This window comes from Acidobacteriota bacterium, assembly GCA_039683095.1.
GTDB lineage: Bacteria > Acidobacteriota > Aminicenantia > Aminicenantales > Saccharicenantaceae > RBG-16-66-30.
This window is the reverse complement of the sequence record JBDKSB010000012.1, coordinates 972914-1029901: the sequence shown is the minus strand read 5'-3', so window position 1 is coordinate 1029901 and position 56988 is coordinate 972914. Positions and strand designations below refer to the sequence as shown.

Below are 56988 nucleotides of genomic sequence, written 5' to 3'. Positions count from 1 at the left end.
ATCACCGTGCTCGACGACGCCCTGGACCTCCAGCGCAGGGGCCGGGACGCCGCGAACGGGCGGAAGATCATCTGACCGGATAGAAGGATGAGAAGGAGGATCGCCATGATCAAGAAGCGCCAAGGACAACTGACCGCTGCTCTGGCCGCCGCGGCCCTGGCCGTCATGCTGGTCGCGGCCCCGGCCCTGGCCGAGCAGCGGTTCCAGGAGAAGTTCGAGAAGACCGTGCCCCTGGTCAAGACGGGCCGGCTCTATCTCTCCAATATCTCCGGCAATATCGAGGTCATGACCTGGAAGGAAGCCCAGGTCAAGATCGAGGCCCTCAAGACCTCGAAGGCCGGCTCGCTCGACAAGGCCAAGGAGAACGCGGCCCTGGTGACCATCGAGGTCACGGGCGAAGCCGAGGCGGTCCGCGTCGAAACGCAGTATCCCAAGCGCCAGGGCGGCTTCTGGGGCGGGGATTCGCCCAATGTCTCCGTGGACTACAAGGTCTGGGTGCCCGAGCAGGCCGGAGTCGAGCTCCGGTCGATCAGCGGCGACGTCGAAGTGGCGCCGCTCGGCGGCCCGGCCAAGATCAAGAGCGTCAGCGGCGACGTCCGGCTCGGCGGCGCGGCCGGCGCGGACGTCGACCTGGTCAGCGGTAACCTGATCCTGAAGGACGTCGCCGGCGACGCCTACATCAACGCCGTATCGGGCGACATCGACGCCTCGGCGATCAAAGGCTCGGTCGAGGCCAGGACCGTGAGCGGCGACATCAAGCTGCTGGACGTCTCGGGGGCCCAGACGGTCAAGGCCGGGAGCACCAGCGGCGACATCATCTACACCGGGGCGATCAAGGAAGGCGGCCGCTACGAGTTCAACGCGCACAGCGGCGACGTGCGCATGACCATCCCCGCCGCCTCGTCGTTCGACCTCGAGGCCAACACTTTCAGCGGCGACATCGAAAGCGAGTTCGAGATCTCGGTCAGCGGCAAGATCTCGCCGCGCGAGATCCGCGGCACGGTCGGCAAGGGCGGGGCGACGCTCATGCTCAAGACCTTCAGCGGCAACATCGACCTGAGGAAGAAATAAGAATAATGGCGGGGGACATGATGCCTTTTTCCGAAATTCGGGAATAGGCATCATGCCCCCCATTCCCGCGATTCCGCTATAATGGCAGGCGTGCGCCGCGTCCATCTGATCAATTTCATCCGGACGATGGCGGTGACGACCGTCGTCTTCCTGGCCCCGTTCCAGTTCCTGCGCCTCGGCTTCGGCGGCGTGGAGATCGGGACCATCGTCGCCCTGTACGCCGCCGCGCCCGTCATTTTCGCCTTCCCGACGGGCTGGGCCAACGACCGGCTGTCCATCAGGACGGTCATCACCGGCGGGCTCCTGTCGATGGCCGCGCTTCTCGCGGCCATGAGCTTCGTGCGGAGCGTCGTGCCCATGACCGCGGTCTTCCTGCTCGTCGGCGTGGCCAACAACGCAATCAACGTTTCGATCAACAGCCTTTATTACAAGGGCCAGGGCGCCGCGGACCCAAACCGGAAGTACGGCACGTTCGTCGGCTGGCTCTCGCTCGGGCCGCCCGCCGGGCTCATCCTGGGGAGCGTGCTGGCCCGGGTCGCCGGCTTCCGCGGGCTCCTGGCCGCCCTGGCCGCGCTGACGGCCCTGGCCGCGCTGGCCGTGCGCGGATTGGGCGAGGAGAGATTCGCGGCCGTCTCCATTCGCGAGTACCGGTTCACGATCTTCAACAGGCGGACCCTTCTCTTCTCGGTCTTCCTGGTTTTGCTGGCCCTCCATTGGGGCACGGAGGGGACCGTCTACGGGCCGTTCCTGCGGACGCGGTTCGGCTTGAGCGATCCGGGGGCGGCGCTCTACATGGCCGGAGCCTACCTGGCGCTCGCCTCGGCCGCCTTCCTCGTCGGCCGGCTCAAGTACGATCCCGTCCGCAACCGGCGGTTGTTCCTGGTTGGCATGGCCATGTCGGGGGCCGGCCTCGTACTGATGACGGTCGGCGACGTCCGGCTCTCGTTCGTCTTCCGCTTCCTCCACGAGGGCGGGGACGGCCTGATGGGGGCGTTCGTCGTCCTGACCATCTCGCGGCTCTTCGAGCGGCGCACGGTCGGCGGCAGCGCCGGCATCCTGACGGCCCTGCAGACCTCCGGCCACGTGGCCGGCAGCCTGGTTTTTTCCTGGCTGGGCTTCCGGGCCGGGCTCCAGGTGCCGATGATCGTCGCCGGAGCGATCCTCCTCGCCAACGCCGTTTTCGGCCTCGTCGCCGTCCCAAAATGGGGGACATAGGGAATTCGGGGGGTACGATCGCTTTCCCATAGGGAAGGGCCATGTCCCCGGTTCCCCGCGCGCCTTCACGGGAATTCCCAAAACGGGCGGGCGGACGAATTAGGAAACAGGTATCAGGTCAAGCGTTTTTTACAGGCGGGAAAATAGGAAACGGGTATCATGTCCCCCATTTTATCGCTAGAATAGTCCCGATGATCGCGACGAAAGGCACGGGCTTCGACATCATCCTGGTCAGCGGCGAGCCCTACGCCGATCACCCGCTGTCGCCCGTCGGGATGATCGCCCGGGTGCTCGACGCCGAGGGCTGGAAGGTCGGCGTCATCGAATGCCCGGACTGGAAGGGGAAGGACGACTTCCTCAAGCTGGGCCGGCCGCGCCTCTTTTTCGGCATCACCTCGGGCTCGATCGACTCCATGCTCGTCAACTACACGCCGCTAAAGCGCGAGCGGGCCGTCGATCCCAACGCCCCCTTCCAGTCGCGGATGCCCGACCGGGCCGTCATCGTCTACGCCAACCGCGTCCGCGAGCTCCACAAGGGCGCGCCCATCGTCCTCGGCGGCATCGAGGCCTCGCTCCGGCGCTTCGCCCATTATGATTACTGGGGCGACGACGTCCGCCGCTCCATCCTTCTCGACACCCGCGCCGACATCCTGGTCTACGGGCCGGGCGAGATCCAGGCCGTCGAGATCGCCCGCCGGCTCGACCGCGGCGAGACCCTCGACGGCATCCGCGGCACGGCCGTCATCCGGGCCGAACCGCCGGAGGGCGCGCTCATCGTTCCCTCCTGGGAAGAGGTCGCGGCCGACAAGGACAAGTTCTGCCAGGCCCAGAAGCGCTTCACCATCCGCAAGACGATCGCCCAGAAGCACGCCAACCGGTTCGTCGTCCAATACCCGGCCCCGGACGCCACGCCGGCCGACCTCGACCGTGTCTACGGCCTGCCCTTCACCCGCCGCATCCCCGCGTCCTTTCCCGAGCTGGGCATGGCCCGCTTCTCCGTCCAGACCCACCGCGGCTGCGTCGGCCGCTGCTCGTTCTGCGCCCTGTCGCTCCACCAGGGCGACCGGATCGTCTCGCGCAGCGAAGCGTCCATCCTGGCCGAGATCCGGCGCATGACCCGGCACCCGGAGTGGAAGGGCTTCGTCGACGACCTCGGCGGCCCGACGGCCAACATGTACGGCCTGGACGGGGCGGACGTCGCCGGGGCCCAGCGCCGGCTCCTGGCCCTGATGCGCGCCGCCCGCAAGGTGCCGGGGGTCAAGAAGGTCTTCGTCCGCAGCGGCGTCCGCTACGACCTGGCCCTGGAGAGCCCCGAGTACGTGCGTGAGCTGGTCCGCCACCACACCTCCGGCCTGCTCAAGATCGCGCCCGAGCACGTCTCCGAGAACGTCCTGCGCCTGATGAACAAGAGCGGCGGCCGGCGCCGTCTCGAGGAGTTCCGCAAGCTTTTCGCCGCCGTCGCGGCCCGCGCCGGCGGCCGGCCCCAGCACCTCAAGTACTACTTCATGGTGGCTCATCCCGGCACGACCGAGAAGGAGGCCCGGGAGCTGGCCGCCTACATTCGAACGCTGGAGCGAAGCGGGGAGAAGCCGGTCGAGGGCGTCCAGATCTTCACCCCGACGCCCATGACCCGCTCGACCTGCATGTACCACACCGGGAAAGATCCGATCACGGGCGAAACGGTGTATGTCCCCCGCCCTTACGCCGAGAAGAAGGCCCAGAAGCGGATGCTTGCCGCCGTAACCGACTGACCGTCAGGACGTCCCTGAGCCTGATGTCGCGGTAGGGAAGCCAGCCGGGGCGATATCTTCGCGAAACATCCGATCTGTCTTGACACGTGGGCGCCCTTGATATATGAATATATCATCATATATTGATATGGCGGACACGAAACGGAAGAATGCCTTGAACATGCCCGAGGGGACGGGCCTCTTGGCCCTTTCCGGAAAAGGCGAGAAGGCGCTCCTGCGTGAACGGGAGAACGCCGGCCAGGCCGTTTACCTCCTCAAGGCCGAGGACGGCCGCCTGGCCGTCCCGCCCGGGCTGGAGAAGAGACTCGGCCTCGCGCCCGGGGTCTCCCTCGAAGTGACGGAAGACCACGGCCGCCTGGAGATCCAGCCAAATATCCATAGTCTCAGCCGCCTTTATATCGAGCCCACGTCCCGCTGCAACCTGGCCTGCCGGACCTGCATCCGCAACACCTGGGACGAGCCCCTGGGCGACATGGACTGGCCCGTTTTCGAGCGCCTGGCCGGGCAGCTCGGGCGCTTCCCCCATCTGGAATCGGTCATGTTCGGAGGCTTCGGCGAGCCGACGGCCCATCCCCGCATCATCGACATGATCCGGGCCGTCAAGGCCATGGGGCTCCGGGCCGAGATGACGACCAACGCCACGACCCTCGACGACGCCCTCATCGACGGCCTGCTCGGGGAACGGCTGGACACGCTCTGGATCTCGCTCGACGGCGCGACCGAAGAGAGCTTCGACGCCATCCGGGCCGGGGCCAGCCTGGCGCGCGTCCTCGAGAACGTCGAGAGGCTCGCCAGGCGGAACGGACGCGACGGGCACACTATCGAGATCGGCATCGCCTTCGTGGTCATGAAGACGAACTTCCGTGACGTCAAGCACCTGGACCGGCTGGCCCGCTCGGTCGGAGCCCGCCGCATCATCGTCAGCCATGTCCTGCCCTACAGCGAGGCCATGGAGAAGGAGATGCTCTGCCTCCAGACGCTGACGCTCGAGACCTTCACCTTCGCCCCGGGCAAGACGGAGATCAGCCTGCCCCGCCTCGATGTCAACAATGCGACGAAGGACACGCTCTTCAGCCTGTTCCAGGGCTTCGAGAACCTGACCTTCATGGGCAACCGCATCGCCGTCGACGCCCGCCGCTGCCGCTTCGTCCGCGAACGGACGTCCTTCGTCCGCTGGGACGGCGCCGTCAGCCCGTGCATGGGCCTGCTCCATTCCCACAAGACCTATCTCTACGGGCTCGAGCGCCGCGTCCGCGGCCACTCCTTGGGCGGCGTCCGCGACGGAGACATCGCCGCGATCTGGGACTCGAAGGCTTACAGGGATTTTCGCGAGAAGGTCAAGCTCTTCGATTACTCGCCGTGCCACGTCTGCGGCGGCTGCTCGCTGCTCGAGACGAACGAGGATGACTGCTACGGCAACGCTTTTCCGGCCTGCGGCGGCTGCCTGTGGGCCCAGGGGATCATCCAATGCCCATGAACGACGCGGTCAAGATCTTCAAAGCGCTGGCCGACCCGACCCGCCTGAGGATCGTGCTCCTCATCCGGCGCCGCGAGCTCTGCGTCTGCGAGCTCATGTTCATCCTGGAGATGGAACAATCCCGGGTCTCCCGCCACATGCGGGTCCTGCGCGAGGCGGGCCTCGCCGAGGATGTGCGCCAAGGACGGTGGATCATTTACCGCCTTCGGGACGAGGCCCGGCCGATACTCGACGGCCTTCTGGCCGGGGCGCTCAAGGCGCGTCTCGAGGGCTCGGCCGCGGCCGAGGCTGACGCCTGCAGGCTCGAAGACTGCGTCCGGCAGAACGTCCGCGGCCGCCTCTGCGACGCAGGCCCGAGGCCGGAGGGGGCATGAAAGAGTCCACGCTGTTCATCTGCGGCCGCGACGGGATCCGGGCCTGGATCGAGGAGGCAGTCGTTCAAGGAAAACGGGAGGGGTCATGAGCGCCGGGGCCCTGGAGATATCGGTCGACAAATTCCGGTTCCGCTTTCCGGCGGACCTCTTCTACAGCGAAGCGGGCGTGTGGGTCCGGTTCGAGGGGACGCGGGCCCGCATCGGGCTATCGGATTTCACTCAGCAACGGAACGGCGACGTCGCCTTCGCCGAGCCGAAGGGCGTAGGGACCCGGGTCCGATCGGGCGATGAGGTCGCGGTGGTCGAGACGATCAAGGTCAACCTCAGCATCCCGGCGCCGCTGACAGGCAGGATCGTGGAAGTCAACGGCGGCCTCCTGAGCTCTCCCGAGCTGGTGAACCAGGATCCTTACGGCCAGGGTTGGCTGGCCGTTCTCGAGGTCGAAGATCCAGAGGCGGCCCGGGGAGCTTTAGAGCCTGCGGCCGTGTACATGGCCCTGGCCAAGTCCCAGGCGGAAGCGGAGACCCTGCGATGAGCCCGAAACACCGCGTGATCCCGGTTGCGGCTTGCAGCGGGATCGGCAAGATCCTGGGCGCGGCGACCCGGGAAGCCGCCTACATCCTGACCGAGGATCTCCGCCCCGAAAAGACCAAGGTCATGGCCCTCGGCCTCCTGGTCCTGGGCGACGAGGAGGCCCGGCGCGAGGTCGAAGGCGCCGAGGCCGTGGCCATCGACGGCTGCAAGCTCGGATGCGCGGCCAAGGGCCTGGCCTGCTCGGGCGCGGCCAAGGTCCATAAGATCGCCGTCTTCGACGTCCTCCGCCGCCATCGAGGCCTCAAGCCCGAAGGCGTTTGCGATCTCAACGAAGACGGATCGAAGCTGGCCCGGGCGGCCGCCGAGGAAGCGGCCGGGGTCGTCGACGGGATCGACGGGGAGGGAGGCCATGCCTGATCTGCCGCGAAAGAAGGTCGGACTGATCGCCTGTTCCGGCGAGGAGAGGGCCGAAGGCACGGTCACGCGCCGGGCGGTCAGGAAGGTCCTCGAGACGCTCCGCCCGGCCGACACCGTGACGCTCTGCCTGCCCCTGTTCCTCGCCGGGGGAGAAGGGGAAAGGTCCTTCGCCCGCCGCTACCCGACCATCGCCGTCGACGGCTGCGACGAGCGCTGCGCCGCGCGGGCCACGGAAAGATACAGCGCCAGGCCGGCCGCTTCGATCGTCGTGACGGAGATCGCGAAGGAATGCGGCTCCCCGGACATCGGCACGGCCAGGCGGCTCAACGGATCCGGCCTGCGACTGGCCGATACGGTCGCCGCCAAGATCGCCGAGGAGACCGACAGGCTCCTCCAAACGCCTAGGCGAAGGAGCCCGGAACCGGCCTCTGCCGCGGGCGGCTGCAGCTGCGGCGCCGGCCTTCCCCCGGGAACGTTGCTCATCTCCGGCCGGGCCGTGCGGGTCACCGGGCTGCCGCTCGTCTTCGCGCAGGTCAGAGATCGCGGCTTGGAGCCGAACGCCGGAACTGCGGCCGTCCTTCTAGAGGCCGTGAAGATCTACAACGAGGTTCCGGCGAACCGGGAGCACGCCTGGACGGAGGCGCTCGTCCAGGAATACGCCAGGTTCCTCGAGGAGAAGGCATGACGGCGCGGACGGAGACCTACACGGCCTCGGTCGCTTGGACGGGCGGCCACCGGGGGCGCCTGAAGCTCGGCAACGGGCCCGAGATGGACTTTTCCGCGCCGCCGGCCTCGCACGGCGAAGCCGGCGTCCTGACCCCGGAGGATGCCTTCGTCGCGGCTGTCAACACCTGCGTCATGCTGATGTTCATCTGGGCGGCCGAGCGCTTCCGCCTTGATCTCGTTTCGTACGACTGCCGGGCCGAGGGCACGAAGCTCATCGAGCTCGACCGGACGGAGATATTCACGGAGGTCGTCCTGCGGCCGCGGATCGCCGTTCGCGCCGGGAAGGAGCCCCCCGAGGCCGTCGAAAAACGGGTCCGCCGCGGGCTCGACGGGGCGCGGAGATTCAGCCTCGTCGCCAATTCCGTCAAGAGCAACATCGTGATCGAGCCGGAGATCCTTATAGACAGCCTTGGCAGCGGAAAACAGCGAGGTTAGAAAATGGAGATCAAGGTCCTGGGCCCGGGATGCCCGAGGCGCGGAGCGGTTCGATGACACCCGGAAACCCGGGGCTCAAGTTCCTTGACCGCTACCTGACCCTGTGGATCTTCCTGGCCATGGCCATCGGCGTCGGGCTGGGCTACCTCGTTCCGGCCGTCGTCGGCTTCATCAACAGGTTCCAGTCGGGGACGACCAATATCCCCATCGCCGTCGGCCTCATCCTGATGATGTATCCGCCGCTGGCGAAAGTGAGATACGAGGAGCTCGGCGACGTCTTCAAGAACGTCCGGGTCCTGGCCCTGTCGCTCGTTCAGAACTGGATCATCGGGCCGCTGCTGATGTTCGGCCTGGCTGTCGTCTTCCTCCGCGACAAGCCGGACTACATGTACGGCCTGATCATGATCGGCCTGGCCCGCTGCATCGCCATGGTCATCGTCTGGAACGACCTGGCCGGCGGCGACCGGGAGTACGCCGCGGGGCTCGTGGCCTTCAACTCGATCTTCCAGGTCCTGTTCTTCTCGGTCTACGCCTACGTCTTCATCACCGTCTTCCCGACCTGGCTGGGGCTGGCGGGAACGGCCGTCGACGTCACCATGCGGCAGATCGCCGAGACCGTCTTCATCTATCTCGGCATTCCCTTCCTGGCCGGATTGATCAGCCACTTCGGCCTGATCAAGCTCAAAGGGAAGGCCTGGTATGAGACGAAGTTCATCCCCCGCATCAGCCCCATCACGCTCGTCGCCCTGCTCTTCACCATCGTCGTCATGTTCTCGCTCAAGGGCGAGTACATAGTCAAGATCCCGCTGGACGTCCTGCGCATCGCCGCGCCGCTGCTCGTCTACTTCGTCGTCATGTTCCTGGTCTCGTTCTTCCTGAGCCGGAGGGCCGGCGCGGATTACCCGAAGGCGGCGACACTGTCGTTCACGGCGGCCAGCAACAACTTCGAGCTGGCCATCGCCGTGGCCGTGGCCGTGTTCGGCATCGGCTCGGGCCAGGCCTTCGCCGCGGTCATCGGACCGCTGGTCGAGGTGCCGGTCATGATCGGCCTGGTCCACGTGGCCTTGATCTTCCGGCGGAAGTTTTTTTCCGGGGAGCGGGCCTAGCCTCGCGGCGCGTCCCTCCCTTCCCGGGCGTCGCGGAGACCGCGGCCCCGATCCGGGAGCTCCGCCGGGAGCCGCTGTGCGGCGATCGTGCCGCCGCCGTCAGCGCCCGGGCTTGACGGCGCTGACGGCGAGGCTGATGACCGAGCCGATGTGTTCCCGGAGCTCCTGCTGCGACAGATCCAGCTTCTTGACGACGTCGGCCGCCAGGGAGTCCTCGAGGACCAGCTCGGCCGGGAAGGCCTTCTCGCTGACGACGTCGACGCTCCCGAATCCGGCCTCGCCGACGGCCCGGAGATACTTGTCCTTGACGAGGGCGCCGGCGACGCAGGCCACATAGGCCTCGACCGATTCGCGGATGGCCGCGGGGAGGGGCTTCTGGAGGGCCAGGTCGGAGACCAGAAGCCGGCCGCCCGGCCGGAGGACGCGGAAGGCCTCCCGGAAAACGCGCGGCTTGTCGGTCGAGAGGTTGATGACGCAGTTGGAGATGATGACGTCGACGCTGTCGTCGGCCACCGGCAGGTTCTCGATCTCGCCCAGCCGGAACTCGACGTTCGCGATGCCGCCATCCCGGGCGTTCTCGCGGGCCCGGTCGACCATCTCGGCCGTCATGTCCACGCCGATGACGCGACCGGACGGGCCGACCCTCCGGGCCGCGAGGAAGCAGTCGATGCCGGCCCCCGACCCGAGGTCGAGGACGGTCTCGCCGGGCTTCAGCCCGGCCAGCGCGCTCGGGTTCCCGCAGCCGAGTCCAAGATTGGCGTCCTGCGGAATCGCCGCCAGCTCTTCGGGCGAATAGCCGACCATCCGGCTGGCTTGGTCCTGGTCCAGGTCCGACGGGCCGCCGCAGCAGGGGCTGGAGACCTGGCCGCAGCAGGAAGAACTCTCCTTCGCCGCCCGGGCATAGCGGTCCCGGACATGCTTCCTGATCTCGTTGTCCTTGACGCTCATGTCGATCTTCTCCTTCAGGAAATAATGTCTTTCATCAGTGGGCCGAGCTTGCCCCGGACCATGCCCTTCAGGTCATCGGCCTTGATCAGGGACATGCAGCAGACGACCCCGTTCTTCTTCCAGGCGATGAGGGCGAGCTTGTCGCCGGGACGGATCCCCGCGGCTTCCCGGATGTCCTTGGGCAGGACCATCTGACCCCGCTCGTCCACGCTGATCAGGGCCTCGACCGCGCAACAGGCCTCGTCGTTCTTGTCCCGTCCGGTCATGGGCGAAACCTCCTCCGAATGCCGTAAAATCAATACAGACTGAATAGTCTGATAAATCAGCAATTTTGTCAAGCGCCATTTCCATTTTATTTCGTTCTTCTCCCGGTCCAGCCGCGGGATCGCCGAGCGTTCGCGGCCTCGAAACGCCCCATTTTCGCGTCACCGGCGAGAGGGGCAACCCAGGAATCGGGGCAAAGGCGTTCTGCGGGGAGAAGTCCTGTCCGGGAAATCCGGCCTCGAGGGCTACGGCCGCCGTCAGTGGGCCATCTTGATCGCGGCCAGCGTCTTCATCGTTTCGACGTCCCGGGCCGTCCGGACCTCGAGGCGGAAGCCGCGGCCCTCGGCATAAACGGGCGCCGCCTCGATCTCCTCCAGGACCGCCTTCGGCAGCTTCGCCGCGCGGGCCGCCTCGGTCGCCTTCCCGCCGAAGACGAAGGCGCACAGGAAATGGCCGTCGCGCGGCAGGAGGTAGACGATCGTCCGCTTCTTCCGCTTCAGCCGGAGCGACCAGGACTTGTAGAAGACCCAGTCCCCGGTGACGGGAGCGCAGCTGTCGTTGACCTGGCGGACGAATCCGTCCCAGAGCGCTTTCGCGCCGCCGAGGCCGTCGGCCAGGGCCCTGTCGTCCGGCTTCCTGGCCTTGTCGTCGAAGCTCATGGGCCCCATTATAAGCCTTGCCATCCCGGCCGCAAATGGCGAATAATGGCGGGAGCATGGAAGATATCTCCCGGGGCGTCCGGTCCTTCGCTATAGGCACGGCCTTCAGCCGGGTCATGGGTCTCGTCCGGGAGACGGTCATCGCCGGCCTGTTCGGCGCCGGCTTCGCCGTCGACGCCTATAACGTCGCCTTCCGCATCCCCAACCTGCTCCGTGACCTCTTCGCCGAGACGGCCCTTTCGGCCGCGTTCGTTCCGGTCCTCACGGCGGAGAAGGCCAAGAGCAAGGAAGCCCAGAACCGGCTGGCCTCGAACATCTTCAACATCCTCTTCGTCGTGACCGGGGCGGTCTCGCTCGCCGGCCTGCTCCTGGCGCCCGTCCTGGCCAGGGTCATCGCCTTCGGCTTCAACAAGGTGCCGGGCAAGATTGACCTGACGACGCAGCTGACCGCCATCCTTTTCCCCTTCCTCCTGTTCATCAGCCTGGCCGCCTGGGCCATGAGCTATCTCAACACGGAGAAGTCGTTCTTCGTGCCGTCGGTCGCCCCGGCCGTCTTCAATCTCTTCTCGATCATCTTCCCCCTTCTGACCTATGGCTGGTACGCGGCCCGCGGCAAGAACCCCATCTTCGGCCTGACGGTCGGCGTCCTAGTCGGCGGGCTGATGCAGTTCCTCGTCCAGGTCCCGTCCCTTTGGCGCAGGGGATTCCGCTGGAGCCCGGTCCTGAACTTCCGCGACCCGGAGTTCCGGAAAGTCATGGCCCTCTTCATCCCGGTCGCGATCGGCCTGGCCGGGACGCGCGTCAACGTCCTGGTCAACACGGTCCTGGTGACGCCGCTGGCCCAGGGCAGCGTCAGCTGGCTGAACTTCGCCTTCCGCATCATGCACCTGCCGCTCGGGCTCTTCGGCATCGCCGTCGGCACCGTGGCCCTGCCCTCGCTTTCCAAGCTCGTCCTCGAGAACAACTTCGGGGCCGTGAAGTCGACGCTGGCGGACTCGCTGAAGATGGTCCTGTTCCTGACCGTGCCGACGTCGGCCCTCATCTGCGGCCTGGCCATCCCGCTGACGCGGGCCATCTACCAGCGCGGCCATTTCACCGCCGCGGACACGCTGGCCACGGCGGCGGCGCTCGTCCTCTATACCGCCGGGATCCCGTTCGCCTCGGCGCTCCGGAACGTGGCCGCCGTCTTCTACGCCTGCAAGGACGCCAGGACGCCGATGTACGCGAGCTTCGCCTCGATCGGCCTCAACCTCGTTCTCAACATCTCCCTGATGTGGGTCATCGGCTACCTGGCCTTCCCGCTCTCGACGTCCCTGGCCGCGGTGCTCAACGTCGGCATCCTGTACGCCCTGCTGCCGCGGAAGATCGGGCCGATCGAGGCCGGGCCGCTGGCGTCCTATGCCGTCAGGCTGACCCTCGCGTCCGCGGCGGCCGGGGGAGCGGCCTGGGCGGCCAACCGGCTTATGATCGGCCGGCTCGGGACATCTTTCCTGGCTTCCGCCGGGACCGTCGCGGCCGGGTCTTGTCTCGGGCTCGTCGTCTTCTTCGGGATGGCCCGGCTCCTTGGCGTCAAGGAAGCCCGCGATTTCCTCCGCCGCTTCCTCCGAAAATAGGAAAGGGACCCGGTCCCCTCCGGCTGGTTGACCCCCTCCGGCCCCGCGGCCTATAATACGCTCCCCTCCTGGCCGGTCCGGCCGCAGGCGCGGGTTTCCCATCGACGAGCCGCGATGCGGCCGCGCATTCGCGAAGAAAGAAAGGGAGTGACGTGGACCGCGACAACGAGCTGCCGAAGGATCTCGGACTCGACGTCGAGCTCCACCATCGCATCTTCGACGCCGTCGACCGGACCTTCCGCAAGACCGTCCTGGCCCAGAAGGACCGGCCAGCCGGAATGGCCTATTTCGACGGCGTCATCCGCGGCGCCCACGGCGAGCGGGTCCGCGAGATCGTCGGGCGGCGGGCCGCCGGCGACAAGCTCATCGGCACGTTCTGCATCTTCGTCCCCGAGGAGATCGTCCTGGCCCTCGGGGCGATCCCCGTGGCGCTCTGCGGCGGGACGTCGGCGTCCATCCCCTACGCGGAGACGATGCTGCCCCGCGACATCTGCCCCCTGGTCAAGTCGACGATCGGCCTGGCCCTGGCCAACGCCTGCCCGTACGGGCCGGTCGAGGACCTGGCCGTCGGGGAAACGACCTGCGACGCCAAGAAGAAGACCTGGGACCTCCTGGCCAGGGAGGGCGGCTTCCATGTCATCGAGCTGCCCCAGAAGAAAGGTCCCCGCGACCGGGACCTCTGGCGCGAGGAGGTGGCCCGGTTCCGGGCCCGCCTGGAAGACGTGACCGGCCGCCGGCTGGAGCGCGAGCCGCTGGCCGAGGCCGTGCGCCTGGTGAACCGGAAGCGCCGGGCCCTGGCCCGGCTCAACGCCTTCCGGCGGGAGGCCGTCCCGCCCCTGAGCGGCCTGGACGCGCTGGCCGTCATGCAGGGCGCCCTCGTCGACGACGCCGCGCGCTTCACCGGCCGGCTGGAGGAGCTCAACGGCGAGCTCGAGGACCGCGTCCGCCGCGGCGTCGGCCCGGCCCCGGAGCGGGCCCGGCGGATCCTCGTCTCCGGCTGCCCCTCGGTCATGGGCAACTGGAAGCTTCACGCCCTGGTCGAATCGGCCGGCGCGGTCGTCGTCGGCGACGAGACCTGCACGGGCTCGCGCTATTACGAGAGCCTCGTCGAGGAGACCCGCGACGGCCTCGAGGCCCAGATCGACGCCGTGGCCGCCCGCTATCTCGGCATCGAGTGCTCCTGCTTCTCGCCGAACGACGAGCGCCTCGATTCGGTCGTGCGCCTGGCCCGGGAATGCCGGGCCGACGGCGTCATCCAGTACGTCCTGCAGTATTGCCACACATACAACATCGAGGCCGTCGCCGTGGCCGCCGCCCTCAAGGAAGCCGGCCTGCCCAGCCTCAAGATCGTGACCGACTACGCCGAGGAGGACACCGGCCCGATGCGGCTGCGGGTCGACGCCTTTCTCGAGGGGCTGTCGAGGTAGGCCGGGATCCCATGGCCGCGCCGGACGTCTTCCTCGGCCTCGACCTCGGCTCCCGGACGACCAAGATCGTCGAGATGGCCGGCGGGGCCGTGGCGCGCTTCGAGGTCTTCGATACCGCTCCCGCGTCGATCGACCGGGTCAGGGCCCGGCTCGACCGCCGGGATTATCGCGGCGCCGCGGCGACCGGCTACGGCCGCTTCCTCATGAACGCGGACCTGGGCTGCAGGGTCGTGACCGAGATCACGGCCTGCGCCCTCGGAGCCCGGTTCCTGAGGCCCGGCGCGGACCTGGTCATCGACGTCGGCGGCCAGGACTCCAAGGCCATCCTCCTCGGCCGCGGGCCCGGCGCCTTCGCCGATTTCGAGATGAACGACCGCTGCGCCGCCGGCACCGGCCGCTTCCTCGAGGTCATGGCCGCGCTCCTCGGCTTCGCCCTCGGGGAGTTCGGGCGGGCGGCCGGCGAAGCGGACGAGACGATCGCGCTCAACAGCATGTGCACCGTCTTCGCCGAATCCGAGGTCATCTCGCTCCTCGCGGCCGGACGCGACCGGAAGGCGATCGCCCGGGGCCTCTGCGCCTCCATCGCCGACCGCGTCTATCCGCTGGCGGCCAGGTTCAATCCGGCCGGCGAGGTCGTGATGGCCGGCGGCGTGGCCCTGAACCCGTGCCTCGTGGACATGCTGTCGAAGCGACTCCGGCGTCCCGTGGCCGTCCCCGAGCATCCCCAGATCGTCGCCGCCGCCGGCGCCGCCCTGGCCGCATCAGGAAGGGACCAGGTCTTCGCAGAGCGGTAGGCTTTCCGCTTTGCGAAGACCTGGCCCATTTCCCTTGTCAAACCCGGTCCGGCGTGGGTAGAATGTGTTTCGAGGAGGATCAATGAGCCTGACCCGCAAAGGATTCCTGCAAATGCTCGGCCTCGGCGCCCTGGCCGCCGGAACGAAGGTTTACGGGCTGCCGTCCAAGCCGCTCGAGGACGTCCGGTCCGCCGCCGGGAAGCTCAAGATCGCCGGCGTCGAGATCTACCTCTTCGACATCGGCCTGACCTCGCCCTTCCGCATCGCCATCGGCACGATGACGGCGGCCACCGAGCTGCTCGTCCGCATCCGCACGGACCAGGGCGTCACCGGGATCGGCGAAGCCTGCCCCTTCCCGCCCATCACCGGCGAGACGCAGGCGACCAACGCCGCCGCCGCCAAAGCCATCCGGGACATGATCATCGGCAAGGACCCGCTGGCCATCGACGACCTGCTCCGGCTCATCGGCCCCATCGTCCACTCCAACCCGAGCGCCGTGGCCGCGTTCGACATGGCCCTCTTCGATATCCTGGGGAAGGCCGCCGGCTTGCCGCTCTTCCGCCTCCTCGGCGGGACGAAGAGCGTCTTCGAGACCGACATCACCACCAGCATCGACACCCTGGAGAAGATGACGGCCGAATCGAAGGGCTACGCGGACATGGGCTACAAGACCCTCAAGGTCAAGGTCGGGCTCGATCCCGACGAGGACTTCGCCCGCATCTCGGCCATCCGGGCCGCCGTCGGGCCGAAGACGGCCATCCGCGTCGACGCCAACCAGGGCTGGACCGTGCCCCAGGCCGTTTATGCCCTGCGCAAGCTCGAGCCCCTGGCCATCCAGCTCTGCGAGCAGCCCGTCCTCGCGTCCGACACGGCCGGGCTGGCGGCCGTCCGGGCCCAGAGCCCCATCTCGATCATGGCCGACGAGGCCCTGTTCGGGCCGGCCGACGCCGTCAAGCTGATCAGGGCCGGGGCCTGCGACACCTTCAACATCAAGCTCATGAAGGCCGGCGGCATGCTCAACGCCATCCGCATCGCCCATGTCGCCGACGCCGCCAACATGCGCTGCATGGTCGGCTGCATGCTCGAATCCAGGCTCGGCCTGACCGCCGCCGCGCACGTCGTGGCCTCGCAGGCCAACATCGTCTACGCCGACCTCGACGGCAACTCCGAGCACGTCATCGACCCGATCGTCGGCGGCATCACGGTCAAGGCCGGAACCCTGACGGTGCCCGAGACGCCGGGCCTCGGCTGCGACGTCGACCCGGCCTTCGTCAGGAAGCTGGCCAAGATCTGAGGACGCGGGGGCTATCCTGATGCCGACCCTCGCCAAGCCGACCCTGGTCCTCGACGAGGGCCGGGTTCGCCGGAACATCGAGGCCATGGCGGCCAAGGCCCGGCGGCTCGGCCTGCGCTTCCGGCCCCATTTCAAGACCCATCAATCGCGCCAGATCGGCCGGATCTTCCGTGACGCGGGGGTCGAGGCCATCACGGTCTCGTCGGTCGACATGGCCGCCTACTTCGCGGCTGACGGCTGGCGGGACATCCTGATCGCTTTTCCGCTCAACATCCTCGAGGCCCCGGAGATCGGACGGCTGGCCTCCCGCTGCCGCCTCGGGGTCCTGGCCGAAACGCCGGAGGTCCTGGAGGCGCTGTCCCGCCGGGTCGCGGCCCCGCTCGACGTCTGGCTCAAGATCGACGTCGGGTCCCACCGGGCCGGCGCGGCTTGGGATGACCGGGCGCTCCTGACCCGCCTCTGCCGGGAAGCGCTCCGCCGCCCGAGCTTCCGGCTGCGCGGCCTGCTGACCCACAACGGCCTGACCTACCACGCCCGCACCCCCGGCGCCCTGACCCGCGTGCATGCCGGCGCGATGCGCAAGATGGTCAAGGCCCGTGACGCCCTGGCGGCCTCCGGGTTCGCCGGCCTCGAGATCTCCGTCGGCGACACGCCGGCGTGCGTCCGTTTGGACGCCTTCGACGGGGCCGACGAGATCCGGCCGGGGAATTTCGTCCTCTTCGACGCGACCCAGCTCGAGCTCGGCGTCTGCGGGGAAACGGAGATCGCGGCGGCCGTGGCCTGCCCCGTGGTCGCCACGCACCCCGCCCGCAACGAGGCCGTCATCCACGGCGGGGCCATCCATCTGTCCAAGGAGGAGGTCCTGACGCGCCGCGACGGCCGGATCTACGGCCGTGTCTGCCGGCCGCGCGGGAACGGCTGGGGCCCGATCCTGCCCGGGACGGCGGTCACGTTCCTGTCCCAGGAGCACGGGGTCATCCGGACGACCGCCGCGGAGATGAAGCGGATGAAGCCCGGCGATATGCTCTATATCCTGCCGGTCCACTCGTGCCTGACCGTCAACCTCTGGGACCGGTATATCCGGCTGGACGGGACGTCCGTTCCGACCATCCGGGCCTGTCCGGCGCAGGCCGTTCATGATCGTTGAATGAGGGGATCTCCGCGGCAGGTCGAGCAGCGGATCACGTCCTGACGGTCATCCGGAAGGGGCGCCCGGCCCCAAAATAGATTATAATCGATTCGGCCATGGACATGATCTATCGGAAGGAATACGCCGTCCACCAGTACGAGACGGACTTCCGGGGCCTCGTCAAGGTCCCGGCCCTGTTCAATTTCCTGCAGGACTGCGCCGGGGAACACGCCGCCTCTCTGGGGGTGGGCGTCCTCGACCTGTTCAAGCGCAATATGACCTGGGTGATGTCCCGCTATCACGTGCTCATCCACCGCACCCCGGCCGCGGGGGCGCGGCTCGAGGTCACGACCTGGCCCTCGGACAAGCAAGGCAACTTCGCCATCCGCGACTTCGAGGTCGCCGAAGGGGACGGCCGGCCCGTCCTTTCGGCGACGAGCTCCTGGATGATCGTCGATCTGGCCCGGAAACGGCCCGTCAGGATCGACCAGGCCATCGCCATCCCCTACGCCTTGGGCAAGCGGGCCCTGAATGACCCCTTCGACTCGCTGCCCCTGCCCTCGGCCCGCGAGGCCGAGGCGCTGTTCCGCGTCGAATCGGGGCATATCGATTGGAACCGTCATGTCAATAACGCGGTTTATGTCCAGTGGGCCCTCGAAGCGGTCCCCCCGGAGTTCCTGAGGACCGGCCGGGCGGTCGAGATCGAGGTCTCTTACCGGGCCGAGGCCTTTTACGGGGACCCGGTCATGAGCGTCGTCCAGCGCCTGCCCGGCGAAGGCCCGGCGCCGGTGTTCCTCCACCAGATCCTCAACGCCGGGACGGGCGCCGAGCTGACCCGGCTGCGGACCCGGTGGGACTTGACAGCGGGAGATCCCTGAAGGAGGGCCTGATGCGGGCCATGCGAACGAAGCTCGCCGCGTCCCTGTGCGCGGCCGTCGTCCTGTCCGTGACCCTGGTCCTGGCCGCCCCGGCGGCCGCCGGCCAGAAGGCGGCCAAGCCGAAGCTGCCCGAGAACTATAAAAAGTGGCTCGACGACGAGGTCGTCGACATCGTCGCGCCGATGGAGCGGGAGGTCTTCCTGAAGCTCCAGTCGGACCGGGAGCGGGACCTCTTCATCGAGGCCTTCTGGAAACAGCGCGATTCCAACCCTGACACCCCGGAGAACGAGGCCAAGACCGAACATTACCGCCGTCTGGCCTACGCCGACCGCTATTACGGGCGCGACGCGCCCCGGCCGGGCCGGAAGACGGATCGCGGCCGCATCTACATCATCCTTGGCGAGCCCCGCGACATCCAGCGGTTCGAGGGCAAGTCCCAGACCTACGACACCGAGGTCTGGTTCTACCAGGGGCTGACGAACCTAGGGCTGCCGGCCGGCTTCAATGTCGTCTTCTACCGGGAGAACGGGCACGGGGAATACCGGCTGTACAGCCCGATCGCCGCCGGGCCCCAGGCCCTGATCGCCGGCTGGACCGGCGGGCCGGACTACGAGACGGCCTACGAGAGGCTCAAGGAGATCGAGCCGGAACTGGCCACGGTCTCGATGAACCTCGTGCCCGGCGAGAACGACAGCGTCTACGGCCGGCCGTCGATGTCCTCCGACCTGCTGCTGCAGCGCATCGAGACCACCCCGGTCCGCACCGTCGAGGCGAAATACGCCCGCAAGTTCCTGGAATACAAGGACCTGGTCGAGGTCGAATACACCGCCAACTACCTCGACAGCGACAGCCTGATCAAGGTCTTCCTCGATCCCGCCGGCTTCTATTTCGTCCATTACACCGTCGAGCCGCGGCGGCTCTCGGTCAACCAGTACGACGAGACGTTCTCCACGACCCTGAAGGTCAACGGCCGGATCACGACCGGCGACGGCCGGCTCGTCCACCAGTTCGACAAGACCGTCGCACTCAAGCTGACCGCGGAGGAGATGAAGTCGGCGAGCCGCATGCCCTTCGATTTCCAGGACCTGTTCCCGCTCGTGGCCGGCGACTACAACGTCTCCGTTCTCATCAAGAACGAATCCTCCAAGGAATTCACCTCGATCGAACAGGCCCTGCGCATCCCCGCGGCCGGCCCGTCGGTCGCCCTGACCCAGCCGGTCCTCGGCTACCGGGCGCTCAAGCTCGATCCGGCCGCGGCCCGCAAGATGAAGGCCTTCCGCCTCGGCCAGTACCAGATCTACGTCCAGCCCAATCGGGTCTTCGCCAAGCAGGATACGCTGGCCGTGGCTTTCCAGGTCAACAACGCCTCCGAGGCCCTCCGGGCCAGCGGGGAGGTCCGCATCGAGTTCCTCAAGGACGGCCAGCCGTTCCGGGACATCCGCCACAAGAACGCGGACTACCCCGATCCGAACAACATCCTCGAGCAGGTGGCCCTGACCGACTTCCCGCCCGCGCACTACACGGTCCGGGTCTCCTTCCTCAACGGGGGGACCGAGCTCGTCTCGGCGTCGGAGGAGTTCGATCTGAGCTTCGCCGAGAGCATCCCCCGGCCCTGGTTCTCGTCGCGGGTGCTGCCGGACACGAGCGACCCGGCCTACCAGGTCATGATGGGCTCCCAGCTCTTCAACCTCGGGCGCTTCCCGGAGGCGCGCGCCTTCCTGGCGCGGGCCCTGGACCGCGATCCGGGATCGGAGGAGACCGCCGGCAGCCTGGCCCGGGCCTGCCTCGCCCTCGGGGATGCCGCCGAGGCGGCGCGGACCCTGGCCGCGTTCGTCGACCCCCAGAAGTCGCCGAAGTACGAGACGCTCGTCCTGGCCGCCGAGGCCCATAAGCGCCTGAAGGATCTCGAGCCGGCCATCGCGCTGCTCGACCGGGCCATCGGCCACTTCGGCGTCAACGCCGCGCTCATCAACTCGATCGGGGAGTGCTACGAAGGGCTGGGCAAGTCCCAGGAGGCCCTGGCCGCCTACGAGAAATCGCTCCAGCTCAGCCCGGACCAGCCGGAGATCAAGAAGAGGATGGAGGCGCTGAAGAAGAAGGCCCCGCGCTAGGCCTTCGACAGCGGCTTCCCGGCGCCGCCGGCCGCCTCCTCGCGGGCGTAGAGCACGCCCACCTGGGTCAGCATGGAGGTCGCCTCGCCGTTCGTGATGTCCGTCCGGATCTCGGCCTGGATGTCCTTCCCGATGAACAGGCTGCGGTTGAGATCGTCGACCAGGGCGGTGATGCGGATGTAAACCTTGGCCGGGGCCTTGTCCACGACCACGGTCACCCGATCGCCGCGGGCGGCGACCAGGCGGACCTCCGGGAACTTCGACACTTTTCGGGTGAAGGCCGCGATCTGCCTCTTCTTCCGGTTGCGCACGTAGCGGTACAGGAAAAGGAGGAGGACGGCCGGGCCGATCAGGCCGCCCAGGTCGAAGTGGAAGGCGACCAGGAGGGCGGCCAGGGCGAGGCCGGCCAGCACCACGATCATCCCAGTTGTGCCGCCGGGGAAGGAGGCCTTCCACCGCTCGGCCCAATTGCGCAGGCGGTCGCCAGCCGGCAGCCGGGCGGCCGTTCCGGTCTCGAGGTCGTGCTTCAGGCGGCGCAGGTCGGCGGCCAGGGCGTGGGCGTCCGGGTAGCGGTCTTCCGGGTTCTTGCGCAGGCAGCGGAAGATGATGCGGTGGAGCTCGGGGGTCAGGTTGCGCCGGACCAGGGTCACCGGCCGGGCCTCCTCGTAGGCGATGGCGTGCATCGTGTCGAGTGGCGTCTCGCCCTTGAACGGCAGCTCCGACGTGACCATCTCGTACAGGACGATGCCCAGGGAGAAGAGGTCGCTGCGCTTGTCGAGCTCCTTGCCGCGGGCCTGCTCGGGGCTCATGTAGCTGAGCGTGCCCATGACCGCGCCGGGGATGGTCTGGACCCGGCCCCGGGTCAGCGTCCGGGACAGCTCGGCGGGCGAGACGGGCTCGCCGGGCTCGGGCTCGACGAGCTTGGCCAAGCCGAAGTCGAGGAGCTTGGCGTGGCCGTCCCTGGTGACCATGATGTTGTCGGACTTGATGTCGCGGTGGAGGATGCCGGCGTCGTGGGCCTTGGCCAGGCCCTCGGCGACCTGGAGGGCGATCTCGACGGCGCCCATGAGGTCGAGCTCGCCGTCGGCGATGAGCCGGCTGACCGTCCGGCCGTCGACGTACTCCATGGCGATGAAGAGGTTGCCGTCGACCTCGTCGATGTCGTAGACCTGGGCGATGGCCGGGTGGGAAACGGCGGCGGCCGAGCGGGCTTCGAGGAGCAGGCGGCTCCGCCGCTCCGGGCTCTCGACCAGGCCCGGCGGGATCATCTTCAGGGCGACCGGCCGGTCCAGCCGGAGGTCCCGGGCCCGGTAGACGACGCCCATGCCGCCCTTGCCGAGCTGGGTTTCGATCCGGTAATGCTTGAGGACCGTGCCGACCATGCTAGTCACCAATAGATACCATACGGCGGACAGGGGGTCAACGTTCGGCGGCCGCGGTCCGCGGGGGAGGCGAACCGTGCCCGCCTTTCTCCGCGGGGCGGCAGTTGAAACGCGGGCCCCGTTTGGGATACATATGGAGGGGAATATCTCCGCTTCGGAGGCGAACATGAGAGCGTCGATGAGACGGGCCATCCCCGCGGCCCTGGCCCTCGTCCTGGCCCTGTCCGGTCCGGCCTGCAAGCAGGAGCCCACGGCTCCGGCCGGCGGGGCGGCTCCGGCGGCGGATCCCGTTGGACAAGGAGATGCGACCATGAAGACCAAACGAGAACATTTCGGGAAGCTGGCCGACGGCACGCCGGTCGAGATCTTCACCCTGACGAACGCGCACGGGCTCCGGGCCCGGATCATGACCTACGGGGCCATCCTCGTCTCGCTCGAGATCCCCGACCGGAACGGCGTCCTGGCCGACGTCAACCTGGGGTTCGACAACCTGCAGGGGTATCTCGGCGCCCACCCGTATTTCGGGGCGATCATCGGCCGCTACGGCAACCGCATCGCCGGGGCCCGGTTCACGCTGGACGGAGTCGAGTACCGGCTACCCGCCAACGACAGCGGCAACACCCTCCATGGCGGGATCAGGGGCTTCGACAAGGTCGTCTGGAAGGGCGAGGCGGTCAAGGGCGAGCGCGGCACGGGCGTCAAGCTCTCCTATCTGAGCAAGGACGGGGAGGAAGGTTTCCCCGGCGATCTCGCGGTCACGGTCATCTACACGCTGACGGATGCGGACGAGCTCGAGATCCGCTACGAGGCGACGACCGACAGGAAAACGCCGGTCAACCTGACCAACCATGCCTACTGGAACCTCAAGGGCGAGGGCCGCGGCGACATCCTGGGCCACGTGCTCCAGCTCGAGGCCGACAAGATCACGGCCGTGGATTCGCCTAAGACCCTCATCCCGACGGGCGAGATCGTCCCGGTAGCCGGGACGCCGTTCGATTTCACGGCCCCGCACGCCATCGGCGAGCGGATCGCCCGGGTCGAGGGCGGCGGCTACGACCACAACTTCGTGCTCCGGAGCGGCGGCGGGACGCTGGCCCTGGCGGCCCACGTCGAGGAGCCCGAGAGCGGCCGGATCCTGGAGATCTGGACCGACCAGCCGGGGATCCAGCTCTACACCGGCAATTTCCTGGACGGCTCGGTGATCGGCAAGGGCGGCCACGCCTACGGCAAGCACTACGCCTTCTGCCTCGAGACCCAGCATTTCCCCGACTCGCCGAACCACCCGAACTTCCCCTCGACCATCCTCGAGCCGGGGCAGACGTACCGGACCGTCACGGTCCACAAGCTCTCGGTGGGAGTCCCGGTCCGGAAATAGCTTCGGAGGCGCGGCTCAGCGCGTCTCCGGCAGGATCTCGAGCCAGTAGCCGTCCGGGTCCTCGATGAAGTAGATGCCAATCCCCGGGTTCTCGAAGCAGACGGCGCCCATCTCCTTGTGCCTGGCCAGCGCGGCCGGATAGTCGTCGACCGTGAAGGCCAGGTGGATCTCGTTGTCGCCCAGATCGTACGGCTGCTTCCGGTCGCGGAGCCAGGTCAGCTCGAGCCGGTGGGCGCTGCGCCCGTCGCCGAGATAGACGAGGACGAAACTCCCGTCCCCGGCCTCGTGGCGGCGGACCTCCTGGAGGCCGAGGGCCTCCTTGTAGAAGGCCAGGCTTTCGCCGAGATCGAGGACGTTGAGGTTGTTGTGGGCGAAGGTGAATCGCATGGGAGCCTCCCCTTCGAGAGCATAGCCGAAAGCCCGGACGCTGTCGAGCCGCTCTCAGTCATCTGAGAAGGGGCGTGATGAAGCCTTCGATGAAGGCCGCGACGAAGAGCAGCGGGATGACGACCAGGACGAACGAACGGACGACGTCGCGGAAAAGGCCGGCGCCCCCCGTCCCCGCGGCCGCCTCTTCCGCCGCCGGCTCCGGGCCGGCTCCGCCCGCCGCATCCGCCGGCCGCGGCTCCGCGGCCTCGCCTTCCGACCGGGCCCGCTTCCGGGCCCGCCAGGCGGCCCGCGCCTTCCGCCCCATGCCCGCCGAAAGGTAGAGCCCGACGCTCGTCGCGTAGAGGACGGCCGCGAGCTCGATGATGCCGTGCGGCAGGATCTGGGTCAGGACGAGCCGGGGCACGTTCAGGCCCTGGTGCCGGGAGAACGAACAGAGCAATCCCAGGACCCCTCCGTTGATGACCGGGTCGAGGATGGGGAGGGAGAGGAAGGGGACGATCCCGGCGCTGACGGCGACGATCGAGGCCCGGGTATTGTGATAGAAAAGCGTCAGGGCGAGGACGAGCGGCGAAGCCTGGAGCGGGATGTCCTTGAACGAACGGACGACGAATTCGAGCGCCTTCTTTTCCTCGGCCGGCCAGAGCATGAAAAAAACGAATCCGGCGACGAAGCCAAGCCCGAGGGCCCGGGCGGCGCACTTGAAATGCCGCCGGTAATGCCGGCGCCAGACCTCCTTCTCTTCCCGGTAAAGGCGCCTGACCGGCCCGGCCGGCCGCCCCGGGTTCGTCGGGACGGGAACCGGCTCCTCCGTCCGCGGCCTGATCTCCTCGTCCATCCTGCCGTCTCCTTGCTAGCGGTCCACGAGCTCGCGCTCGATCTGCTCGAGCGTCCGGCCCTTGGTCTCGCGGACGCGGGACCGGATGAAAAGATACCCCAGGACGCTGATCCCCGCATAGATCCAGAACGTCCCGGCCGGGCCGAGCCCCTTGTTGAGGTGGGGGAAGGTGTAGGTCAGGACGAAACAGGCCGACCACAGGGCGAAGGTCGAGACCGACATGGCCGCGCCGCGGATGCGGTTGGGAAAGATCTCGGCGAGCAGCACCCAGGTCACGGGCGCCAGGGAGACCGCGTAGAGGGCCAGGGCGAAGAGAACCAAAAGGAGGATGTGCAGGCCCCGGCTGTGGGCCGCGTAGCTCGCGCCGATAAGCCCGAAGACGACCGCCAGGCCGGCCGACCCGGCCAGCATCAGCGGCTTGCGGCCCAGCCGGTCGACCAGGCGGATGGCGACCAGGGTGAAGATCAGGTTGACGGCGCCGGTGATGACGATGTTGAAGAGTACGTCGCTGACGCCGTAGCCGGCCGCGGTGAAGATCTCCTGGGCGTAGTTGAAGATGACGTTGATGCCGCACCACTGCTGGTAGACGGCCAGGACGACGCCGATGAGGAGGACCCGGGCCAGGCCGGGCTCGAGCAGGTCGCGGAAGCGGACCCGGCCGATCTCGCCGGCCGCGAGCGTCGACCGGATCTCGCCCAAAGCTCCGGCGGCGAAGCCCGGACCGCCGACCCGGGCCAGGACCTTTTCGGCCTCGGCGGCCCGGCCGTTCTTGACCAGCCAGCGGGGGCTCTCCGGGACGATGAACATGAGGGCGAAGAAGAGGAAGGCCGGCGCGGCCTCGACCCCGAACATCCAGCGCCAGCCGGTCCGGCCGTTCCACGAGGCCAGGATCTCGGCGGCGGTCGCGCCGGCCGGGACCGGCCTGGCGATGAGCCAATTCGCGACCTGGGCGGCCAGGATGCCGATGACGATGGTCAGCTGGTTGACGGACACAAGCCGCCCGCGCATCTCCGCGGGCGAGATCTCGGCGATGTACAGCGGGGAGAGGTTGGAGGCCAGGCCGATGGCCACGCCGCCGAGCAGGCGGTTGGCGACGAAGAACGCGAAGGTCGGGGCCAGCGCGGTCAGGACCCCGGTGACCGCGAAGAGCAGACCCGCCAGGATGAGGAGCCTCTTGCGGCCGAAACGGTCGCTCAGGCCGCCCGCGACGAGGGCGCCGACGAGGCAGCCGACGAGGGCGCTCGACATGGCCCAGCCGATCTGGGCCGGCGTGGTCAGGCCGAAGAACTTCTCGTAGAACGGCTTGGCCCCGCCGATGACCACCCAATCGTAGCCGAACAGCAGGCCGCCCATGGCCGAGACCAGGGTCACCGTCCGGACATAGCGCATATCATAGGAGGGACGTTCCTGCATGGCGCTCCTCAGAGGATGTTTTTACATCAAAACGGCGGCGATGTGTACGGAAAAGTTCCGTATCCGTCAGCCGCTGCCGCCCGGGAGGGCGAGGCGCCGGGGTTCCCGGAGCTTGGTCTCGGCGGCGGCCGACCGCTCGCTCGAATCCGGCGCCACAACACGGATCTCCCGGGCCTGCCCAGGCTCGGGGAGCGGCTCGGCCTTCGAGCCCGGGGCCCGGGGCGGGGGGCCAAAAACAGCTTGACATGCTTGCTGATATCTGATATATTACAAATGAGAATAGCAATTAAGTAATTCTCGGTCAGTACGTTATGGGGAATCGGCGAAGATCATGGCGCAAAACGACACGGACATGAAGGGCCGCGTTTTCGACATCAGGCGCTACTCGATCCATGACGGACCGGGGATCCGCACGACCGTCTTCCTAAAGGGCTGCGGCCTGCATTGCCTCTGGTGCCACAATCCCGAAAGCATCGATCCCGGCCCCGAGCTCATGCACTGGCCGGCCCGCTGCGTCCGCTGCTACTCGTGCCTGCGGGCCTGCCCGGCCGGCGCGGTCTCCAAGGACGCCGCGGGGGCGGTCGTCATCGACCGCTCGAGGTGCGACGCTTGCGGCCGCTGCGCCGAGGCCTGTCTCTATGACGCCATGCAGATCGTCGGCCGCGGGATGAGCGTCGGGGAGGTCATGGCCGAGGTCGAGAAGGACCGCATCTTCTTCGAGCAGTCGGGCGGCGGCGTCACGCTGTCCGGCGGCGATCCGCTCGTCCAGGCCGGGTTCGCCGGCGCCATCCTCGACGCCTGCCGCGAGCACGGCTATCACACGGCCCTGGACACGGCCGGCCTCGCGCCGGCCGCCCCGTTCGAGCGCCTGGTCCGCCGCGCCGACCTCGTCCTCTACGACCTCAAGGCCGTCGACGAGGCGCTTCACCGGGAATACGCCGGCGTCTCGAACGCCGTCATCCTCGACAACCTCCGGCGCCTGGCCGCGGCCGGGCCCGAGGTCTGGATCCGCATCCCGCTCATCGCCGGCGTCAACGACGGCGAGGACAATATCCGCCGGACGATCGACCTGGTCCGGTCGCTCGGAACGATCCGGCGGATCGCTCTCCTGCCTTACCATGCCGGCGGCCTCGACAAGGCCGGCCGCATCGGCCAGGCATCCCATTTCCGGAAATTCGAGGCCCCGTCCGAAGAACGCCTGGCCGCGATCGAGGCCGCGTTCCGCGGGGCGGGCTTCGATGTCCGGCGCGGAGGATAGCCATGAACGAACGCATCCAGAAGCTCAGGCAGCAGACGCTCGAGGCCAAGCCGACGGTCAGCGCCGAGCGGGCCCGGCTGCTGACCGAATTCTACAAACGGCCGGAGACGCGCGGCCTGTCGGCGCCGCTGCGGCACGCCCTGGCCTTCAAGCACATCCTGGAAAACAAGGCCATCGTCTTCAATGACGGCGAGCTCATCGTCGGGGAGCGGGGCCCGGCCCCCAAGGCGACCCCGACCTATCCCGAGGTCTGCATCCACTCCCTCCAGGACCTCGTCACCCTGAACGACCGGAAGAAGACCGCCTTCGCCTCCGACGAGGAGACCCGCCGGGTCTACGCCGACGAGATCATCCCGTTCTGGAAGGGCCGGTCCCAGCGCGAGCGCATCTTCGCGGCCATGACGCCCGAATGGATCGCGGCCTACGAGGCCGGGATCTTCACCGAGTTCATGGAGCAGCGGGCCCCCGGGCACACCGCCGGCGACGGCAAGATTTTCCGGAAGGGCATGAACGACTTCAAGGAGGACATCGCCTCCGCCCTGGCCGGGCTCGATTTCCTCAACGACCCGGACGCCTACGACAAGCAGGAGGAGCTCAGGGCCATGGCCGTGACCTGCGACGCCCTGATCGCCTTCGCCCGGCGCCACGCGGACAAGGCCCGCGAGCTGGCGAAGCTGGAACGGGACGGCGTCCGCCGGGGCGAGCTCGAGCGCATCGCCGAGATCTGCGGCCGCGTCCCGGCCGAGGCGCCGCGCGATTTCTGGGAAGCTCTCCAGACGTACTGGTTCGTCCACCTGGGCGTCATCACCGAGTACAACACCTGGGACTCGTTCAACCCCGGCCGTCTCGATCAGCACCTCTGGCCGTTCTACGAGAAGGGCCTGGCCGACGGCACGCTGACGAACGAGAGCGCCCGGGAGCTCCTCGAGGCCCTCTGGGTCAAGTTCAACAACCAGCCCGCCCCGCCCAAGGTCGGGGTCACGGCCGAGGAGAGCGGGACGTACACCGATTTCGCCCTGATCAACCTCGGCGGCCTGAAGCAGGACGGGACGGACGCCGTCAACGATCTCAGCTACCTCATCCTCGACGTCATCGAGGAGATGCGCATCCTTCAGCCCAGCTCGATGGTCCAGATCAGCGCCAAGGGGCCGGACGCGTTCCTGCTGCGGGCCCTCAGGATCGTCAGGACCGGCTTCGGCCAGCCCTCGATTTTCAACACGGACGCCATCGTCCAGGAGCTCGTCCGCGAGGGCAAGAGCGTCGCCGACGCCCGCGACGGCGGCTGCAGCGGCTGCGTCGAGGCCGGGGCGTTCGGCAAGGAAGCCTACATCCTGACCGGCTATTTCAACCTGCCCAAGGTCTTCGAGATCACGCTCAACGACGGCGTCGACCCGCGGACGGGCAAGAGGATCGGGCTGGCGACGGGCGATCCGGCCTCGTTCGAGACCTTCGACGAGCTCTTCGAGGCCTACCGCCGGCAGGTCCGCCATTTCGTCGAGATCAAGATCCGGGGCAGCAACGTCATCGAGAAGCTCTGCGCCGAGCATCTCCCGGCGCCGTTCCTGTCGGTCCTCGTCGACGACTGCGTCCGGAACGGCCGGGACTACCACGCCGGCGGGGCCCGCTACAACTCGAACTACCTCCAGGGCGTCGGCCTGGGCTCGATCACCGACATCCTCAGCGCCGTCCGCTACAACGTCTACGACCACCGCCGCTTCACGATGGACGAGCTCACGGCCGCGCTCCGGGACAATTTCGCCGGGCACGACGGGCTGCGCCGGCTCGTTCTCGACCGGACGCCCAAGTTCGGCAACGACGACGACTACGCCGACAGCCTGATGAAGCGGGTCTTCGAGGCCTATTTCGAGGCCGTCGACGGCCGGCCGACGCCGCGCGGCGGGACATACCGGATCAACCTCCTGCCCACGACCTGCCATATCTACTTCGGCAGGATGACCGGGGCCACGGCCGACGGCCGGCTGGCCGGCGAGCCCGTCTCGGAAGGCGTTTCCCCGGTCCAGGGCGCCGACCGCAAGGGCCCGACGGCGGTCATCAAGTCGCTCGGCAAGCTCGACCACGTCCGCACGGGCGGCACGCTGCTCAACCAGAAGTTCACGCCCCAGCTGCTGGCCGACGACGCGGGGCTGCGGGCGCTCAAGGACCTGGTGCGCGCCTACTTCCGCCTGATGGGGCACCACATCCAGTTCAACGTGGTCACGGCCGAGCTGCTGCGCGCGGCCCAGGCCCATCCGGAGAAATACCGCGACCTCATCGTCCGCGTCGCCGGCTACAGCGATTACTTCGTCGACTGCGGCGCCGAGCTCCAGGACGAGATCATCCGCCGCACCGAGCACCAGGAGTTCTAGGGACGGCCACCCGTCATTTCGCCTTCTCGGCCGGCGCGTACGAGAGATCGGGGCGATAGGCGCCCATCTTCGATTTGTACTTCCGCAAGAGCTTGAGCATGGCCTGCCAGACGGCCGTGGCCTCAGGGTCGATGAGCTTCATGACCTTCTCGTCCATGAGGAACAGGTCGGAGTCCGATCTCGCCGTTTCCGAATAGAAATAGAACGGCATCTCCGTCCCGATCCCGCCGATCCAGCTCCTGAATCCCGCCGGCGCCTTCCGGGCCTTGTACAGCTCGACACGAACTTGATCTCCTCCGGCTTGAGCCCGGGCGTCTCGGGGGCATAGGAGAGCTCCGGGCTGAACGTGACCGTGCCTTGCTTGATGTACTCGGTCGCTTCGCCCATCTTCAGGCTGAGGGCCTCCCACTTCTCGGCGCCCAGCTTGCCCACCATCTCCTGCCAGATGCCGAAGCCCTTGTCGATCTCGCTGAGGCTCTCGAAGGGATAGAGGATATAATAAAGGATATCGATTCCTTCCCGCTGACCTATCACAATCTATGGCTTGAACCGGGCGTTGTCAATGCTCCGGATGACCCGGCCCGCCCGGCCCGGGATCCCGGCCCCGGGCGTCCTTATCCGCGGGATTCGGTACCGTCCGGCGGGAATCACGGCGGGCCGCCCGGACGGGCCTGCTCCCTGGTCAGGCTCTCCTCGCCCCGCCGGCAGGGGGCCTCCGTCTGTCGCTGGAGTTGGCACGGATCTTGCCAAAGGGAAGGCGTGAAGGACTCAGGGCGTCCACGGCCATGCCCGGCGGCGCGAAGCGCAAGCGGCATGGAGTCGGCCCGGATACGCGGAAGGCGAGGGTGATGAGGGGGCTGGCGGCCGGCCCGGGAAACCGATCCAGACTCCGGGGACCCGGGTCCGGCCGCGTTTTCTTCCTCTATACAACCTCCTGGTTCTGTGCTATAAGATGACCTCCACCGATCCCCGGAGGACGCCATGACCGATAAAAAGAAAGTGCTCATCATCGACGACGACCCGGCCATCTGCGAGTCCGTGAAGGCCATCCTCGACGGCAACGGCTTCGAGGCCTCCTGCGCGCTCAGCGGCAAGGACGGCCTGGCCGCGTTCCGCAAGGATCATCCGGACGTCGTCCTCTGCGACATGATGATGGAGGACATCGACTCCGGCGGCCAGGTGACCAAGATCATGAGGCAGGAGCGGCCCGGGACGCCCGTGTTCCTCCTCAGCACGATCGGCGACGCCACGGCCACGACCGTCGGGCTGGCCGAGTACGGTTTCAACGGCGTCTTCCAGAAGCCGGTCAACTTCGACCTGCTGCTGGCCGTCCTCGGGCGGTACGCGAAATCCAAGTAAGGCCGATCCCTCCGCCGCCGGAGGGCCGTCGGGACCGTCGATGACCTTTTCCCTGGCCGAGATCTTCCGCCGCGAACCGGACCTCGAGTCCTTCCGGCGCGCCGTCCGCTCGTTCGCCGGTGATTTCCGGCTCGGCAGCGCCGAGATGATCGAGCTCGGGGAAGCCTATTTCGAGCGCTGTCCCGACCGGGCCCAGGACCGGAACGCCGCCGAGGTCCTGCTCGGCTATGCCCTGGCCCGCGTCGTCCTGGTCGAGAAGGCCGTCCTGTCCGTCCACCCGGCGCGCCGGGAGTCCTTTCGGGCCATGCTCGACGACGTCGCCGCGGTCGGGCCTTCGATCGACGCCCTCCTCGCGTCCGGCGGCCGGGACGAGATCCTGGCCGACCAGGCCGCTCTCCGGGACGCGCTCGACGCCCTGAGATCGGTCATCGACGAGATCCCGAAGGGCATGATCAAGGAACGATTCGTCGGCGGCATCTCCAATCTTTTCAATATCATTCATGTTATACAGATGAGACTGCGCGGGACTTTACAATAGGCGCCGCATTTGTTATCATAGGATATAAATTTCCCTGCACGGCTGACGAGCTGAGCATTCCTGTCTAGCCAGGCGATCGCCTCAAGGCCGATCCCTCGTCCGCCGGGGCATCTGTCCGGCCAGGGCCCGCCGGCCGGGAGGATCCGGGCCATCGTGTCTGAGGAGCAAGAGGCATGAGCACTCGAACAGGCATCTGCAACTTCTGCGGCACCGGCTGCGGCCACCTGCTCAAGGTCGACAACGGCGTCGCCCGCGGGGTCTTCGCCTCGCCGGACCATCCCGTCAGCCAGGGCCGCCTGTGCGTCCGCGGCTGGCACATCCACGAGCTCCTCTCGACCCGGGACCGGATCCTCGCCCCCATGGTCCGCCGGAACGGCCGCCTCGAGCCCGTCTCCTACGACGAAGCGATCGCCGCCGCGGCCGACGGCCTGTCCCGCTGGTCCGGCGACGAGATCGCTTTCCTGGCCTCGCCCCGTTCCTCGAACGAGGACAACTACTGCCTGGCCAGGCTGGCCCGGACGGTCTTCCGCACGCCGAACATCGGCCTGGCCTCCGACCAGGGCCACGGCGACGCCGCCGACGTCCTGCTCGAAGGCGCCGGGTTCCCGGCCATGCTCGGCGCCCTGACCGAGATCCGCAAGGCCAAGCTCATCCTTGTCGTCGGCGGCGACATCGCCAAGCTGAATCCCATCGTCGGGAGCGAGATCCACCGGGCCGCCCGCCGCGGCGCCGAGCTCGTCACCCTGAGCGGCCGCCTGACCCAGATCGCCAAGCTCAGCGGCCGGCACCTCTGGTTCAAGCCGGGGACGCTGCGCCACAGCCTGGCGGCCCTGGCCAAGGTCCTGGTCGAGCGCGGCTGGCACGACGCCTCCTTCCTCCGGGACCGGGCCGAGGGGTTCGACGATTTCGCCCGCTACCTGGCCGGTCTGGACCTGGCCGCCCTCGCGGCCGCCTCGGGCCTCGAGCCGGCCGCGATCGAGGACCTGGCCCGCAGCCTGGCCCAGGCCCCGACGGCCATGGCCTTCTTCACCTCTGGCATCGCCGGCCTCGACCGGCCTTCCGTCGCCCTGCTCTTCGACCTCTTCCTCGCGGCCGGCAAGATCGGCCGGGAAGGCTGCGGCGTCAACCCCGTAGCCGGGATCTGCAACATCGTCGGCAGCTACGACGTCGGCGCCTCGCCCCGGTTCCTGGCCGGCTGCCGGCGGGCCGAGGGCCCGGCCGCCGGCCGCACCCCCCGCGAGCTCCTCGCGGCCGACCCGACGCCCCTCAAGGCCATGATGGTTGTCGACCGCGATGAGGAGATCGTCCGGCACGCGGCCAAGCTCAAGGCGCTCGAGTGCCTGGTCTACGTCGGGGCCTACGGCAACCCCTTTGTCGAGTTCGCCCATGTCGTCATCCCCTCGGCGACCTGCGCCGAGGCGGACGGCACCTACACGAACACCGAGCGGCGGATCCAGCTCAGCCGCAAGAAGATCGAGCCTCCGCCGGGCGTCCGCCCGGCCTGGCGCATCTGCGCCGACGTCGCCGCGAGGCGCGGCGCATCCTGGCCCGGCGCTTCCGCCGAGGACGTGATGCGCGAGATCGCCGCGGCCGTTCCCGCCTACGGCGCGGTCACCTACGCCGGGCTCGAGAAGGGTTTCGGCCTCCAGTGGCCGGTCGACGCCGGGCACCCGGCCGGCACGGTCCGCTTCGACGCGGCCGCCGCGCCGAGGCGCCTGCGCTTCGTCCCCGCCGGGGCGGACCTCGGCGTCGCGGCGGTCTCGAAGGACTTCCCCTTCCTGCTCATGGCCGGCAAGGCGAACTACTTCTGGCACCGCAACAACGTCATGAAGAAGACCCAGATCCCCAAGCGGGAATACAACGCCCTGCTCCTGCTCTACCCGCGGGGCTTCGTCGAGCTCGCGGCCTCCGACGCCAAGGCCCTCGGCGTTCGCGACCGGGCCCCGGTCAACGTCATAGCCGAAGGAGGCTCCATGCGGGTGGCCGTCCGGATCTCCGGCGACGTCAAGCCGGGTACGGCCTTCGTCCCGTACTTCATCGAGGACATGGTGCCCGGCTTCCTCAACGCCGCCGGCGCCGCGATCGACGAGGACCAGGAATCCGCGATCCCCGTGCGGATCGAAAAGGTGTGACCATGTACATCATGCCCAAGAGCCAGGCCCGGGCCCTCGCCGCCGCTCTCGCCGAGGACTACGACCTCCACGGCCCCGTTCTGCGCGAGGAGTCCGGCGAGCCGATGTTCGACCGGGTCGAGGACCCGGCCGCGATCCGGCTCGAGGCCGCCATCCCCTACAATCCCCCGAAGTCCGTGGTCTTCCCCCAGGCCGAGAGGATCATGTCCTACCGCTACGACCGGGAGGCGAAGACGGTCTCCCTCGAACGCGACGACCTGGTCCGGCCCAAAGCCCTGGTTGGCCTCCGGGCCTGCGACCTCAACGGCCTTCTCTGCCTGGACCGCTTCTATCTCGGGCAGGAATACGTCGACGAGTTCTACCGCGACCATCGCAAGAAGATGTTCATCGTCGTCAACAACTGCGTCCGGCCCTTTCCCCAATGCTTCTGCGTCTGCACCGACAGCGGGCCGGCGGCCCGGGAGGGCTACGACGTCGCCCTGACCGGCGACGGCGACGATTACCTCTTCGAGGCCGGGAGCGAGAAGGGCCAGGCCCTGGCCCGCCGGCTCGGCCTGAAGGAGGCCGGTCCCGGCGCGGCCGGCCGCAAGGCGAAGATCATCGACGCCTCGATCGCCCGGTTCGACGCCGAGGCCACGGAGAACAAGGCCTGGATCTCGCGGGTCATGAACCGGATCACCACGGGCTTCATCAGCAACGACATCTGGGAGTTCATCGGCGACCAGTGCTTCGAATGCGGGGCCTGCTCGTTCGTCTGCCCGACCTGCTCGTGCTTCAACATCGAGGACATCAACAGCCGCGAGGGCCGGACCGACCGGATGCGGTCCTGGGACTCCTGTTCCTACGAGGGCTACACCCGCATGGCCGGCGAGCACAACCCCCGCCGCCCCGTCGAGGACCGGAGGAACAAGCGCTTCTTCTGCAAGCTGTCCTACTCGCAGTCCCGCAAATACCTCAGGCCGGGATGCGTCGGCTGCGGCCGCTGCAACCGGGTCTGCCCGGGCGACATCGGCATCGCCAACGTCGTCACGTACATCCGGCGGGAGATCACCAAGGCAGGTGCGAAATGAGCGGAGCCAACGCCGGGGCCATCGTCACCGTCCCCGAAACCGCCGTCATCGACGAGATCCGGGACGAGATCGAGGACGTCCGGACATTCTACTTCTCCTTCGAGAACCCCGAGGCCGCGCGGGCCTTCAGGGCGAGGTCCGGCCAGTTCGTCATGTGCACGGTCTACGGGGCCGGCGAGTTCGCCGTCTCCCTGCCCTTCAGCCCCGAGGACGACCGGCCCCACCTTTCGGTCCGGCAGGTCGGCAAGGTCACCCGGGCCCTCCACGAGCTGCGCCCCGGGGACAAGATCGGCCTGCGCGGGCCGTTCGGCAACGGCTTCCCCTTCGAGTCCATCAAGGGCAAGAACGTCATCTACGTCGCCGGCGGAATCGGCCTCATCCCGCTCCGCTCGTCCATCGTCCACGTCCTCCAGCACCGGCAGGACTTCGGCCGGATCATCCTCATCTACGGCTCCAAGTCGTCCCAGGAGCTGATGTACCGGGACATGATCGAGAAGTGGAAGGCCACTGAGGGCTTCGAGACCTACTTCACGATCGACCGGCCCGAGCCCGGCTGGACGGGCCCCGTCGGCTTCGTCCACACCCTGGTCGCCCCGGCCAAGGTCCCGGTCGAGAACACGGTCGCCTTCGTCTGCGGCCCGCCGCTCATGTTCAACTCGGTCATCAAGGAACTCCTGGCCGCCGGCATCAAGGACGAGGCCATCATGTCGACGCTCGAGCGGCACATGAAGTGCGGCATAGGCAAGTGCCAGCACTGCGCCATCGGCCGGACCCTGGTCTGCACGGACGGCCCGGTCTACACCTACAAGCAGATCAAGACCCTGGGAGAGCAGATATGAGCGACGGCCTGGCCCGCCTGGCCGAGGTGCTCCGGGAGCCGACCTGCCTCGTCGGCGTCGGCAACCCGCTGCGCCGCGACGACGGCGTCGGGCCCTGGATCGTCGGGGCCGTCCGCGGGGCCGCAGACGGCGCCGGGCTGAGCCTGGTCGACGCCCAGGACGTGCCCGAGAACTTCGTCCCGGCCATCGCCCGCGGCGCCGCCCGGAACGTCGTCTTCGTCGACGCCGTGGCCGCCGCCGGCGGCCCGGGCACGGTCGTCTTCGGCCCCCTGGCCGGGTTCGCCGAGGCGGAGAGCTTCTCGACGCACAAGCTCGCCCTTTCGCTCAGCGCCAAGTTCCTCGAGGCCGCCGGGAAGCGGGTCTTCCTGCTCGGCATCGTCCCGGCCGACCTCGAGTTCGGGACCGGATTCACGCCCGCGGCCGAGCGGGCCGCGGCTTCGCTTCGCGACCTCATCCTCGGGGCCTGCGCCCCGACCCGCCTGGAGAAACGCCATGACCGCTGACCTCTTCGTCCGACTGTTCATCGGCCTCGGCCTTCTGGCCGCGGCGGCCCTCGCGGCGCCTCTCCTGGCCCGCAAGCGGACCCTGGCCGGCGTCGTCAACCTGGCCCTCGTCGCGGCCGCGGCGGCCCTGCTGCTCACGGTCAGCTTCGAATCGATCTTCGGCCAGGCCGGGCCGGCCGCCTGGACGCTCGCCCTCGGGCCCCTGTCGGTCCCGTTCCTCGTCGACGGCCTCTCGGGCCTGTTCCTGGCCGTCATCGCCTTCATGGCCGTGATGAGCGCGATCTACTCCATCCGCTATATGGACCATTACCCCGAATACGGCCTGGGCGGCTACTATCTCTGCTTCCCGCTGTTCATCCTGGGCATGGCGGCTCTGGTCACCGTCGACGACCTGGGCCTGGGCTTCACCCTGGCCTGGCAGATCATGACCGTCGCCTCGTTCTTCCTGGTCCGCTTCGAGCGCCGGAAGGCGGAGAACCGGCGCAGCGCCGCGAAGTACCTGGCCCTCATGGAGCTGGCCTGGCTCCTCGTCGTCGCCGGGGCGTTCTTCGCCCGCGGCCATTCGTTCGGCGAGCCCCTGGCCGGGATCACGGCCAAGCTCGGCGCGACCGGCGGCCTGCCGCTCCTCGGCTTCTTCGCCTTCCTCCTCGTCGGCTTCGGCCTGAAGGCCGGCGTCTGGCCCCTCGGCCAGCTCTGGCTTCCCGACGCCCACTCGATCGCCCCGTCGCCCGTCAGCGCCCTGCTGAGCGGCGTCATGCTCAAGACCGGGATCTACGGGCTGATGCGGACGTTCCTGTTCATGACGCCGAAGGACAACGCTGCCTTCGACGGCCGGACCTGGGGCCTGATCGTGGCCGCGACCGGCGCCGTGACGCTCCTCATCGGCACCATCCAGTCGATGAAGCAGAGCGACGCCAAGCGCCTCCTGGCCTACAGCTCGATCGGCCAGATCGGCTACATCGTCCTGGCCGCCGGCGCCGTCCTCTACCTCGGGACGACAGGGACCCCGGTCCTGCGGGCCCTGGCCGTGGCCGCGGTCATCGGGGCCCTGTTCCACGTCCTCAACCACGCCATCTTCAAGGGACTGCTGTTCCTCACGAGCGGCAGCATCCTTTACGCCACCGGGACCAAGGACCTCAACAAGCTCGGCGGCCTCATCACGCTCATGCCGGCGAGCGCCGTCATCGCCGGGATCGCCTCGCTGTCCATCTCCGGCATGCCGCCCTTCAGCGGCTTCTCCAGCAAGTGGACTATCATCTCGAGCACGCTCCTGGCCGGCGACGGGACCTTCGCCCTGGTCCTCTTCGGCATCATCGCCCTGTTCACGAGCGCCGTCACCCTGGCCTGCTATGTCAAGTTCTTCGGCATGGCCTTCACCTCGGCCGGCTCGGAATGGAACGTCGGCAAGACCATCCGCGAGGTCCCGGCCTCGATGCTGGCGCCCAAGATCGTCCTCGCGGCCGTGGCCCTCGTCCAGGGGCTCTTTCCGGTCCTGTCGGTCAAGCTCGTCCTCGCCGCCCTGGGGCGGTCCGAGGGCTTCTTCCTGGCCGACGCCGTCGCCCGGCCGGCCGGCCCGATGTCGGCCTCGGCCCTGGGCCTCCGCCTGACCGGGGTCAGCGACCTGCCCTTCGGCGCGGCCGCGGCGCCGCTCGCCGTCCTGCTCGTCCTCGGGCTGGGATTCGGCCTCGGTGTCCTGCTGCGGCGGGCGGGCGGCTCGAAGGAGGTCGAGGCGCCGACCTGGCTCTGCGGCTACCAGGACCTGGGCAACGCCAACCGGTACACGGATCGGGGCATGTTCGCGGGCCTGCGCGGCCTGTTCAAGTTCGCCGGCGGAAAGAGCGGCAAGTAGCAAGTCAGGAGAGATTCGTATGGACGCCATCGCCAGGATCGAGACAGAGCTCAGGAGCCGCCTCGGGCCGGACCTCAAGGGCCTGGCCTCGCCGGCCCCGGGCCGCCTGTTCGTCGACATCGACCGCCGGGCCGTGCGGCCCGCGGCCAGGGCCATCATCGACCTCGGCGGCCGCTACATGGTCGGCGTCGGCTGGGACGAGATCGCCCGGAACGGCACGCTCGGGCTCATCCACCTGTTCGCCTTCGACGCCGGCCGCTTCGCCGTCGTCCTGCGGACCGCCGCCCCGGCCGTCGACCCGGTCTTCGAATCCATCACGCCCGACATCCCCAGCGCCGGTTGGACCGAGCGCGAATACCAGGACCTGCTGGGCCTGAAGTTCACCGGCCATCCCAAGCCGAAGAAGCTCATCCTGGCCGACGACTGGCCGGCCGGAGTCTATCCCCTCCGCAAGGAGGTGCCGTACAACCTCGAGCCGCCGTCGGCCGAGGACGCGGCCTACCAGCTCGACGAGGCGCCGCCGGGGACGACGGTCGTCCCCGTAGGCCCGTTCCACGTCAGCCTCCACGAGCCGGCCCACTTCGCGGTCTACGTCGACGGCGAGACGATCAAGGGCTGCGACTACCGCGGCTTCATGACCCACCGCGGCATCGAGAAGCTCTGCCAGACGCAGGTCAGCTACAACGAGGTCCCCTTCGTCGCCGAGCGCATCTGCGGCATCTGCGGCTCCGTCCACGCCTGCTGCTACAGCCAGGCCGTCGAGGCGGCCGCCGGGCTCAAGATCTCGCGGCGGGCCGAGTACATCCGGACGATCATGCTCGAGATCGAGCGCCTCCACTCCCACCTCCTCTGGCTCGGCGTCGCCGGCCACCTCATCGGCTTCGACACGGTCTTCATGCAGGCCTGGCGCGTCCGGGAGAAGGTCATGTGGCTCGCGGAGCGGATCACGGGCAACCGCAAGACCTACGGCATGATCGTCGTCGGCGGCGTCCGCCGCGACATCACCCCGGAGATGCGGACCGAGATCGAGGGCGTCCTGGCCGCGCTCGAGAAGGAGGTCCTCGTTCTCAAGAACTCGATCATCGGCGACAGCGCCATCCACCGCCGGGCCAAGGGCGTCGGCTATCTGTCGAAGGACGAGGCCGCCCGCTGGAGCCTGGTCGGGCCCGTGGCCCGGGCCCGCGGCCTCGACATCGACGTCCGCCGGGACCATCCCTACGCGGCCTACGACGACCTGGCCTTCAACGTCCCGGTCACGGATTCGGGCGACGTCTGGGGCACGCTCCTCGTCCGCGTCCTGGAGATCTTCGAGTCCATCGCCATCCTGCGCCAGGCCCTGGCCGGGATGCCCGAGGGAAGGCTCCTGACCGAGGCGCCCGAGGCCCTGCCGCCGCTCCGCCACGGCCTGTCCATGGTCGAGGCGCCCCGTGGCGAGGCGGTCCATTACGTCATCACCGGCGAGGAGAACCGGCCCGAGCGCTGGCGCGTCCGGGCCCCCACGTACGCCAACCTCCAGGCCGTGCCGGCCATGCTCCTCAACAACCAGTTCGCCGATTTCCCCATCATCCTGGGCCAGATCGATCCCTGCTTCTCCTGCACGGACCGGGTCGCGGTCATCGACGCCGGGTCGGGCCGCCGCCGCGTCGTCGGACGGACGGAGCTCGAGGCCCTGTCGCGCGGGCCCGAGGCCGGGAGGAGCTGACCATGAGCATCATCGCCATCTTCATCAACGTCCTCCTGTTCCTCCTGCTGGCCCCGCTCTTCGAAGGGGTGACGCGGAGGATCACGGCCAGGGTCCAGTCCCGCCAGGGCCCGCCGCTCGTCCAGCCCTACTACGACCTGTTCAAGCTCCTCGGCAAGGAGCGGATCAACTCGGCCCGGAACTGGGCCTTCAAGCTGGCCCCGCCGGCCGCCTTCGCCTCGATCCTGGCCGTCGTCGCCCTCATCCCCTTCGGGGGGAAGGTCAACGCCCTGGGCGGCCGCGTCGACGCCATCACGATCATCTACCTCCTGACGCTCGGCGGCGTGTCCGTCCTCGTCGGCGCCCTGGCCAGCCGCAACACTTTCGCGGCCATCGGCGCCAGCCGGGAGATGGTGACCATGGTCATGATCGAGCCCGTCCTGGCCATGACCCTCATCCTCGGCGCGGTCCGGACCCACAGCCTGGGCCTGGGGACGGCCGTCTTCGGCACGGCCGGGCTGGGCTACAGCGTGGCCACGGCGGTCATGCTGGCCGCCTACCTGGCGGCCCTGCAGGCCTTCGTGGCCAAGCAGCCGTTCGACATCCCAGAGGCCGAGATCGAGATCCTCGAGGGGCCGTACATCGAGTACAGCGGGCCGGACTACGGCCTGTTCCGCTACGCCATGATGATGAAGCAGATGTTCTACGCCTGGCTCTTCGTCGCCGTCTTCCTGCCTTTCCTGCGGACGGGCACCTATGCCGGCGACATCCTGACCCAGCTGCTGGGCACGCTCGCCGTTTTCGTCCTCATCGCCGTGGTCGGCTCGACCAACCCGCGCCTGCGGATCGACCAGGCCGTCAAGATCTACGCCCTCCTGATCCTGGTCTCGCTCGGCGCGGTCGGGCTGGCGGTGGCCGGAATCTGAGGGATCAGGGGAGAAACGCCATGTGGCTCGCAAGCAAGATCAAACAGGTCCTGATGGTGGCCAAGCCGGGGGTGGTCACGCTGAAGTACCCCTTCACGCCCCGCCCGGCCCCGGAGAACTTCCGCGGCGCCCCCCACTGGGACCACGCCAAGTGCGTCGGCTGCGCCGGCTGCGCCAACCACTGCCCGGCCCGGACGATCATGGTCCGCGACCTCTGCCAGGAGATCCGCGTCCTTCTCTACGACGGCTCCCGCTGCACCTACTGCGGCCGCTGCGCCGAGGTCTGCCCGGAGAAGGCCATCACCATGACCCCGCGCTTCGAGCAGGCGACGAACGACCGCGGCGACATCACCGAGAGCCTGGAGCTGTTCATGCTGACCTGCCAGCGCTGCGGCCGCTGCTTCGACATGGAAACGGCCAACGCCATCGACAAGCTCGGCTTGACGGGCTACCGCTACGACAGCCTGGAGGCCCGGACCGTCCTGCGCCGGGCCACCGACACCTTCCAGCCGAAGGAGCTCGAGAAGACCGAGCGCTACGAGCGGCCGGAGACGACAGGAGACTGACATGCTGGCCAAGATCGCCCAAAAGTGCTTCCCCCGCTCCCTCTGGGTCTACCACTGCAACAGCGGCGCCTGCAACGGCTGCGACATCGAGATCCTGAACGTCCTGACGCCGTACTACGACGTCGAGCGGTTCGGCATCAAGCTGGTCGGGTCGCCCCGCCACGCCGACGTCATGCTCCTCTCCGGCGCCGTCACCCGGCCAACCCTGCCGCTGGTCAAGAAGGCCTACGCGGCCATGCCCGGGCCCAAGCTCGTCTTCGGCATCGGCTCCTGCGCCACGGGCGGCGGCTGCTGGTTCGACACCTACAACGTCGCCGGCGGCGGGGCCAAGGCCGTCCCGGTCAACTATTACATCCCCGGCTGCCCGCCGCGGCCGGAGGCCATCATCTACGGCGTCGCCCTGGCCCTCGGCCTGGTCGACAAGAAGGCCGCGCCCGTGGAGATGAAGCAGGTCGAGTTCCCGATCGACATATACGAGAGGAACAAGGCCTGGGAAGAGCGGAACGTCATCTACAAGGTCTTGAACACATGAGCAAGAAGATCCTCGTCGTCGACGACGACCGGGACCTCGTGGCCAGCCTAGCCCAGGTCCTGCGGGCCCACGGCTACGACGTGGCGGCGGCCTACAGCGGCGCGGACGGCCTCAAGGCCCTTCTGGCCGAGCGGCCCGACCTGGTCATCCTCGATGTCATGATGGAGACGGACACGGCCGGCTTCGAGGCGGCCGACGTCATCCGCAGCCGCCGCGAGGCGTCGAAGTACCGGGAGTTCCGCGACATCCCGATCATCATCCTGACGGCCATCGACCAGGTCACCAACTCGCGCTTCTCGATGGACCAGGCGGACTCGTTCCTCCCCGGGACCAACGAGTTCCTGACCAAGCCGGTCGACCTTGACGAGCTGCTGGCCAAGGTCGGCCGCGCCCTGCGATGATCAAACAGCTGGCCCGCTCGAACATCCGGTTCAAGCTGGTCTTCAGCCTGCTCGGCATCGTCCTCTTGAGCGGCGTCCTGTCGATCATCATCGGCCTGAATGTCATCAACACCAACGTCGTCCGCGACGCCTACGCGACCGTGCGGGCCAGCCTGACCTCGGCCAGCGAGCTCTACCGCGAGGAGATCGACAACCGGTCGCGGATCATCCAGTCCATGGCCAAGACGCCCGAGCTCATCCGGGCCTCGGCCGCCGGGGACCGGGCCTTCCTGTTCGAGAAGCTGGTCCAGATCAAGCGGGAGTTCGGCTTCGACATCGTCAACGTCGTCGACGCGGACGGGACCATCCTCGTCCGGGCCAACGCCTTCGAATCCTTCGGCGACAGCATGAGCGGCTACCGGACCATCCAGGAGGTCCGCCGGACCGGGACCCTGGTGGCCGGGACGGGCGTCCTCGAGTACGAGACCATCGCCCGGGAGGGCGAGGACCTGGCCCGCCGGACCATCATCCCCGTCGTGCCGACGTCGCACGGCCGGCCGCGGCCGTCGACCGTCGAGAACCGGGCCCTGGTCATCAAGATCGCCGCGCCCATCCGGGACGGCTCGCGCATGACCGGCATCCTCTACGGGGCAGTCCTGCTCAACAACAACGCCGCCTTCGTCGACCGCTTCAAGCGCCTCCTGTTCAAGGACGAGCGGATCGACGGCAAGGACGCCGGGACGACCACGATCTTCCTCGGCGACATCCGGGTGGCCACCAACGTCGTCGACGCGGCCGGCAAGCGGGCCATCGGCACGCAGGCCTCGGAGGAGGTCTACCGCAAGGTCTTCGAGGACAGGACGGCCTGGGTCGGCAAGGCCTTCGTCGTCAACGACTGGTACATCTCCGGCTACACGCCCCTCTTCGACTTCGACCAGAAGGCCCAGGGCATGCTCTACGTCGGCGTCCTCAAGAAGAAGTTCGACGTCGTCGTCCGGAACACGACCATGGCCTACCTCCTGGTCCTGCTCGTCTCGACGCTCCTGGCCCTGGCCCTGGCCGGCTACCTGATCAACCTCTACACCAAGCCGGTCAAGCGCATCATCGACGCCTCGACCGAGATGGCCCTGGGCTTCTACCACCGCATCGAGACAGATCCGCACGACGACGAGGATGCCCGGGCCCTGGCCCAGGCCTTCAACGGCATGGTCGACGCCATCGAAGAGAGGGACCGGCAGCTGACCGAGCTGGCCGACCGGACCATCCTCAAGTCCGAAAAGCTGGCCTCGATCGGACGCCTGGCCTCGGGCATCGCCCACGAGATCAACAATCCCCTGACCGGCGTCCTGACCTACAGCAGCCTGCTCCTCGAGGACATGAAGGGCACGCCGTACGAGGAGGACCTCAAGGTCATCCGGGACGAGACCCTGCGCTGCCGGGGCATCGTCCGGGGCATCCTCGATTTCGCCCGGGACAGCAAGTCCGAGCGGACGCTGTCCGACCTCAACGCCCTCATCGTGGACAGCCTGCGCATCCTGGAGAAGCACGTCACCTTCCAGAACATCCGGATCGTCAAGGAGCTGGACCCGAGCCTGCCCCGGGTCAGCGTCGACCCCGCCGAGATCCGGGCCGTCATCAACAACCTGGCCGTCAACGCCGCGGACGCCATGCCCCACGGCGGGCAGCTGACCATCGCGACGTCGCTCGAGCCGGAGACCGGCATGGCCGTCATCCGGGTGGCCGACACCGGCGCCGGCATCAGCGAGGAGAACCTGAACAAGATCTTCGAGCCGTTCTTCACGACCAAGGACCGGGGCCAGGGGACGGGGCTGGGGCTGCCCATGGTCTACGGGGCCGTTCAGCGGCACGGCGGGCAGATCGACGTCCGCAGCAAGGTCGGCGCGGGCACGGAATTCATCATCAAGCTGCCGACGCGCTAACGCCGAGGCGGGGGGAAGAAGGCACCATGGCACCCAAACTGCTGTTCATAGACGACGAGGACATCGTCCTCAAGAGCTCGCGGCGGATCTTCGCCGGGAGCGGCTTCGAGATCGACACCGCTTCGTCCGGGGATCAGGGGCTGGCCATGGCCATGGCCAAGGACTACGACATCGTCGTCACGGACCTGAAGATGCCCGGTCTCGGCGGCATGGAGGTCCTCAAGGCCCTGCGCCGGGACCGGCCCGGCACGACGGTCATCATCTTCACCGGATACTCCAGCGTGGACACCGCCCGCGAGGCCCTCAAGGCCGGCGCGTTCGACTACGTCCCCAAGCCGTTCACGCCGGAGGAGATGCGCAACGTCGTGGCCAACGCCCTCGAGGCCCGGAAGAGCGCGGCCGGGGCCAAGATGCTCGACCTGATGGCCATCGTCTCCCACGAGCTCAAGAGCCCGCTGGCGGCCCTCCAGACGACGGCCGAGACCCTCTACCGGGGCTACTTCGGCAAGCTCGAGCCCGAACAGGAGAAGATGGTCGGGACGATCCTCCGCAACTGCCTCTACCTCGAGGACATCATCCGCACCTACATCGACCTGTCCAAGATGGACCTCGAGGGGCTGGCGACGTTCAAGGAGCGCGTCCCGTTCGCCTCGGCGGTCGTCGCCGAGGCCCTGAAGACGCCCGGCTTCCGGGACAACCTCAAGAAGATGCCGATCGTGACCGAGTTCGAGGGCGATCCCGTCGTGGACGGCGACCCGGCCCTGCTGAAGATCCTGGTCAACAACCTGGTCAACAACGCCGTCAAGTACGGCGCCGAAGGGACGCCGGTCCGGCTCCGCCTGGCGCGGAAGGGCGGCGAGATCGTCTTCTCGGTCCGCAACGAAGGCGTCGGCATCCCCGAGGAGGACAAGGGCCGGCTCTTCAAGCGGTTCGAGCGCCTGAAGCAGAAGGGCACCGAGGGCGTCAAAGGCTCGGGCCTTGGCCTTTACATCTGCAAGACGGTCGTCGACAAGCACAAGGGCCGCATCTGGGTCGAGGGCCAGCCCGGCAAGTGGGTCGAATTCTTCGTCGCCCTGCCGGTCGCGGGCGGCGAGGCCCCCGCCGCCTAAAATGGGGGATTAAAATGGGGGACACGATACCCGTTTCCCATTTTCCCGCCTGATAACAAGCCGGGAATGATACTTTTTTAATTATTCGCCCGTCGTCCGCTCCCGGCCCGCCCAAGGCCTGACCGCGGCCGCCGGCCCGTTCCGCCGGTCCGGCTTCCCCGGCGCTTATCCCGATCCCGGGCGCCCCACTATTCTCCCCGCCGGCCCGGGTTGACAGAGCGCCTCCACTCGTTGGATACTGCCGGGCGAACGGCCGTCCCGCGGACGGCGACAACAGGAGCGAGCCCATGGCCGAAGAGATCCGGTCCGATGTCGTCTTCAGGGGCGGGATGAGGTTCGACGGGGTCTCCGGCCGGGCCGGCCGGACGGTGGCCCTCGACTTCGCGGCCGACGACCAGCTCATCGACGGCTTCTCGCCGCTCGAGCTCCTGCTCGCCAGCCTGGCCGGCTGCAGCGGCCAGGTCGTCGTCGGCCTCCTCAAGCGGATGGGACAGGAGGTCAAGGACCTGACCGTCCGCGCCCGCGGGGCCAAGAAAGAGATCCACCCGAAGGTCCTCGCGTCGATCGAGCTCGAGTTCGAGTTCCGGGGCGGGAAGCTCGACGGCGCCTCGGTAGAGAAGGCCCTGGCCCTGTCGGAAGAGCGATTCTGCCCCGTCTGGGCCATGCTCAAGGGCGGCACCCCGATCAAGGCGGCCTACCGGCTCCTGGCCGGATGAGACGAAAGGAAGAGAAGGACCCGTGCGCAACGCCCTGGCCATTAGCGGGATCGTCATGCTCCTCGTCGCCGACTCGGCCTTCCCGCTCCAGATCAGCCCGGGCATCGAAACCATCGTCACCGGCGATGACCACTTTGCCGTCCTCGACAAGGTGCTCAAGGCCGTCGACGGGGCCCGGCACGTCCGCCAGAAGATCTGGCTGGATAAGGAGCCGGCGTATGTCACGGAGGACCTGGCCCCCGGCGCGGACGAGACGAAGCGCCGGCTCGACAGGATGCTGGACGGCCGCGGCGCCCAGCCTATCCTCCGCGAGGACCTCATCGCCAAGCTGGATCAGGCCGGCCGGACCTTCAAGATCATCATGGTCAAGACGACCGTGGCCGTTCCCTACACCACGGTCTTCCTCGAGCTCGACTGCGGCTACTGGCCCGCCGCGAACGAGGCCAAGATGCGCGAGCGGATGAAGTGAAGCGCGAATACTACTCCGATACGATCGCCGCCTTCCTCCGGTCCTCGACCGAGGAGATCGTCGGGAAGCTGGCGCTGGCCAGCGACTTCCCCGACACGCTCGAGCAACGCGCCGCCTGGGTCGCGGAGATCGGGATCCTCCGCGCGGCGCTGGGGTCCCGTTCGGGGGGCATCCACTTCGAGTACTCCATCCCCCGCATGGGGGAGCGGATTGACGTCCTGCTCGTCATCGGGCCGGTCATCTTCGTCCTGGAATTCAAGGTCGGAGCCAGGGAATTCGCGTCCTATGCCCTCGACCAGGTTATGGATTATGCCCTGGACCTGAAGAATTTCCATGAAACCAGCCACGATCATCTCGTCGCGCCCGTTCTGATCGCGACCGGCGCCGGGCGCGTTCCGCCGGGCATCGCCCTGACTCCCCGGAACGACAACGTCCTGCTTCCCCTGAAAACCGACGGGGAGGCGCTTGGCGAAGTCATCCAGGGCGTGCTGGACTTCGCCGACGGAGAAAAGATCGATTGGCGAACATGGAAGACCGGCCGATACAGCCCGACGCCCACCATCATGGAAGCGGCCCTGGCGCTTTACCGAAGCCACTCGGTCGCCGAAATATCCCGCAGCGACGCCGGGGCCGTCAATCTCAGCCAGACGACGAACGCGATCTCGAAGGTCATTCAAGACGCCAAGGCGCGGGCGCACAAATCCATCTGCTTCGTCACCGGCGTGCCCGGGGCGGGCAAGACCCTGGTCGGTCTCAACGTCGCGACGGAGCATATGGATCAGGCCGACGCGCACCACAGCGTCTTCCTGTCCGGGAACGGCCCGCTGGTCAAGATCCTCCAGGAGGCCCTGGCCCGTGATATGGTCGTCCGGACGAAGGCCCATGGCAAAAGGATCAAGAAAGGCGAAGCCAAGAGCCGGGTCAAGGCCTTCATCCAGAACGTCCATCATTTCCGGGACGAGTGTCTTGTCGACGAGAAGCGCCCCCCGGTCGATCATGTGGCCCTGTTCGACGAAGCCCAACGGGCCTGGAACAGCGGCATGACCGCGGATTTCATGAAGCGCAAGAAGAAAAGGCCGGGCTTCCGATTTTCGGAGCCCGAGTTCCTGATCTCCTGCCTCGATCGGCACCCGGATTGGGCCGTCGTTATCTGCCTCGTCGGAGGAGGGCAGGAGATCAACCGGGGCGAGGCCGGGATCTCCGAATGGATCGATTCCCTGACGCGGTCTTTTCCCGACTGGCGCGTCTTCATCTCTCCCCAGCTGACGGACAGCGAATACGGCGCCGGGAGGGTTCTCGAGCAGCTGGAGCCCCGACGGCACGTCAGCTTCGTCCCCTCGCTTCACCTGGCCGTATCCATGCGCTCCTTCCGGGCCGAGAACGTGTCCCTTCTGGTCAAGCAGGTCCTGGACCTGGACGACGCGGGGGCGCGCCGGACCCTGGCCGAGCTGCGGGACAGATATCCGATCGCCATCACCCGCGACCTCGGCCAGGCCAAATCGTGGCTCAAGGCCCAGGCGCGGGGGACCGAGCGATACGGCATCGTGGTCTCCTCGCAAGCGGAGCGTCTCCGGCCTCACGCCATCCATGTCAAGGCACCGATGGATCCGGTCCATTGGTTCCTCGACGGCAAGCAGGATGTGCGGTCGTCCTACTACCTGGAGGACGTGGCCACGGAATTCGATGTCCAGGGCCTGGAGCTCGATTGGGCCTGCGTCACCTGGGACGCGGATTTTCGATATTCGCGAACGGGGTGGACGCACAAGTCGTTCCTGGGAGACGCCTGGCGGAACATCAGGGATTCCGAGAGGCAGAAGTACCAGAAGAACGCCTACCGCGTTCTCCTGACGCGGGCGCGCCAGGGCATGGTCATCGTCGTGCCGCCGGGGGACCGGGACGATCCGACGCGCCAGCCGTCCTTCTACGACCCGACGTTCGAATATCTCAGAGGGATCGGCTTCAGAGAGATCTGATCGGCCGGCGGTTTTCGACAAAATGCGGGACATGATACCTGTTCCCCATTTTCCCGCCCGGGAAAAAGCCGGGACATGTTACCTTTTTTGTCGTGCGGATAGGACGCCGAGGTACAAGGCCGGACCCGGCTACGGCCTGACGATGGCCTTGATCACGCCGTCGCGGCGGGCCGCCGCCGTTTCGTAGGCTTCTCCGGCCTGGCCGAGGCCGAAGGAATGCGTGGCCAGGAAATCCACCGGGATCCGGCCCGCGTGGATCATGCCCACGGCCCGCTCCAGGCACCTGTTCTGGCGCCGGACGTTCTGGATCCGGATCTCGCGCCGGCGGACCCTGGAGCTGTCGAAGGAGACGCGCGGCTCGAGGGGGATGCCCACGACGACGAGCGTCCCGCCGGGCTTGAGCAGGGCGACCGCCTGGTCGAGGGCCGGCTGCTCGCCGCAGCACTCGAAGACGAGGTCGAGGCCGAGGGACTCGCGGGCCGCGGTCTCGGCCACGACGTCCTCGGCGCCCGGATCCCCCGTCCAATCGGCTCCCGCCTTCTCGGCGGCCGCCGTCCGCCGGGCCTCGACCTTCTCCGTGGCGTAGACCGCGCCCGCGCCGTCCGCCTTCAGGGCCATGATGACGCACAGCCCGATCGGCCCGGTCCCGAGCACCGCCGCCGTCTTCCCCCTTACCGAGCCGGCTAACCCGGCCGCGTAAAGCCCGATCGACAGGGGCTCGGCCAGCGCGCCCTGGACGGCGGTCATTTTCGCCGGCAGCGGCACGCAGTTGCGTTCCGGGGCCAGGACGAGCTCGGCCATGCCGCCGGTGAGCTCGCCGTAGTGGCCGAGGAAGAGGAGCTTGCGGCAGGTGTGGGGCCGTCCGGTCCGGCACTGGTCGCACGTACCGCACGAGACGGCCGGCTCGACCACGACCTGGTCGCCCGGCCTGACCCTGGTCACGGACCGACCGACCTCCTCGACGACGCCGGCGCACTCGTGGCCCGGGATGAAGGGGTACTTGACCTGGTCGCCGCCGACCTTGTTGGAGAGGTAGTAGTGGAGGTCGCTGCCGCAGACGCCGACGGCCCGGCTCCGGACGATGACGTCGTCGTCGCGGACGAGCCGGGGCGCCGGGATGTCGCGGATCTCGATCGTCCGGACGCCTGTCAGGAAAGCCGCTTTCATGGTCCCTTCATTATAAAGCAGGTCGGGGCCCGCCGGGAAGCGTCCCGGGCGGCCGTCCGTCCCGGCCGTGTTTTGACAAGGCCGCGGCCGCGGGCGTATAGTCCCCGAGACCGGTACAAAGGAGCGTCCCATGAAAAAACACCTGGCCTTCCGTTCGCTGGTCCTCGCTCTCCTGGTCGTCCTGTTCTCGCTCGGGGCCTTCGCCCAGGAGAAGCTCGACCTGCAGATGCTCGACCGCATCCGCGCCGAGGGCCTGAACAACTCCAAGATCAGCGATTTCCTGGTCTATCTCTGCGACGTCTACGGGCCGCGGCTGCCCGACTCGCCCCAGTACGTCAAGGCCGGCGAGTGGGTTGTCGGCAAAGCCAGGGAGATCGGCCTGGCCAACGCGGCCATGGAGCCCTACGGCACGTTCGGCCGCAGCTGGGAGCTCCTGAAGTTCTACGCCGCCATGACCGAGCCTCAGTACATGCCCATCGTCGGCTATCCCAAGGCCTGGACGCCCGGGACGAACGGCCTCCTCAAGGGGCAGGCCGTCCTGATCCAGGCCAAGACCGTGGCCGACCTCGACCAGTACAAGGGCAAGCTCAAGGACGCCATCGTCCTGCTGCAGGGCGAGCAGGACCTGCCGATCTCGTTCGACCCGATGGCCTCGCGCCTGGCCGGGCCCGATCTCGAGAAGCTCATGCTGGCACCCGATCCGTACGCCCGGCGGCCCCAGGCCCCGCAGATGCAGGACATGATGGCCCGGGCGCAGGTCCAGCAGGCCATCCAGAAGATGCTCAAGGCCGAGGGCGTGGGCGTCATCCTCGATCCCGGCCGGGGCAAGTTCGGCACGGTCTTTGTCGCCGCCGGCGGCTCGCGGACCAAGGGCGCGGAGACGCCCGTTCCCGCGATCGCCGTCGCCACGGAGCAGTACAACCGCATCGTCCGCATTATCCAGAAGAACGTCCCGGTCACGCTCGAGGTCGAGGTCCAGGCCCGGTTCACGGCCGACGATCTGCCGGGCACGAACGTCGTCGCCGAGATCCCCGGCGCCGACCCCAAGCTCAAGGCCGAGCTGGTCATGCTCGGCGGCCACTTCGACACCTGGCACGGCGGCACGGGGGCCACGGACGACGGGGCCGGCTGCGCCGTCGCCTTCGAGGCCATGCGCATCCTGAAGGCGCTCGGCGTCCAGCCCCGGCGCACCATCCGCATGGCTTTCTGGGACGCGGAGGAACAGGGCTTCGTCGGCTCGCGCGGCTATGTCGCGAACCATTTCTTCGACCGGGCGAAGAAGGAGAAGAAGCCGGAATACGACAAGCTCTCGGCCTACTTCAATTTCGACAATGGCAGCGGCAAGATCCGCGGCATCTACGCCCAGGGCAACAGCGCCGTCGTGCCCATCTTCGAGGAATGGCTCAGGCCCGTGCGCGATCTCGGCGCCGGGACCGTGGTCCTGCGGAACACGGGCGGCACGGACCACCTGCCGTTCGACGGCGTCGGGCTGCCCGGCTTCCAGTTCATCCAGGACGATCTCGAGTACGACACTCTGACGCACCACTCGACCATGGACGTCTACGACCACCTGTCCCGCCCCGACCTGATGCAGGCGGCCACGGTCATGGCCTGGTTCGTCTACAATGCCGCCATGCGCGACCAGAAGCTGCCGCGGAAATACTTCGACGCCAACGCGCCGGCGCCGCAGCGCGGCCGCAGCTAGAAAATTAAGAAAATTAGGGGGACACGATACCTATTTCCTAATTATCGGTGCCGGCGAAAATAGGAAATAGGTATCGTGTCCCCCATTTTTTAGAACGGATTCTCCGTCGGGTAGAGCATCCCGGCCGGGCGGTTGAAGCCGATGTCCTCGACCCCGAGCATGCGCATGGCCGCCCACAGGGTCTTGCCGGCCGGGGCGAAGGCCACCGCCGTGTGGTGGGGGAAGCGCTTCTCGACGAGGACGTGGCGGTAGAACCGGCCCATCTCCTTGACGGCGATGACCCCGATCCCGCCGAACGACTTCGGATCGACGTCCAGGACCTCGCCCTCGGCCATGTAGGACCGCAGGACAGTGTCGGCGGTCGACTGGAGGCGGAAAATGGTCACGCCGCCCGCCTTGATCCGCCCCTCGACCGTCCCCCGGGTGATGTCGGGCTCCTTGCCCGGCTCCTGGAGCCGGTGCATGATCAGCTGGTAGCCCATGGCCGGGTTGACCAGGCACCCGGCCGGCGTATTGCCGCAGTGGAAGCCCATGAACAGGTCGGAGGGCTTGTAGCCCTTGATCGCCTTCCTGGCCCCGGCGATCATGTCGTAGGGGACGGTGTTGTTGATGTCGAGGATCGTGGCCGGCAACTCCGTGGCGCAGGTGGCGATGTACTCGCTCAGCGCGCCGTAGATGTCGACCTCGCAGGCGACCGGGATGCCCCGGGCCGCCAGCCGCGAGTTGACGTAGCAGGGGACGAAGCCGAAGAAGCTCTCGAAGGCCGGCCAGCACTTGTCGGCGAAGATGCCGAACTCCGAGGCGCCGAGGTTCCCTTCCATGAACTTGAGCAGCGCGACTTCGAACTGGGCCAGCTTGTTCAGGATGCCGGGATAGGCGTTCCCGGCACCCAGCTCCCTGGCTATGTCCGCCGCGACCGCCTTGACCTTCGGATCGCCCTCGGACTTGCGGAAGATGTCGTAGAGGTCGAGCTCGCTGTTCTCCATGATCTCGACGCCGAGGTCGTAGAGCGGCTTGATCGGGGCGTTGCAGGCCAGGAAATCCTGCGGCCGCGGCCCGAAAGAGAAGACCTTGAGCTTGGCCAGGCCGAGCAGGATCCGGGCGACAGGCACGAAATCGGCGATCATCCCGGCCGCTTCCTCGGGCAGGCCGACCGGGTATTCCGGCACGTAGGGCCGGAGCCGGCGCAGGCCCATGCTGTAGGAGTTGTTGAGCATGCCGCAGTAGGCGTCGCCGCGCCCGTCGACGAGGTCCTTGCCCGACTCCTCGGCGGCGGCGACGACCATGACCGGGCCGTCGAACTTCTGGGCCAGGATGGTCGTCGGCGTCTCCGGGCCGAAGTTGCCCAGATAGATGACCAGGGCGTTGATCTTCTTGTCCCGCAGCTCCTCGAGCGCCTGGAGGGCGTCCTTCTCGTTCTCGACGACGGTCGGGATGCGCGTGACGGACACGCCGAGCTTGCGGCATTCCTCCGCCACGCGGAGGGAGCGCTTGCGGGAAAGCTCGATGGGGAAGCAGTCGCGGCTGACGGCGACCAGGCCGAGGCGGACCTTCGGGATGTTGGTCATGATCATTCCTCCTTCTTTTGTCCGTAATAGGCGTCGGGCCCGTGCTTCCTGCGGAAATGCTTTTCCTGGAGGCACGCGTCCAGGGGGTCGAGCCGGGGCTCGATGATGACCGAGCCGAAGGCCGTGTGGGCGACCTGCTCGAGAACGATGGCCGTCTCGACGGCCTCGGCCGGGGTCCGGCCCCAGGTGAAGGGCCCGTGGCCGGCCACGAGGACGGCCGGACACTCGAGCGCCTCGAGCCCGGCGAAGCGCTCGACGATGACCTGGCCCGTGTTCCGCTCGTAGGCCCCGGCGATCTCGGGCTCGCCGAGCGGCCTGGTGAGGGGCACGGGGCCGTGGAACTGGTCGGCGTGGGTCGTCCCATAACAGGGGATCTCCCGCTTCGCCTGGGCGAACATGGTCGCGTAGGGGCTGTGGGCGTGGGTGATGCCCCCGATCCCCGGGAAGGCCCTGTAGAGCTCGACATGCGTCGGCGTGTCCGACGAGGGGCTGAGCCAGCCCTCGACGACGCCGCCTTCGAGGTCGACGAGCACTATGTCGTCGGCCTTGATGGCGTCGTAGGGGACGCCGCTCGGCTTGATGGCCACGATGCCCCGGCGCCGGTCGATGCCGCTGACGTTGCCGAAGGTCAGGATGACCAGGCCGGACCTGGCCAGGTCCAGATTGGCCTTCCAGACGGATTCCTTGAGCTCGGCCAGCATCGGCTACCTCCTCTGGAGGTCCTTGAGGGCCAGCAGGTCCTTCATCACGTTATAGAGGCTGCCGCTCCAGGCCTTCGTGCCGAAGGCGTCGTGGAGCTCGCGATAGAGGGCGAAGAGCTCGAGGTAGACCTTGTGGCGGGCGCCGTCGGGTTTGTAGACCGTGCGCTTGATCCCGCCCATGGCGGCCTGGGCCTCGGCGAAGGTCGCGTGGCCGCCGCCCGGGCGTCCGGCCGCGACGGCCCCGGCCATGGCCGCGCCCAGGGCGCAAGTCTGGCTCGAGCGGGCGATCTTCATCTCCAGGCCGGTGACGTCGGCGTAGATCTGCATGACCAGCGGGTTCTTCTCGGCGATGCCGCCGCAGTTGACGACGTCGCGGATCTGGACGCCGTACTCCTCGAAGCGCCGGATTATGGTCAGGGCGCCGAAGGCCGTGGCCTCGATGAGGGCCCGGTAGATCTCGGCCGGCGTGGTGTGCAGGGTCAGGCCGACGATGAGGCCCGTCAGGCGCTGGTCGACGAGGACGGTCCGGTTGCCGTTGAGCCAGTCGAGGGCCAGGAGGCCCGATTCGCCGGGCTTGAGGGCCGCCGCGCCCCGGGTCAGGACGGCGTGCGAGCCCTTCTTCGGACCGCCGGGCTCGATGACGTTGACGAACCAGTTGAAGATGTCGCCGACGGCGGACTGGCCGGCCTCGAGCCCGAGGTAGCCGGGCAGGACCGAGCCGTCGACGATGCCGCACAGGCCCGGGATATCGGGCAGCTTCTTGGAAGCGGGCCAGACGCAGATGTCGCAGGTGCTGGTGCCGATGATCTTGACGAAGCGGCCGGTCTCGACGCCGGAGCTGATGCCGCCGAGGTGGGCGTCGAAGGCGCCGACGGCCACGGCGATGCCGGGGCGGAGGCCCAGCTTCCTGGCCCAGTCCTTGGTCAGGCCGCCGGCCGGGACGTCGGACGTGAAGGTCTTTTGGTAGAGGCGGTCGCGGAGCTCGCCCAGACGCGGATCGAGCTTGGCCAGGAAGGCCTTGGCCGGCAGGCCGCCCCAGGCGTCGTTGAACATGGCCTTGTGGCCGGCGGCGCAACGGCTGCGCTTCATCCGGAGAGGATCGGTCGAGCCCGTCATGAGGGCCGGGATGTAGTCGGCGCATTCGGCCCAGGAGTAGGCGGCCGCGGCCACCTTGGGATCCGTCCGCAGGCAGTGGAGGATCTTGCTCCAGAACCACTCGGAGGAATAGGTGCCGCCGCACTTGGCCAGGTACTCGGGGTGTTCGGCCGCGGCCAGGGCGGTGATCTCGGCCGCCTCGGCGTGGGCGGTATGGTCCTTCCACAGCCAGGCCTGGGCGTTGAGGTTCTTTCGGAATTCCTTATAGAGAGCGAGGGGCTTGCCGGCCCGATCGAGCGGCAGAGGCGTCGAGCCGGTCGTGTCGACGCCGACGCCGACGACGGCCGCAGGGTCGAAGCCCTTGACCTTCTTTTTCGCCGCGGCCAGGGCGGCCGGGACGGTCTTCTCGATGCCCAGGATCCAGTCGGCCGGGTTCTGCCGGGCCAGGTTGGCGTCTTTCGGATCGAGCAGGATGCCGGCGGAGCCGCCGGGGTAGTCGAAGATCGCCGTGCCGACCTCGTCGCCGTTGCCGATGTTGACGACAAGGGCCCGGACCGAGTTTGTGCCGAAGTCGAGGCCGAGGGCGTACTTCGCGGCTTTCATGGGCATGGACCTCCGCTCGAACTTGGACCGGCTACTGCCGGCTTCTATTATACTCAGGCCGGCTCCGGGAGCAACCCGTCTGCGGGAACGTCCACGCAGGATTCCCCTGGGGGCCGGCCCGAAAGGATGGGGGACATGACGCCCGTTCCCCGGTCTTCCCCCGACCCGGATCGGGCCTGAACGCCGAAAGCCGGGAAAACCGGCCGGAAAATGCTATGATATCATTCCGGGAGGATCAGGAATCGGCGTCATATCCCGCCTTTTCGACAGGCGAGAAAACAGGAAACGGGTATCATGTCCCCCATTTTAGGAGGCCGAAGATGACGAGAGTCCGAGCGACAGCGGCCCTGGCGATCATCCTTGCCCTCGCCGCGGCCTGCGACCAGGCGCCCCAGGCCGACTACCCGGCCGCGCCCGTGCCGTTCACCGACGTGCACCTGACGGACGCCTTCTGGGCGCCGCGCCTGGAGATCAACCGCACCGTGACCATCCCCCATATCTTCAAGATGTGCGAAGAGACGGGCCGGGTCAGGAACTTCGAACTGGCCGCGGCCGCCCTGGCCGGGGCCAAGGGCGGCCAGTACCGCTCCAGCTTCCCGTTCGACGATTCCGACGTCTACAAGATCATCGAGGCGGCCTCCTACGCCCTGGCGACGCACGCCGACCCGGCGCTGGCCAAGTACGTCGACGGCCTCGTCGCCAAGATCGCCGCGGCCCAGGAGCCGGACGGCTATCTCTACGCCGCCCGCACTATCGGCGGCCCGCCGCCCCAGCCCTGGGTCGGCCGGGAGCGCTGGTCCTACCTCTACATGAGCCACGAGCTCTACGACCTCGGACATCTTTACGAGGCCGCGGCCGCTCACTACCAGGCCACCGGGCGGAAGAACCTGCTCGATGTCGCGGTCAAGAGCGCCAACCTCGTTGCCCGCGAGTTCGGACCCGGCAAGCGCGCCAATCCCCCCGGCCACGAGGAGATCGAGATCGGCCTGGTCAAGCTCTACAGGGTCACCGGCGCGCGCAAGTATCTCGACCTGGCCAAGTTCTTCATAGACGCCCGCGGCCGGGCCGAAGGCCGGATCCCCTACGAGAACGAGGGCCGGACCGAGCTCCTCTACGGCGAGTACGCCCAGGACCACAAGCCCTTCGTCGAGCAGACGGAGGCCGTCGGCCACGCCGTCCGGGCCGGCTATCTCTACGCCGGGGCCGCCGACGTCGCCGCCCTGACCGGGGAGGCCGCCTACATCGCCGCCCTGGACAAGATCTGGGCCGACATGGCCGGGACCAAGCTCTACATCACCGGCGGCATCGGCGCCGCCGGCGGCTGGGAGGGCTACGGCCCGCCCTACCGCCTGCCGAACGCCAGCGCCTACGCCGAGACGTGCGCCAACATCGCCACGTTCCTGTGGAACTCGCGGATGCAGCGCCTGGAGCTCGACGCCAAGTACGCCGACGTCATGGAGCGCATCCTCTACAACGGCGTCCTCTCGGGCATCTCGCTTTCGGGCGACCGGTTCTTCTACCCCAACCCCCTGGCCTCGTTCGGCCAGCACGAGCGGGTGCCGTGGTTCAGCTGCGCCTGCTGCCCGCCGAACGTGGCCCGCATCCTGACCTCGGTGCCGGGGTATTTCTACGCGGCCGCGAGCGACCGGGTCTACGTCAATCTCTATGCCCAGGGGACGGGCCGGATGAAGGCCGGCGGCACGGACCTAGAGCTCGTCCAGACGACCGAGTATCCCTGGAAGGGCGACATCCGCATCGAGGTCCGGCCCGCGAAAGACGCCGCATTCACCCTGGCCGTGCGCATCCCCGGCTGGGCCCTGAACCGTCCGGTGCCGACCGGCCTCTATTCCTATCCGGAGCCGCCCGCCGGCCAGCCGGCGCTCAAGGTCAACGGCGCGCCGGCGGCCTTGGCGCTCGACAAGGGCTACGCCCTCGTCAACCGGACCTGGAAGGCCGGCGACGTCGTCGAGTTGTCGCTGCCAATGCCGGTCCGCCGGGTCGCGGCCAACGAGGCCGTCGAGGCCGACCGCGGCCTGGTCGCCGTCGAGCGCGGCCCGCTCGTCTACTGCGCCGAGGGGCCTGACAACGAGGGCCGGGTCGCGAACCTCGTCCTGCCCGACGGCGCCGCGCTCAGCGCCGAGATGAGGCCGGAACTCCTCAACGGCGTCGTCGTCATCACCGGCGCGGCCGAGGCCGTCAGCGAAAAGGCCGGCAAGATCGTGACCGAGAAGAAGCCCCTGACCCTCATCCCGTATTACGCCTGGGCCAACCGGGGCCGGAGCGAGATGGCCGTCTGGCTGGCCCGCGACCCGTCCAGGGCGCGCG

Annotated in this window: 52 protein-coding genes (2 of these 52 only partly in view); 40 read left to right on the top strand and 12 right to left on the bottom strand. The window is 68.0% G+C overall.

All coding sequences use genetic code 11. The features are described 5' to 3' along the window. The 11 genes from ABFD52_12250 to arsB all read left to right on the top strand — a co-directional run. Positions 1 to 75: the final stretch of a zf-HC2 domain-containing protein gene (locus ABFD52_12250; protein ID MEN6561538.1), read on the top strand. The gene continues 633 nt to the left of window position 1, outside the view; the window shows 75 of its 708 coding nt (coding positions 634-708); the start codon falls outside the window, past its left edge; the stop codon is at positions 73 to 75. A gap of 30 nt (positions 76 to 105) precedes the next feature. Beyond that, positions 106 to 1071, top strand: coding sequence for a DUF4097 family beta strand repeat-containing protein (locus ABFD52_12245; protein ID MEN6561537.1), 966 nt, complete (start codon positions 106 to 108; stop codon positions 1069 to 1071). A 90-nt stretch (positions 1072 to 1161) separates the two neighbouring features. After that, positions 1162 to 2286: an MFS transporter gene (locus tag ABFD52_12240; protein MEN6561536.1), complete on the top strand. Its 1125-nt coding sequence runs from the start codon at positions 1162 to 1164 to the stop codon at positions 2284 to 2286. A gap of 191 nt (positions 2287 to 2477) precedes the next feature. After that, the gene (locus ABFD52_12235) at positions 2478 to 4037 is read left to right on the top strand and encodes a DUF3362 domain-containing protein (protein MEN6561535.1); all 1560 of its coding nucleotides are present in this window, start codon (positions 2478 to 2480) and stop codon (positions 4035 to 4037) included. Positions 4038 to 4197: 160 nt separating this feature from the next. Continuing rightward, positions 4198 to 5514, top strand: coding sequence for a radical SAM protein (locus ABFD52_12230; protein MEN6561534.1), 1317 nt, complete (start codon positions 4198 to 4200; stop codon positions 5512 to 5514). Then, entirely contained in the window at positions 5505 to 5888 is a 384-nt protein-coding gene (locus ABFD52_12225) for a metalloregulator ArsR/SmtB family transcription factor (protein MEN6561533.1), read from the top strand. The genes ABFD52_12230 and ABFD52_12225 overlap by 10 nt, the downstream gene beginning before the upstream one ends. An 85-nt stretch (positions 5889 to 5973) precedes the next feature. After that, positions 5974 to 6423, top strand: coding sequence for a glycine cleavage system protein H (locus tag ABFD52_12220; protein ID MEN6561532.1), 450 nt, complete (start codon positions 5974 to 5976; stop codon positions 6421 to 6423). Beyond that, on the top strand, positions 6420 to 6839 hold the full coding sequence (locus ABFD52_12215; protein ID MEN6561531.1) for a putative zinc-binding protein: 420 nt from the start codon (positions 6420 to 6422) through the stop codon (positions 6837 to 6839). The genes ABFD52_12220 and ABFD52_12215 overlap by 4 nt, the downstream gene beginning before the upstream one ends. Further along, positions 6832 to 7524 carry a putative zinc-binding protein gene (locus tag ABFD52_12210; GenBank protein MEN6561530.1) on the top strand — a complete coding sequence of 231 codons (693 nt, stop codon included), beginning with the start codon at positions 6832 to 6834 and terminating at the stop codon, positions 7522 to 7524. Before ABFD52_12215 ends, ABFD52_12210 begins: the two co-directional genes overlap by 8 nt. Continuing rightward, positions 7521 to 8000, top strand: coding sequence for an OsmC family protein (locus ABFD52_12205; GenBank protein ID MEN6561529.1), 480 nt, complete (start codon positions 7521 to 7523; stop codon positions 7998 to 8000). The genes ABFD52_12210 and ABFD52_12205 overlap by 4 nt, the downstream gene beginning before the upstream one ends. 53 nt (positions 8001 to 8053) lie before the next feature. Next, positions 8054 to 9106, top strand: a complete 1053-nt coding sequence (gene arsB / locus ABFD52_12200) for an ACR3 family arsenite efflux transporter (protein MEN6561528.1) — start codon at positions 8054 to 8056, stop codon at positions 9104 to 9106. 99 nt (positions 9107 to 9205) lie between these two features. Here arsB and ABFD52_12195 read toward each other — a convergent pair whose 3' ends face one another. The 3 genes from ABFD52_12195 to ABFD52_12185 all read right to left on the bottom strand — a co-directional run bounded on the left by ABFD52_12195 (position 9206) and on the right by ABFD52_12185 (position 10977). Next, a complete protein-coding gene (locus ABFD52_12195) occupies positions 9206 to 10054 on the bottom strand; it encodes an arsenite methyltransferase (protein ID MEN6561527.1) in 849 nt (282 codons plus the stop codon). Between the two features lie 14 nt (positions 10055 to 10068). Continuing rightward, complete coding sequence (locus ABFD52_12190) at positions 10069 to 10320, bottom strand: HgcAB-associated protein (protein MEN6561526.1); 252 nt, start codon at positions 10318 to 10320, stop codon at positions 10069 to 10071. Positions 10321 to 10575: 255 nt separating this feature from the next. Next, entirely contained in the window at positions 10576 to 10977 is a 402-nt protein-coding gene (locus ABFD52_12185) for a DUF3788 family protein (protein ID MEN6561525.1), read from the bottom strand. A 56-nt stretch (positions 10978 to 11033) separates the two neighbouring features. On the opposite strand from ABFD52_12185, the gene murJ reads away from it, so the two are divergent. The 7 genes from murJ (at position 11034) to ABFD52_12150 (ending at position 20223) form a co-directional block, all read left to right on the top strand. After that, positions 11034 to 12590 carry a murein biosynthesis integral membrane protein MurJ gene (gene murJ, locus ABFD52_12180; protein ID MEN6561524.1) on the top strand — a complete coding sequence of 519 codons (1557 nt, stop codon included), beginning with the start codon at positions 11034 to 11036 and terminating at the stop codon, positions 12588 to 12590. A 152-nt stretch (positions 12591 to 12742) separates the two neighbouring features. Continuing rightward, the gene (locus ABFD52_12175; GenBank protein ID MEN6561523.1) at positions 12743 to 14017 is read left to right on the top strand and encodes a double-cubane-cluster-containing anaerobic reductase; all 1275 of its coding nucleotides are present in this window, start codon (positions 12743 to 12745) and stop codon (positions 14015 to 14017) included. An 11-nt stretch (positions 14018 to 14028) separates the two neighbouring features. Continuing rightward, positions 14029 to 14811 (top strand): acyl-CoA dehydratase activase, encoded by a 783-nt coding sequence (locus ABFD52_12170; GenBank protein MEN6561522.1) that lies wholly within the window; start codon positions 14029 to 14031, stop codon positions 14809 to 14811. An 82-nt stretch (positions 14812 to 14893) separates the two neighbouring features. Beyond that, a complete protein-coding gene (locus ABFD52_12165) occupies positions 14894 to 16105 on the top strand; it encodes a dipeptide epimerase (protein ID MEN6561521.1) in 1212 nt (403 codons plus the stop codon). 19 nt (positions 16106 to 16124) lie between these two features. After that, positions 16125 to 17252, top strand: coding sequence for an alanine racemase (locus tag ABFD52_12160; protein ID MEN6561520.1), 1128 nt, complete (start codon positions 16125 to 16127; stop codon positions 17250 to 17252). 98 nt (positions 17253 to 17350) lie between these two features. Continuing rightward, positions 17351 to 18112 (top strand): acyl-ACP thioesterase domain-containing protein, encoded by a 762-nt coding sequence (locus tag ABFD52_12155; GenBank protein MEN6561519.1) that lies wholly within the window; start codon positions 17351 to 17353, stop codon positions 18110 to 18112. A 20-nt stretch (positions 18113 to 18132) separates the two neighbouring features. Further along, positions 18133 to 20223: a GWxTD domain-containing protein gene (locus ABFD52_12150; GenBank protein MEN6561518.1), complete on the top strand. Its 2091-nt coding sequence runs from the start codon at positions 18133 to 18135 to the stop codon at positions 20221 to 20223. Here the strand turns inward: ABFD52_12150 and ABFD52_12145 are convergent. Beyond that, complete coding sequence (locus ABFD52_12145; protein ID MEN6561517.1) at positions 20220 to 21605, bottom strand: serine/threonine-protein kinase; 1386 nt, start codon at positions 21603 to 21605, stop codon at positions 20220 to 20222. The two genes, ABFD52_12150 and ABFD52_12145, sit on opposite strands and share 4 nt — an antisense overlap. A gap of 166 nt (positions 21606 to 21771) precedes the next feature. On the opposite strand from ABFD52_12145, the gene ABFD52_12140 reads away from it, so the two are divergent. Further along, positions 21772 to 22980, top strand: coding sequence for an aldose epimerase family protein (locus ABFD52_12140; protein ID MEN6561516.1), 1209 nt, complete (start codon positions 21772 to 21774; stop codon positions 22978 to 22980). Positions 22981 to 22995: 15 nt separating this feature from the next. On the opposite strand, the gene ABFD52_12135 is transcribed toward ABFD52_12140, so the two are convergent. Genes ABFD52_12135 through ABFD52_12125 form a run of 3 tightly spaced genes read right to left on the bottom strand, consistent with a single transcriptional unit; the run spans position 22996 to position 25618 of the window. Then, positions 22996 to 23367 (bottom strand): VOC family protein, encoded by a 372-nt coding sequence (locus tag ABFD52_12135; protein ID MEN6561515.1) that lies wholly within the window; start codon positions 23365 to 23367, stop codon positions 22996 to 22998. 58 nt (positions 23368 to 23425) lie between these two features. Next, entirely contained in the window at positions 23426 to 24205 is a 780-nt protein-coding gene (locus ABFD52_12130; GenBank protein ID MEN6561514.1) for a stage II sporulation protein M, read from the bottom strand. Positions 24206 to 24220: 15 nt separating this feature from the next. Then, entirely contained in the window at positions 24221 to 25618 is a 1398-nt protein-coding gene (locus tag ABFD52_12125) for a sugar porter family MFS transporter (GenBank protein MEN6561513.1), read from the bottom strand. 331 nt (positions 25619 to 25949) lie between these two features. Here ABFD52_12125 and ABFD52_12120 point away from each other — a divergent pair, with 331 nt between their 5' ends. Continuing rightward, complete coding sequence (locus ABFD52_12120; protein ID MEN6561512.1) at positions 25950 to 26876, top strand: glycyl-radical enzyme activating protein; 927 nt, start codon at positions 25950 to 25952, stop codon at positions 26874 to 26876. Between the two features lie 2 nt (positions 26877 to 26878). Then, the gene (hypD, locus tag ABFD52_12115) at positions 26879 to 29242 is read left to right on the top strand and encodes a trans-4-hydroxy-L-proline dehydratase (GenBank protein MEN6561511.1); all 2364 of its coding nucleotides are present in this window, start codon (positions 26879 to 26881) and stop codon (positions 29240 to 29242) included. 13 nt (positions 29243 to 29255) lie between these two features. On the opposite strand, the gene ABFD52_12110 is transcribed toward hypD, so the two are convergent. Further along, on the bottom strand, positions 29256 to 29453 hold the full coding sequence (locus ABFD52_12110; protein MEN6561510.1) for a hypothetical protein: 198 nt from the start codon (positions 29451 to 29453) through the stop codon (positions 29256 to 29258). 770 nt (positions 29454 to 30223) lie between these two features. On the opposite strand from ABFD52_12110, the gene ABFD52_12105 reads away from it, so the two are divergent. The 17 genes from ABFD52_12105 (at position 30224) to ABFD52_12025 (ending at position 47824) form a co-directional block, all read left to right on the top strand. Next, a complete protein-coding gene (locus ABFD52_12105; protein ID MEN6561509.1) occupies positions 30224 to 30601 on the top strand; it encodes a response regulator in 378 nt (125 codons plus the stop codon). Between the two features lie 40 nt (positions 30602 to 30641). After that, on the top strand, positions 30642 to 31139 hold the full coding sequence (locus tag ABFD52_12100) for a hypothetical protein (GenBank protein ID MEN6561508.1): 498 nt from the start codon (positions 30642 to 30644) through the stop codon (positions 31137 to 31139). 173 nt (positions 31140 to 31312) lie between these two features. Beyond that, on the top strand, positions 31313 to 33271 hold the full coding sequence (locus tag ABFD52_12095; GenBank protein MEN6561507.1) for a molybdopterin-dependent oxidoreductase: 1959 nt from the start codon (positions 31313 to 31315) through the stop codon (positions 33269 to 33271). A gap of 2 nt (positions 33272 to 33273) precedes the next feature. Beyond that, entirely contained in the window at positions 33274 to 34341 is a 1068-nt protein-coding gene (locus tag ABFD52_12090) for a 4Fe-4S dicluster domain-containing protein (protein ID MEN6561506.1), read from the top strand. After that, positions 34338 to 35180 (top strand): FAD/NAD(P)-binding protein, encoded by an 843-nt coding sequence (locus ABFD52_12085; GenBank protein ID MEN6561505.1) that lies wholly within the window; start codon positions 34338 to 34340, stop codon positions 35178 to 35180. The genes ABFD52_12090 and ABFD52_12085 overlap by 4 nt, the downstream gene beginning before the upstream one ends. Further along, positions 35177 to 35683: a hydrogenase maturation protease gene (locus tag ABFD52_12080; GenBank protein ID MEN6561504.1), complete on the top strand. Its 507-nt coding sequence runs from the start codon at positions 35177 to 35179 to the stop codon at positions 35681 to 35683. The genes ABFD52_12085 and ABFD52_12080 overlap by 4 nt, the downstream gene beginning before the upstream one ends. Then, the gene (locus ABFD52_12075) at positions 35673 to 37532 is read left to right on the top strand and encodes a proton-conducting transporter membrane subunit (protein MEN6561503.1); all 1860 of its coding nucleotides are present in this window, start codon (positions 35673 to 35675) and stop codon (positions 37530 to 37532) included. Before ABFD52_12080 ends, ABFD52_12075 begins: the two co-directional genes overlap by 11 nt. Before the next feature lie 19 nt (positions 37533 to 37551). Then, positions 37552 to 39234, top strand: a complete 1683-nt coding sequence (locus tag ABFD52_12070) for an NADH-quinone oxidoreductase subunit C (protein ID MEN6561502.1) — start codon at positions 37552 to 37554, stop codon at positions 39232 to 39234. A gap of 2 nt (positions 39235 to 39236) precedes the next feature. After that, positions 39237 to 40139 (top strand): complex I subunit 1 family protein, encoded by a 903-nt coding sequence (locus ABFD52_12065; GenBank protein ID MEN6561501.1) that lies wholly within the window; start codon positions 39237 to 39239, stop codon positions 40137 to 40139. 20 nt (positions 40140 to 40159) lie between these two features. Beyond that, positions 40160 to 40705 carry a 4Fe-4S dicluster domain-containing protein gene (locus tag ABFD52_12060; GenBank protein MEN6561500.1) on the top strand — a complete coding sequence of 182 codons (546 nt, stop codon included), beginning with the start codon at positions 40160 to 40162 and terminating at the stop codon, positions 40703 to 40705. Position 40706: 1 nt separating this feature from the next. Further along, positions 40707 to 41237, top strand: a complete 531-nt coding sequence (locus tag ABFD52_12055) for an NADH-quinone oxidoreductase subunit B family protein (GenBank protein MEN6561499.1) — start codon at positions 40707 to 40709, stop codon at positions 41235 to 41237. Further along, on the top strand, positions 41234 to 41638 hold the full coding sequence (locus tag ABFD52_12050) for a response regulator (protein ID MEN6561498.1): 405 nt from the start codon (positions 41234 to 41236) through the stop codon (positions 41636 to 41638). The genes ABFD52_12055 and ABFD52_12050 overlap by 4 nt, the downstream gene beginning before the upstream one ends. After that, positions 41635 to 43557, top strand: coding sequence for a cache domain-containing protein (locus tag ABFD52_12045; protein ID MEN6561497.1), 1923 nt, complete (start codon positions 41635 to 41637; stop codon positions 43555 to 43557). Before ABFD52_12050 ends, ABFD52_12045 begins: the two co-directional genes overlap by 4 nt. 26 nt (positions 43558 to 43583) lie before the next feature. After that, the gene (locus ABFD52_12040) at positions 43584 to 44666 is read left to right on the top strand and encodes a response regulator (protein MEN6561496.1); all 1083 of its coding nucleotides are present in this window, start codon (positions 43584 to 43586) and stop codon (positions 44664 to 44666) included. 287 nt (positions 44667 to 44953) lie between these two features. Further along, positions 44954 to 45382 carry an OsmC family protein gene (locus ABFD52_12035; protein MEN6561495.1) on the top strand — a complete coding sequence of 143 codons (429 nt, stop codon included), beginning with the start codon at positions 44954 to 44956 and terminating at the stop codon, positions 45380 to 45382. 22 nt (positions 45383 to 45404) lie between these two features. Next, entirely contained in the window at positions 45405 to 45851 is a 447-nt protein-coding gene (locus ABFD52_12030) for a hypothetical protein (protein MEN6561494.1), read from the top strand. Beyond that, positions 45848 to 47824 carry a DUF2075 domain-containing protein gene (locus tag ABFD52_12025; GenBank protein MEN6561493.1) on the top strand — a complete coding sequence of 659 codons (1977 nt, stop codon included), beginning with the start codon at positions 45848 to 45850 and terminating at the stop codon, positions 47822 to 47824. The genes ABFD52_12030 and ABFD52_12025 overlap by 4 nt, the downstream gene beginning before the upstream one ends. Before the next feature lie 129 nt (positions 47825 to 47953). Here the strand turns inward: ABFD52_12025 and ABFD52_12020 are convergent, their stop codons facing one another. Beyond that, entirely contained in the window at positions 47954 to 48991 is a 1038-nt protein-coding gene (locus ABFD52_12020; protein MEN6561492.1) for an alcohol dehydrogenase catalytic domain-containing protein, read from the bottom strand. A 130-nt stretch (positions 48992 to 49121) separates the two neighbouring features. Between ABFD52_12020 and ABFD52_12015 the strand changes: the two genes are divergently transcribed. Continuing rightward, entirely contained in the window at positions 49122 to 50696 is a 1575-nt protein-coding gene (locus ABFD52_12015; protein ID MEN6561491.1) for a M20/M25/M40 family metallo-hydrolase, read from the top strand. Between the two features lie 89 nt (positions 50697 to 50785). Here the strand turns inward: ABFD52_12015 and ABFD52_12010 are convergent, their stop codons facing one another. From ABFD52_12010 to ABFD52_12000, 3 genes are read right to left on the bottom strand one after another with little or no spacing between them, the layout of a single operon-like run. After that, complete coding sequence (locus ABFD52_12010) at positions 50786 to 52264, bottom strand: fucose isomerase (protein ID MEN6561490.1); 1479 nt, start codon at positions 52262 to 52264, stop codon at positions 50786 to 50788. A 2-nt stretch (positions 52265 to 52266) separates the two neighbouring features. Continuing rightward, entirely contained in the window at positions 52267 to 52965 is a 699-nt protein-coding gene (gene araD, locus ABFD52_12005; GenBank protein MEN6561489.1) for an L-ribulose-5-phosphate 4-epimerase AraD, read from the bottom strand. 3 nt (positions 52966 to 52968) lie between these two features. Beyond that, complete coding sequence (locus tag ABFD52_12000; GenBank protein ID MEN6561488.1) at positions 52969 to 54669, bottom strand: ribulokinase; 1701 nt, start codon at positions 54667 to 54669, stop codon at positions 52969 to 52971. Between the two features lie 314 nt (positions 54670 to 54983). Between ABFD52_12000 and ABFD52_11995 the strand changes: the two genes are divergently transcribed. Further along, a protein-coding gene (locus ABFD52_11995; GenBank protein MEN6561487.1) for a glycoside hydrolase family 127 protein crosses the window boundary here: on the top strand, positions 54984 to 56988 show its 5' portion. 434 nt of this gene lie beyond the right edge of the window; only the first 2005 of its 2439 coding nucleotides appear in the window; it begins with the start codon at positions 54984 to 54986; the stop codon falls past the right edge of the window.

Coding starts and splice junctions, on each gene's coding strand:
- ABFD52_12000 (MEN6561488.1), bottom strand. CDS start 54,669: ATGCCCATGAAAGCCGCGAAGTACGCCCTCGGCCTCGACTTCGGCACA.
- ABFD52_12125 (MEN6561513.1), bottom strand. CDS start 25,618: ATGCAGGAACGTCCCTCCTATGATATGCGCTATGTCCGGACGGTGACC.
- ABFD52_12165 (MEN6561521.1), top strand. CDS start 14,894: ATGAGCCTGACCCGCAAAGGATTCCTGCAAATGCTCGGCCTCGGCGCC.
- ABFD52_12195 (MEN6561527.1), bottom strand. CDS start 10,054: ATGAGCGTCAAGGACAACGAGATCAGGAAGCATGTCCGGGACCGCTAT.
- ABFD52_12070 (MEN6561502.1), top strand. CDS start 37,552: ATGGACGCCATCGCCAGGATCGAGACAGAGCTCAGGAGCCGCCTCGGG.
- ABFD52_12090 (MEN6561506.1), top strand. CDS start 33,274: ATGTACATCATGCCCAAGAGCCAGGCCCGGGCCCTCGCCGCCGCTCTC.
- ABFD52_12105 (MEN6561509.1), top strand. CDS start 30,224: ATGACCGATAAAAAGAAAGTGCTCATCATCGACGACGACCCGGCCATC.
- ABFD52_12235 (MEN6561535.1), top strand. CDS start 2,478: ATGATCGCGACGAAAGGCACGGGCTTCGACATCATCCTGGTCAGCGGC.
- ABFD52_12065 (MEN6561501.1), top strand. CDS start 39,237: ATGAGCATCATCGCCATCTTCATCAACGTCCTCCTGTTCCTCCTGCTG.
- ABFD52_12040 (MEN6561496.1), top strand. CDS start 43,584: ATGGCACCCAAACTGCTGTTCATAGACGACGAGGACATCGTCCTCAAG.
- ABFD52_12095 (MEN6561507.1), top strand. CDS start 31,313: ATGAGCACTCGAACAGGCATCTGCAACTTCTGCGGCACCGGCTGCGGC.
- ABFD52_12120 (MEN6561512.1), top strand. CDS start 25,950: ATGGCGCAAAACGACACGGACATGAAGGGCCGCGTTTTCGACATCAGG.
- ABFD52_12045 (MEN6561497.1), top strand. CDS start 41,635: ATGATCAAACAGCTGGCCCGCTCGAACATCCGGTTCAAGCTGGTCTTC.
- murJ (MEN6561524.1), top strand. CDS start 11,034: ATGGAAGATATCTCCCGGGGCGTCCGGTCCTTCGCTATAGGCACGGCC.
- ABFD52_12050 (MEN6561498.1), top strand. CDS start 41,234: ATGAGCAAGAAGATCCTCGTCGTCGACGACGACCGGGACCTCGTGGCC.
- ABFD52_12145 (MEN6561517.1), bottom strand. CDS start 21,605: ATGGTCGGCACGGTCCTCAAGCATTACCGGATCGAAACCCAGCTCGGC.
- hypD (MEN6561511.1), top strand. CDS start 26,879: ATGAACGAACGCATCCAGAAGCTCAGGCAGCAGACGCTCGAGGCCAAG.
- ABFD52_12150 (MEN6561518.1), top strand. CDS start 18,133: ATGCGAACGAAGCTCGCCGCGTCCCTGTGCGCGGCCGTCGTCCTGTCC.
- ABFD52_12020 (MEN6561492.1), bottom strand. CDS start 48,991: ATGAAAGCGGCTTTCCTGACAGGCGTCCGGACGATCGAGATCCGCGAC.
- ABFD52_12210 (MEN6561530.1), top strand. CDS start 6,832: ATGCCTGATCTGCCGCGAAAGAAGGTCGGACTGATCGCCTGTTCCGGC.
- ABFD52_12225 (MEN6561533.1), top strand. CDS start 5,505: ATGCCCATGAACGACGCGGTCAAGATCTTCAAAGCGCTGGCCGACCCG.
- ABFD52_12060 (MEN6561500.1), top strand. CDS start 40,160: ATGTGGCTCGCAAGCAAGATCAAACAGGTCCTGATGGTGGCCAAGCCG.
- ABFD52_12085 (MEN6561505.1), top strand. CDS start 34,338: ATGAGCGGAGCCAACGCCGGGGCCATCGTCACCGTCCCCGAAACCGCC.
- ABFD52_12055 (MEN6561499.1), top strand. CDS start 40,707: ATGCTGGCCAAGATCGCCCAAAAGTGCTTCCCCCGCTCCCTCTGGGTC.
- ABFD52_12135 (MEN6561515.1), bottom strand. CDS start 23,367: ATGCGATTCACCTTCGCCCACAACAACCTCAACGTCCTCGATCTCGGC.
- ABFD52_12015 (MEN6561491.1), top strand. CDS start 49,122: ATGAAAAAACACCTGGCCTTCCGTTCGCTGGTCCTCGCTCTCCTGGTC.
- ABFD52_12160 (MEN6561520.1), top strand. CDS start 16,125: ATGCCGACCCTCGCCAAGCCGACCCTGGTCCTCGACGAGGGCCGGGTT.
- ABFD52_12110 (MEN6561510.1), bottom strand. CDS start 29,453: ATGCCGTTCTATTTCTATTCGGAAACGGCGAGATCGGACTCCGACCTG.
- araD (MEN6561489.1), bottom strand. CDS start 52,965: ATGCTGGCCGAGCTCAAGGAATCCGTCTGGAAGGCCAATCTGGACCTG.
- ABFD52_12190 (MEN6561526.1), bottom strand. CDS start 10,320: ATGACCGGACGGGACAAGAACGACGAGGCCTGTTGCGCGGTCGAGGCC.
- arsB (MEN6561528.1), top strand. CDS start 8,054: ATGACACCCGGAAACCCGGGGCTCAAGTTCCTTGACCGCTACCTGACC.
- ABFD52_12245 (MEN6561537.1), top strand. CDS start 106: ATGATCAAGAAGCGCCAAGGACAACTGACCGCTGCTCTGGCCGCCGCG.
- ABFD52_12100 (MEN6561508.1), top strand. CDS start 30,642: ATGACCTTTTCCCTGGCCGAGATCTTCCGCCGCGAACCGGACCTCGAG.
- ABFD52_12080 (MEN6561504.1), top strand. CDS start 35,177: ATGAGCGACGGCCTGGCCCGCCTGGCCGAGGTGCTCCGGGAGCCGACC.
- ABFD52_12140 (MEN6561516.1), top strand. CDS start 21,772: ATGAGAGCGTCGATGAGACGGGCCATCCCCGCGGCCCTGGCCCTCGTC.
- ABFD52_12010 (MEN6561490.1), bottom strand. CDS start 52,264: ATGACCAACATCCCGAAGGTCCGCCTCGGCCTGGTCGCCGTCAGCCGC.
- ABFD52_12205 (MEN6561529.1), top strand. CDS start 7,521: ATGACGGCGCGGACGGAGACCTACACGGCCTCGGTCGCTTGGACGGGC.
- ABFD52_12230 (MEN6561534.1), top strand. CDS start 4,198: ATGCCCGAGGGGACGGGCCTCTTGGCCCTTTCCGGAAAAGGCGAGAAG.
- ABFD52_12035 (MEN6561495.1), top strand. CDS start 44,954: ATGGCCGAAGAGATCCGGTCCGATGTCGTCTTCAGGGGCGGGATGAGG.
- ABFD52_12075 (MEN6561503.1), top strand. CDS start 35,673: ATGACCGCTGACCTCTTCGTCCGACTGTTCATCGGCCTCGGCCTTCTG.
- ABFD52_12215 (MEN6561531.1), top strand. CDS start 6,420: ATGAGCCCGAAACACCGCGTGATCCCGGTTGCGGCTTGCAGCGGGATC.
- ABFD52_12130 (MEN6561514.1), bottom strand. CDS start 24,205: ATGGACGAGGAGATCAGGCCGCGGACGGAGGAGCCGGTTCCCGTCCCG.
- ABFD52_12185 (MEN6561525.1), bottom strand. CDS start 10,977: ATGAGCTTCGACGACAAGGCCAGGAAGCCGGACGACAGGGCCCTGGCC.
- ABFD52_12170 (MEN6561522.1), top strand. CDS start 14,029: ATGGCCGCGCCGGACGTCTTCCTCGGCCTCGACCTCGGCTCCCGGACG.
- ABFD52_12155 (MEN6561519.1), top strand. CDS start 17,351: ATGGACATGATCTATCGGAAGGAATACGCCGTCCACCAGTACGAGACG.
- ABFD52_12220 (MEN6561532.1), top strand. CDS start 5,974: ATGAGCGCCGGGGCCCTGGAGATATCGGTCGACAAATTCCGGTTCCGC.